Below are 57,671 nucleotides of genomic sequence, written 5' to 3' on the forward strand. Positions count from 1 at the left end.
GCGATCGAACCAGCGGCCCGCCCTGGCCATCGTGTCGGCCATCGCATGCATCGGCAGCGGCAAGCCGCGCTGGCGCAGCCAGGCGACTACCGCCAGGCAACGCTGCAGGAACGTCACTTCGAGCGCGGCACGGAACTGCACCGTGCGTACCCCGGGATACCGCGCCGGCAGCAGGTCGTGGTCGGGCACATCGCAGGGCGAGGCCAGGCGCGGTGCCAGTTGCGCGAACTGCACGCGCTGCGGCTTGGCCCAGCCGACCACCGTCTGCCAGCGCCCGTCCTGCCACCACCGGAACGGCTCGCCGCAGTAGGACAGCACCGCGCGCACCGTGGCCAGGCCGAGCGGGGTGGCCTGCGCCGGCGCGATCACGATGCCGATGTGCTCGAGCTGGTCGAACTGGCCCACCAGCGCATCGATCACCGCGCTGGACAGCGCCGGCAGGGTACTGGCACCGGTGACCGCGCAGCGGCCGTGGCGGCGGGCCAGCGCATCGAGCGCGGCCGGGAACCCCCGCACGAAATCGCGGCCGTCGGCCAGGTCGATGTAGTGCATGCCGGCCTGCAGGCAGGCGCGGGCAACGCCATGGCCCTGGCCCTGGAACGGGCCGGCGGTATGGATGACCAGCTGCGCGCCGGTTGCCGCCAGCCGCGACGGGAATCCGGGGTCATTGATGTCCAGCCGGCAGGCGCTGACCGGGCTGCAGGCGTCCTCGATGCCTGGGACGGGGCGGGCTTTACGGCCGGCAGCCAGCACCTCCAGACCCGGCGTCCGCGCCAGCGCGCGCACGATGCGCGAGCCGAAATGACCATGGCCGCCCAGCACCACGATCCGGTAACCGTCCGTCATTCCACGCTCCTTCCCTGGCAGGCGCCCATTATCGGGCAGGTGGACCGGGGGTTTCCGCTTTGCTCACCTGGTCCGGGGCACAATCGACCCACTCCACTGCCGAGGTCCTGACATGCGTGCTTCCCTGTTCCTGCCCGTGGCTGTCTTCTCGCTCAGCGCCTGCGCTACCCCGTCCAACGCTCCCACGCCGCCGGAAGAGGCCGCGCCCAGCGTACGCCCGGTCGACGAGGGCTACCGCTGCAATCCCGGCGCGCTGGATGGCTTCGTTGGCCAGGTCGCCACCGAGGAGGTGGTGCAGAAGGCGGTGAAGGCCGCCGGCGCCCGCCATGCCCGCATCGGCAAGCCGGGCATGGCGATGACCATGGACTATCGCGAGGACCGGCTGACGATCTCGGTCGACGCGCAGAACCGGATCGAGCGGATCAGCTGCGGCTGATCCACCCGGCGGCCCGCCTCATCCGCGCGGGCCGCCCATCACCGGCAGGATCACGCCGTTGACGTAGCTGCCCATCACCGGCGAGGCCAGGAACACGTAGGCCGGTGACAGTTCTTCAGGCTGCGCGGCACGGCCCATGTCGCTGTCCCTGCCGAACTCGGCCACGTCCGGCGCTTCCTTGTCGGCCGGATTGAGCGGCGTCCACACCGGACCCGGGGCCACGCAGTTGACGCGGATGCCCCGCGGCAGCAGCTGGCTGGCCAGCGCCTTGGTGAAGGCGTGGATGGCGCCCTTGGTCGAGGAATAGTCGATCAGCGACTTGCTGCCGAAGATGCCCGTCTCCGAGCCGGTGTTGATGATGCTGGCGCCCTCGCCCATGTGCGGCAGCACCGCCCGCGCCATCTGGATGTAACCGCCGATGTTGGTCTGCAGGGTTTCCTGGAGGTGCTCGTCGTCCAGGTCCTCCAGGCGGTGGCAGTGCAGCTGGAAGGCCGCGTTGTTGACCAGGATGTCGACGCCCCCGAAGGCCTCGACCACTTCCTGCACGGCCGCGTTGCAGAACGAGGGGTCACGCACGTCGCCAGCAATGGTCAGGCAGCGCGCGCCCTCGTCCTCGACGTACTCGCGGGTGGCCTCGGCATCCTCGTGCTCGTCCAGGTACAGCACGGCGACATCGGCCCCTTCGCGGGCGAACAGCACCGCCACCGCGCGGCCGATGCCCGAATCACCGCCGGTAACGATCGCGCGCATGCCCTTGAGCTTGCCGCTGCCGGTGTAGTCCGGGGCGAGGAAGCGCGGCGCCAGCGACAGCTCGTGCTCGTTGCCGGGCTTGGCGATGTGCTGGGCCGGCATCTTCTCCGGCTGGCGACGGGTGCCGGCCTGGGCGGGCTTCTTCTTGGCCGCCTGTTTGCTGGCGCGCGCGTCCTTGGCCTTTTCCAGATCCTGCAGGCGGCGCTGGCGTGCGGCCACGCGAGCCGCGCGCGGATCCTCGCCCGCCGACTTGCGGGTCGCGGTCTTGACCACGCGCTTGCGCGGGCTTTCGGTCGTGTCCTGGGTGGATGCCTTGGTGTTCTTGCGTACCTTGGGCGCCGCCTTCTTGCGGGCCGGAACCTTCTTGGCAGTAGCCATGGGGTCTCCTTCTCTGGTGCCACCGCGCGGGTGGCGGATGGGGGCACTCAGGCGCGGTCGGCGACGCCTTCCACGCCGGCATGGCCGGCATGGCCGGCGCAATGTGCGCAGCAGTAGATCGCACCCTTGCCTTCGACACCGTGGCCGATCACCGTGCAACCGCAATGCGCGCAACGCGGGGCGAAGGCATGGATGGCGCACTCGAACGAATCGAAGGTGCCGCGACGCTCGCCCTGTTGCAGGGTGAATGCCTTGTCGTAGTCATTGCCGCATACATCGCAGTTCGCCATGGCGTGCTCCCTGGAAAGTGGAGCCCTCATCCTCGCCAATGCCGCGGACAGACCGGGTGAACGGCGTGTCGGCGTGGCGTGCACTTTCATCGCCTGCACACGGCGCAGGACCCACGCTTTCGCTCCCCGTCTGAAGGAGCATCGCCATGTCCCGTCGCCTTTCCCTCTACCTTGGCGCGCTGGCCGCGATTGGCTTGTCCGCGTGCAGCACCACCCAGGTCGCGCGGGTGCAGCCGATCGATGGCGTGATCTCCGGCCAGTGCCATGTCGACATGGTGCGCGGTGCGGTGGGGCTGGCTGCATCGCCCGGTGCGGTTGAACGTGCCCGCGTGGACAGCGACAGCCTGCAGGTGCGGGTCGTCCGCGACGGCGAGGCGACGGTCGGCAATCCGGCCGGTGGCGAGCGCCTGACCATCCATACCGGTCCCTGGAACAACATCACCGCGATCGGCTGCGGCTGATCCGTCGTGACTTGCGCAGGTACTTCAGCGCGGCCTGCTCCCACTGGCGCTCGCCGCGCAGCCCGGCCAGCGCGGTGAGGTCGCCGCGTTCCCAGCCCTCGAACACGCTCGGATCGATGTAGGACTTGCGGCAGACCGCCGGTGTGTTGCCCAGCAGCGACGCCACCTTGCACACCACCTCGCGCTGGGCCGCGGCCAGTGCTGTCTTGCTTGCCGGCTCCGGCAGCTCGGTGATGGCGAACTGGCGCAGCGCCTCCATCGTGCCACCCCAGGTGCGGAAGTCCTTGGCGGTGAATTCCTCGCCCATCACCTCGCGCAGGTAGTCATTGACCTGGCCCGAGTCCACCGGCTGCAGGTTGCCCTCGTCATCACGGTACTGGAACAGCGCCTGCCCGGGCAGCTGCTGGATGCGCCTGACCATCAACGCCAGCTGGCGGTCGTTGATCTCGATCTCGTGCTGCTGGCCGGACTTGCCGCGGAAGCGCATCTGCACGCGGCCACCCGCCACCAGTGCCAGGTGGCGGTTGCGCAGCGTGGTCAGGCCGAAGGACTTGTTCTGCCGCGCATAGGTTTCATTGCCCACGCGCACCAGCGTCTGTGCCAGCAGCGCGACCACCGTGGCCAGCACCTTCTCGCGCGGGAAGCCGGCCAGCCGCAGGTGCTGGCGCACGCGCCGGCGCAGCTTCGGCAGCGCCTCGCCGAAGGCGATGATGCGGTCGAACTTGCCATCGCCACGCACCCGCGCCCACTCGGGGTGATAGCGGTACTGCTTGCGTCCACGCGCGTCGCGCCCGGTGGCCTGCAGGTGGCCGTTGGCATCGCAGCAGATCCATACGTCGGTATAGGCCGGGGGCACGGCCAGCTTGCGGATGCGCGCCAGCTCCTCGGCCTCGCGCACCAGCCGGCCATCGGGCCAGCGGTAGCTGAAGCTGCGTCCCACGCGTCTGCGGGCGATGCCGGGCACGGTGTCGTTGACGTAGCGCAGGCCGGCGCGACGGGCGGCCTGCACGGTGGGATCGACGCTTGCGCTGCGGGAAGGCAAGGGGCCGGCATTCCTTGGGGATGGAACGCGATGGTGCGGGCCGCGGCGTCAACGCCGTGCGGTTCGCCGTGCAGGTGGCGTGACGGTATCCTTGCGGTGTCATTCCAGCGTTCCGGAGCCTTGATGCCTGTCACCACGTCTTCCCGTGTTTCGCGCCTTCGTGGCGGAATCGTCCTGGCGATGCTTGTCGGCCTGGTGGCATGCCAGGGACCGGAGCTCGATGAGCAGGAGCGCGAGACTGCCGACGCCCGCGCTGCCGCCGAACAGGCCGCCGTTGCCGACGCACAGGCCGGCACCGAACCGCCACCGGTCGGCAACTGCGATGCCACCCAGGTGCAGGGGCTGGTCGGCCAGGCGTATACCGACGAAACGGGTGAACAGGCCCGCGATGACGCCGCCGCGCAGCAGTTGCGCGTGCTCAGGCCCGGCGACATGACCACGATGGATTTCGTCGGCGAACGCCTGAACATCGAGCTCGACGAGAAGGGCAACATCAGCGGCGTGCGCTGCGGCTGACCTCTTGTTTCCCCCGTGAAATCACGGGGTTGGTTGCGGCTGCAACGGTGTATTGTGGCGCTGCAGCATCTGTGCTCTAGTCGGTCATCCGGTGCACCCTCCACTGCGCTCCAGGGACTGAGCGGGGAAGCGTGTCGCCGCTTTCCGACAGCGCAAAGAGGCACAGATGGCCCCCCGCAACCGCCAAGGGCTGTACAACCCACTGGATGAGCGCGATGCCTGTGGTTTTGGCATGGTTGCGCAGCTCGATGACCAGCCCTCGCGGCTGCTGGTGGACACCGCCATCGCCGCGTTGTCCCGCATGACCCACCGCGGCGGCGTGGCCGCGGACGGGCTGACCGGCGATGGTTGCGGCCTGCTGCTGCGCAAGCCCGAGGTGTTCCTGCGCGCCCTCGCCGACGAGGCCGGCATCAGCATCGGCAAGCGCTTCGCTGCTGGCGTGGTGTTCCTGCCGCACGATGCCGATGCCGCCCAGCGATGTCGCCAGCAGCTGGAGCAGCAGTTGCTCGCCGCTGGCTGCCAGCCCCGCGGCTGGCGCGTGGTGCCGGTGGACCAGGACGTGTGTGGGCAACTGGCGCGCGACACCCTGCCGCATATCGAACAGGTCTTCGTCGACGCCGGCGAAACCCAGCAGCCGGCCGATTTCGCCCTCGCCTTGTTCCTGGCCCGGCGCCGCGCCGAACAACTGTTGCGCGACGTGGCCGACTTCTACGTCACCACCCTCACCCCGGATGCGATCAGCTACAAGGGCATGGTGCTGCCGGACAAGCTCCCGCGCTTCTACCCGGACCTGCAGCGCAGCGACCTGGCCTCCAGCGCCATCGTCTTCCACCAGCGCTTCTCCACCAACACGCTGCCGCGCTGGCCGCTGGCGCATCCGTTCCGCATGCTCGCCCACAACGGCGAGATCAACACCATCGAAGGCAACCGCCGCTGGGCGCAGGCGCGCAGCAAGGTGTGGAAGACCCCGCGCTTTGACATCGGCGAATTCGACCCGGTGATCTCGATGCATGGTTCGGACTCGCAGAGCCTGGACAACATGCTCGAGCTGATGGTCAACGCCGGCATGGACCTGATCCAGGCGCTGCGCATCCTGGTACCGCCGGCAACGCAGTCGCTGGAGTTCAAGGACGCCGACCTTGCCGCGTTCTACGAATTCTACGGCCTCAACAGCGAACCATGGGACGGGCCGGCGGGCATCGTCGCCTGCGACGGCCGCTATGCCGCCTGCACCCTGGACCGCAACGGCCTGCGCCCGGCACGCTGGATGCTCACCTCCGACCGCCACTTCCTGGTTGCCTCCGAGGCCGGCGTGTGGGAAGTGCCGCCCGAGCGGGTGGTGCGCAAGGGCAAGCTCGGCCCGGGCGAGATGATGGCCATCGACCTCAAGCGCGGTGACCTGCTCGATTCGGATGCGATCGACCGCATCAACCGTGCGCGTGCGCCGTACAAGCAGTGGCTGCACCACGGCGTGACCTACCTGCAGACCGAGCTGATCGACCCGTCGCTGGTCGAGGAACCGTTCGACGAGCAGACCCTGCGCAGCTACCACAAGCTGTTCCAGCTCAGCACCGAGGAAGTGGAACAGGTGCTGCGGCCGATGGCCGAGACCGAGCAGGAAGCCACCGGTTCGATGGGTGATGACACGCCGATGGCGGTGCTCAGCCGCCAGCAGCGCCCGCTCTACGACTATTTCCGCCAGGCCTTCGCGCAGGTCACCAACCCGCCGATCGATCCGCTGCGCGAGGACTGCGTGATGTCGCTGACCACGCAGCTCGGCCGGGAGACCAACATCTTCGGCGCCGGCGCCGAGGCGGTGAACCACGTCATCCTCAACTCGCCGGTGCTGTCCCAGCGCAAGCTGCGGCAGTTGCTGAAGATGGAGCAGTACGCCGAGCGCAACCGCCTGATCGACCTGTCCTACAGCATCGAGGAAGGCCTGCGCGGTGGCATCGGGCGCATCTGCGCCGAGGCCGAGCAGGCCGCGCGCGATGGCATCGTCATGCTGCTGCTGTCCGACCGCTACCCGGTGCCGGAACGGCCGATGGTGCATGCGTTGATCGCCACCAGCGCCGTGCACCACCACCTCTCGGCGCTGGGCCTGCGCTGCGACGTCAACCTGATCATCGAGACCGGCACCGCGCGCGATGCGCACCACATGGCCTGCCTGCTCGGCTTCGGCGCCACCGCGGTGTATCCGTACCTGGCCTACCAGACCCTGTTCGACCTGGGCCGACGCGGCATCCTGCACCTGAAGAAGGGCGGCGAGCAGTCGCAGATCGGCCGCAGCTACCGCAAGGGCATCTACAAGGGCCTGTCCAAGATCATCTCCAAGATGGGCATCGCCACCATCGCCAGCTACCGCGGTGCGCAGCTGTTCGAGATCGTCGGCCTGGACGATGACGTGGTGGAGCTGTGCTTCCCGCACACCACCTCGCGAATTGGCGGCGTCAGCCTGCAGCGGCTGGACGATGACGCGCGCGAACTCACCGTGCGTGCGTGGAACGACCTGGTCAAGCCCGAGGTCGGCGGCCTGCTCAAGTACGTGCACGGCGGTGAGTACCACATGTACAACCCCGACGTGGTCATGACACTGCAGCGCGCTTCGCGCACGGCCGACCCTGCCGACTGGCGCAGGTACACCGAGGCAGTGCACGCGCGCCCGCCCTCGACCCTGCGCGACCTGCTGCGCCTGCGCCCTGCGGCCACGCCGGTGCCGCTGGACGAGGTGGAGCCGGCCGACAAGCTGTTCCCGCGCTTCGATACCGCGGCGATCTCGCTGGGCGCGCTGTCGCCCGAAGCGCATGAGGCGCTGGCGATCGCGATGAACCGCCTCGGCGGTCGCTCCAATTCCGGTGAGGGTGGCGAGGACCCGGCGCGCTATGGCACCGACAAGCGTTCGAAGATCAAGCAGGTGGCCTCGGGCCGCTTCGGCGTCACCGCCGAATACCTGGTCAACGCCGAGGTACTGCAGATCAAGGTCGCCCAGGGCGCCAAGCCCGGTGAAGGCGGCCAGCTGCCCGGCCACAAGGTCAATGAACTGATCGCGCGCCTGCGCTATGCCAAGCCCGGCATCGGCCTGATCAGCCCGCCGCCGCACCACGACATCTATTCAATCGAGGACCTGGCCCAGCTGATCTACGACCTCAAGCAGGTCAATCCGCAGGCACTGGTCTCGGTGAAGCTGGTCAGCCATGCCGGCGTCGGTACGATTGCCGCCGGCGTGGTCAAGGCCGGCGCCGACCTGATCACCGTGTCCGGCCACGATGGCGGCACCGGCGCCTCGCCGGTCAGCTCGATCCGCTATGCCGGCGTGCCGTGGGAACTGGGCCTGGCCGAATCGCACCAGGCGCTGGTCGGCAACGACCTGCGCGACCGCACCATCCTGCAGACCGACGGCGGCCTGAAGACCGGCCTGGACGTGGTCAAGGCCGCGATCCTGGGCGCCGACAGCTTCGGCTTCGGCACCGCGCCAATGATCGTGCTCGGCTGCAAGTACCTGCGCATCTGCCACCTCAACAACTGCGCCACCGGTGTGGCCACCCAGGACGAACGCCTGCGCGCGGGTTATTTCACCGGCCTGCCCGAGCGCGTGGAGAACTTCTTCCGCCTGCTGGCCGAGGAAGTACGCGGCTGGCTGTCCTACCTGGGCGCACGTTCGCTGGACGAGATCGTCGGCCGCACCGAACTGCTCGAGCAGCTGGACGTCGCCCCGCGCGAAGGCGTGCACCTGGACCTGTCGCGCCTGCTGGCACCGGGCCGGTTCGAGGGCGAGCACTGCGCCGCGCAGCGCCTGTACGAATCCCCCGACAGCCTGGCCACGCAGATGGACAGCCTGCTGGCCCCGGCGATTGCCAGCAGGACCGGCGGCGAGCACCGCTTCCTGATCCACAACACTGACCGTTCGATTGGCGCGCGCCTGGCCGGCAGCATCGCCCGCGTCCATGGCAACCACGGCATGGCCGATGCACCGCTGACCCTGCGCTTCCGCGGCACCGCGGGCCAGAGCTTCGGCGCGTTCAACGTCGACGGCCTGAACCTGGAAGTCGAAGGCGAGGCCAACGACTACGTCGGCAAGGGCATGGCCGGTGGCCGCCTGGTGGTGCGTCCGCCACGCGGCGCGCGCTTCGAGGCCCGCTCCACCGCGATCATCGGCAACACCTGCCTGTACGGCGCCACCGGTGGCGAGCTGTTCGTGGCCGGGCGTGCCGGCGAGCGCTTCGCGGTGCGCAACTCCGGTGCGCTGGCGGTGATCGAAGGCGCCGGCGACCACTGCTGCGAGTACATGACCGACGGCATCGTGCTGGTGCTGGGCAAGGTCGGCCTGAACTTCGGCGCCGGCTTCACCGGTGGCATGGCCTACGTGCTGGACATCGAGCGTGACTTCGTCGACCGCTACAACCACGAACTGATCGACATCCACCGCGTGTCGGCCGAGGGCTTCGAGCACCACCGCCAGCACCTGCACCGACTGGTCGGCCGCCACCGCGAACTGACCGGCAGCATCTGGGCGCAGCAGATCCTCGACGAGTTCCGCGACTACATCGGCAAGTTCTGGCTGGTCAAACCCAAGGCCGCCAGCATCGAGTCGCTCACCGAATCGCTGCGCCGCGCCGCCTGACCTGCCCACGGATACCCCATGAGCCGCAAGCAAGCCTTCCAGTTCCTCGACATCCCCCGGACCATGCCGCAGCGCATCCCGGTGGAGCTGCGCGTCTCCGGTGACTGGGGCGAGCTCTACGGCCGCTTCGGCAAGGAGGAAGCGCAATACCAGTCCGGGCGCTGCCTGGACTGCGGCAATCCGTATTGCAGCTGGAAGTGCCCGGTGCACAACGCCATCCCGCAGTGGCTGCAGCTGGTGCAGGAAAACCGCATCCACGAAGCAGCCACGCTGTGCCACTCGACCAACCCGCTACCCGAGGTGTGCGGCCGCGTCTGTCCGCAGGACCGCCTGTGCGAAGGCGCCTGCACGCTGGAGGAATTCGGCGCGGTCACCATCGGCGCGGTGGAGAAGTACATCGTCGATACCGCCTTGGCCACCGGCTGGAAGCCGGACCTGGGCGGCGTGGCGCCGACTGGCCAGCGCGTGGCCATTGTCGGCGCCGGTCCGGCCGGCCTGGCCTGCGCCGACCGCCTGGTGCGTGCCGGCATCCACGCCGTTGTCTTCGACCGCTACGAACAGATCGGCGGCCTGCTGCAGTTCGGCATTCCCAACTTCAAGCTGGACAAGTCGGTCATCGCCCGCCGCCGCTCGGTGCTCGAGGGCATGGGTGTGGAATTCCGGCTTGGCGTGGAAGTGGGCCGCGACCTGCCATTCGACCGGCTGCTGGCGGAGTTCGACGCGGTGTTCCTCGGTACCGGTGCCTACCGCTACACCGATGGCGGACTGGTCGGCCAGGACCTCAAGGGCGTACTGCCGGCGCTGCCGTTCCTGGTGCAGAACAGCCGCATCGTCACCGGCAACGATCCACAGGGCCGGCCGATCGCCGGCTGGGAAGACACCGTGCCGCTGCCCGACCTGACCGGCAAGCGCGTGGTGGTGCTCGGTGGTGGCGACACCGGCATGGACTGCGTGCGCAGTGCGGTACGCCTGGGCGCGGCGCGCGTGACCTGCGCCTACCGTCGCGACGAGGCCAACATGCCGGGCTCAGCGCGCGAGGTGGCCAACGCCCGCGAGGAGGGCGTGCGCTTCCTGTTCAACCGCCAGCCGCTGTCGATCGAGGCCGGCGCCGATGACGAGGTGATCGGCGTGACCGTGGTCGAAACCCGCCTACGCGAACCCGACGCCAACGGCCGCCGCAATGCCGAACCCATCGACGGCAGCGAGTCGCTGCTCGAGGCCGACGTGGTGATCATTGCCTTTGGTTTCTCCCCCACTGCGCCGGCATGGATGACCGAACAGGGCGTCCAGGCCGCGGCCAATGGCCGTCTGCTGGTCTCAGGCGATGGCCACCTGCCCTACCAGACCCACCAGCCCAAGGTGTTTGCCGGTGGCGATGCGGTGCGTGGCGCGGACCTGGTCGTGACCGCGGTGGCCGAAGGCCGCGATGCTGCGGCCAGCATTACTGCCTGGCTGGCCCAGCAGGTGGCGCGCAGCGCGGCGTAAGTTTCCGTGTCACCCCAAACAAAAGGGCAGCCCATGGGGCTGCCCTTTTGTTTGGGGTGCTGCGCTGGATCAGCCGCCAACGACCGTGCCGTCTTCCTTGATGAACGGCGCGGCCAGCGGCGGCAGGATCTCCAGCACCGTTTCCGCCGGCCGGCACAGGCGCGTGCCCAGGTCGGTCCGCACGAACGGCCGGTTGATCAGGATCGGATGGGACACCATCGCCTCCAGCAGCGCCGCGTCATCCAGCGACGGATCGGCCAGGCCCAGTTCGGCGTGGACCGTTTCCTTGCTGCGGATCGCCTCGCGCACGCTGATCCCGGCCGCGGCGATCATCGCCGCCAGCTCGTCCTTGCCCGGAACCTGTTTGAGGTACTCGACCACTACCGGCTCCACGCCGGCATGGCGCAGCAGCGCCAGCGTGTTGCGCGAACTACCGCAGCGCGGGTTGTGCCAGATCACCGCCTCCATCAGGCAGCGCCCTTCAACGTGGCCATGTCGATCACGAAGCGGTACTTCACATCGCCCTTGAGCATGCGCTCGTAGGCCTCGTTGATCTCGTCCATGCGGATCATCTCGATGTCGGCGACGATGCCGTGACTGGCGCAGAAATCCAGCATCTCCTGGGTCTGGGCGATGCCGCCGATCAGCGAGCCGGCCAGGCTGCGGCGCTTCATGATCAGGTTGAACACGTTCGGGCCCGGATGCGGGTGTTCCGGCGCGCCGACCAGCACCATCGTGCCTTCGCGCTTGAGCGCAGCCAGGAACGGATCCAGGTTGTGCTGCGCGGCCACGGTGTTGAGGATGAAGTCCAGGGTGTTGGCCTGCGCGGCCATCTGCTGCGCATCACGCGACACCACCACCTCGTCGGCACCCAGGCGCAGCGCATCGTCCCGCTTGTTCTCCGACGTGGTGAACAGCACCACCGAGGCACCCATGGCCTTGGCGATCTTCACCGCCATGTGACCCAGGCCACCGAGCCCGACCACGCCGACCTTCTGCCCCGGCCCGACCTTCCAGTGGGCCAACGGCGAATAGGTGGTGATGCCGGCGCACAGCAGCGGTGCCACCGCCGCGAGGTTGCCCTCGTGGCGGATCTTCAGCACGTAACGCATGTCGACCACGATGTGGTCCGAGTAGCCGCCCAAGGTGTTCTGCCCACCGAACATCGGGCCGTTGTAGGTACCGACGAAGCCGTTCTCGCAGTACTGCTCCTCGCCCTCGGCGCACGACGGACAATGGCGGCAACTGTCGACCATGCAGCCGACGCCGGCCAGGTCACCAACCTTGAAGTCACGCACATTGCTGCCCACCGCGCGCACGCGACCAACGATCTCGTGGCCCGGCACGCACGGATACAGCGTGTTCTGCCATTCGTTGCGGGCGGTGTGCAGGTCCGAGTGGCAGACGCCGCAGTAAAGGATGTCGATGGCCACGTCATCCGGGCCGGGTTCGCGCCGATCGAAACTGAAGGGTACCAGCGCCTGATCCGGCGAAAGGGCGGCATAGCCGTGGGCTTGGCTCATGGGGATATCTCCGTGATTCATCGATTCGCCGCGGGGCTGCGACGGGGGCGAACAGCTTAGACCAGGGTCGCGAACGATGCCGTATGCCTCGCCTCCTGGCTCGATGCAGCAGGAAAACACACCGTTGTGCAGGCCAGGCTGCATGCGGGGAGGCGACGGGTCACGCGGTAAGCGGTTGGTAGGGCGCGACCTGCTGCCATCAGCCGGGCGTTCCAGGCTGGGATACACCGCGGAGCTGTGGGACCAGCGCTGGCAGGGCATCGGAGGCGCCAATGCATTTGGGTCCGCCCGTAGCCCCATGCAGGAAACGCTGGCCATGGCGATACACTCGTGGTCCTTCCACCGGGAGTTACCCATGCGTCTAGGACTGGCCGCAAACCGCCTCCATCACCAGGATCCCGACGCTGCCCTGTTTCGCTGGCTGCGTTGCTGTGGGTCCGGAGTGCGCGAACTGCAGGTAGGCCTGCACGCGGTTGGACGCACGCACGACGCGATCGCCGATGCGGGACTCCTCGCAGGTTACGCCGGCCTTGTGCGCTACCCGTACGGACGCGACGGTGGACTGATGAAACTGGTCGCCGAAGTCGTCGGCATGGGACCGGAGCGCACACTCGACGGGGCGATCTACCTGATCGACCCGGTGGATCCGTCCTCGATCTTTCCCGAGGCGGTCGCGCTCAAACGCCAGTGCGTGATCCATGGCAAACCTTTCATTTCCACCGTCGCCACGGCACGTGACTGGCTGGAAGTCGAACGCATCCACGCCGGCCTGGCGCCGGATCCGGGCGCTGATGACCTGCACGACCCCGCCGGACAGACCCTGGCCCTGATCGCCCACGACGCGCTCAAGCCGCGGATGCTGGCCTTTGCCGACGCCCATTTCGACGTGCTTTCGGCATTCAGCCGTCGGGTCGGCACCGGCACCACCGGCCAGCGTCTCAACGAGCTGGCATGGAGCCGCGGTTGGCCGCGTGACACGCCATGGATCGAGCGCTACCAGAGTGGCCCGCTCGGCGGCGACGCGCAGATCGCCGACCAGGTCCTCGAGCGGCGTTGCCACCGTGCGATCTTCTTCGAGGACCCGCACGTGGCGCGCCAGCACGAGGCCGACATCCAGCTGCTGGAGCGCGCGGTGACCACGGTCACCGATTCGGCGGTGTGCATCACTTCGCCCGCGGTAGCCGAGCGCTGGGCGCAGGCGGTGGTGCTGCGCGCAGGCCGCAAATAGTCCCTGGCTACTACTTCACCAGTGTTTCCCAGTGCGCGGAAGCGGAGTGTTTACGTCATCTGGCAGAACGCAGATGGCGGCTTGCCAGGAGCTGGTCCAACCTCGACCGCACAATCCGACGCCGCTCCGCAATGTCGGCTAGCTCGGGCTGGAAAGCCGATGTCCTGCCTACGGAATTAACGACGTCCCCCCGCTTTCAGTAGCGGGGCTCTTTAGAGTCCGGGTTTCATCGTAGCGGCTTTGGCGCCAACTGTTCGGCATAAGCGGCCGGCGTCAGACCGCCCAAGGTCTTCTTCGGTCGTTCCTCGTTGTACTCCCGGCGCCAGGTTTCGATCTCGGTGCGGGCGTGCAGCAGCGTCGGGAACCAGTGCTCGTTGAGGCATTCGTCCCGTAGGCGGCCGTTGAAGCTCTCGATGTAGGCGTTCTGGTTCGGCTTGCCTGGCTGGATCAGGCGCAACTGCACACCGCGCTCGTGGGCCCACGTCACCATAGTCTTGCCGCAGAACTCCTTGCCGTTGTCGGTGCGGATCACCTGCGGCAGGCCGCGGGTCAGCGCCAGCCGATCCAGCACCCGGGCCACGCCGTGGCCGGAGATGGCCCGCTCCACCTCGATCGCCACCGCCTCGTGCGTGGCATCGTCGACGATGGTCAACGCCTTGAGCACACGCCCCTCGGCGGTGCGGTCGAACACGAAGTCCATCGACCAGACCTGGTTGGCGGCTTCCGGCCGCAGCAACGGTTGGCGCTCGCCCAGCAGCACCTTCTTCCGCTTGCGCCGGCGCACTTGCAACCTGGCCTCCTGATACAGCCGTTCCACCCGCTTGTAGTTCACCGGCCACTGCTCCTGCCGCAGCTTCAGATAGATCATCCCGACGCCATAGCGCTTGTGTCGCTGCGCCAGCGCCAGGATCCGCTCGCGCAGCTCGACGTTGCCATCCGGACGCGGGACGTAGCGCAGCGCGCTGGCGCTCATCCGTACCATGGCCAGCGCCCGTCGCTCACTCAGTCCCCGATCCACCAGATGCCGCACCAGCGTCCTGCGCACCGGTGCGGTCACCACTTTTTTCGCAGGGCGTCCTTGATGACGTCGTTCTCGAACAGCTGCTCGGCCAGCAGCTTCTTCAACCGCGTGTTCTCGGACTCCAGCTCCTTGAGCCGCTTGGCCTCTGGCACGCTCATGCCGCCAAACTTGCTGCGCCACAGGTAGTAGGAGGCCTCGCTAAAGCCGTGCCTGCGGCACAGCTCCTTGACCGGTAGGCCAGCTTCGGCTTCACGCAGGAAGCCGATGATCTGCTCTTCGGAAAAGCGCTTCTTCACGTCCAATCTCCGTCTCGTTGGGGATTGGACTCCAAATCGACCTGCTACTCAAAGATTGGGGGGACGTCGTTAACAGTCCGTAGACCCGTCACCCGTTGGCGTTCCACTAGTGGTCCGGGCTTGGCAGCTGGCCCATCCGCCTCCCTGCCGATCCGGGTCGCGGCAGCACCGCCGATTCCGCGGCGGCTTTGGCGCTTACATTCCCCAACCGGGGTGTCATGAACCGCTTGGCGGGAACCTCTTCCCGCCAAGCGTTGCCGACCCGTGACTTCGCCCCTGATCTGAGTAGATGTAGACGAGATCACCCGGCAGTCGCGGGGTCGCACCAGCAGGATCCCCGCGCCAACGGGGCCGTTTGGCTTGAGCTTCCTCCGCCGCCCAACGCCATTCCGGCGCAGGCAGGTTTCCGCCGAATAAGCGCCGTCGTGGCGGCGGCCCCCATCCCAGCGCTTTGCCCCCTTGCTGTTTCGATCCGGGGCAGCCAAACAGGAGCGCAGCATTCGCGCCATGCGTTCTGTAGCGACCGACTCGCCCTAGAGCAGGCAAATTCCCACGCCAGCGCCATCCGGGCTTCCCCCAACAGTCCCCACGAGCCCTCTCGATTAGCGGCGCGCGGACACCCCTGCGCGCAAAGAAAAACCCCCGCTTCTGGCGGGGGTTTTGGGATAAATCCTGACGAGGACCTACTCTCGCATGGTTTGGACCACACTACCATCGGCGCAGCTGCGTTTCACTTCCGAGTTCGGGATGGGATCGGGTGGTGCCACAGCGCTGTGATCGTCAGGAAGACGGTGGGCGGCGCGATGCGCCAGCCTGCAGCAGTACCCGTGTGGCGGGTAAAGAAAACCCCGCTGAGTTATCAGCGGGGTTTTCGGGATAAAACCCTGGCGATGACCTACTCTCGCATGGTTTGGACCACACTACCATCGGCGCGGCTGCGTTTCACTTCCGAGTTCGGGATGGGATCGGGTGGTTCCACAGCGCTAATTTCACCAGGGAGACGGTTGGAGCGTCGCCATCAAGGGATCTGATGAGGCGCCTGTCTCGCATAGTTCTTGTGACGTAGCGTGCACTTGGATATCCACCGACGTTGTCGTATGGCCAAGGCAACTTGAGGTTATATGGTCAAGCCGCACGGATCATTAGTATCAGTTAGCTCAACGCATTACTGCGCTTACACACCTGACCTATCAACCACGTAGTCTACATGGTTCCTTCAGGGGGCTTGTGCCCCGGGAGATCTCATCTTGAGGCGCGCTTCCCGCTTAGATGCTTTCAGCGGTTATCGCTTCCGAACATAGCTACCCGGCAATGCCACTGGCGTGACAACCGGAACACCAGAGGTTCGTCCACTCCGGTCCTCTCGTACTAGGAGCAGCCCCTCTCAAATCTCCAACGCCCATGGCAGATAGGGACCGAACTGTCTCACGACGTTCTGAACCCAGCTCGCGTACCACTTTAAATGGCGAACAGCCATACCCTTGGGACCGACTACAGCCCCAGGATGTGATGAGCCGACATCGAGGTGCCAAACACCGCCGTCGATATGAACTCTTGGGCGGTATCAGCCTGTTATCCCCGGAGTACCTTTTATCCGTTGAGCGATGGCCCTTCCATACAGAACCACCGGATCACTAAGTCCTACTTTCGTACCTGCTTGATCCGTCGATCTCGCAGTCAAGCACGCTTATGCCTTTGCACACAGTGCGCGATGTCCGACCGCGCTGAGCGTACCTTCGAGCTCCTCCGTTACTCTTTAGGAGGAGACCGCCCCAGTCAAACTACCCACCATACACGGTCCCCGATCCAGATAATGGACCTAGGTTAGAACGTCAAGCACGACAGGGTGGTATTTCAAGGATGGCTCCACTGCAGCTGGCGCCACAGTTTCATAGCCTCCCACCTATCCTACACAGACGAACTCAACGTTCAGTGTAAAGCTATAGTAAAGGTTCACGGGGTCTTTCCGTCTTGCCACGGGAACGCTGCATCTTCACAGCGATTTCAATTTCACTGAGTCTCGGGTGGAGACAGCGCCGCTGTCGTTACGCCATTCGTGCAGGTCGGAACTTACCCGACAAGGAATTTCGCTACCTTAGGACCGTTATAGTTACGGCCGCCGTTTACTGGGGCTTCGATCAAGAGCTTCGCCTTGCGGCTGACCCCATCAATTAACCTTCCAGCACCGGGCAGGCGTCACACCCTATACGTCCACTTTCGTGTTTGCAGAGTGCTGTGTTTTTGATAAACAGTCGCAGCGGCCTGGTCACTTCGACCATCGCCAGCTTATGCCCGCATGGGCCACCGGCAATGGTGCACCTTCTCCCGAAGTTACGGTGCCATGTTGCCTAGTTCCTTCACCCGAGTTCTCTCAAGCGCCTGAGAATTCTCATCCTACCCACCTGTGTCGGTTTACGGTACGGTCTGCGTAAGCTGAAGCTTAGGAGCTTTTCCTGGAAGCGTGGTATCAGTGACTTCGTCTTAAAGACTCGTCTCGGTGCTCGGTCTTAAAGGATCCCGGATTTGCCAAAGATCCAAACCTACCGCCTTTCCCCGGGACAACCAACGCCCGGTACACCTAACCTTCTCCGTCCCTCCATCGCACTTACGCGAGGTGCAGGAATATTAACCTGCTTCCCATCGACTACGACTTTCGTCCTCGCCTTAGGGGCCGACTCACCCTGCGCCGATTAACGTTGCGCAAGGAAACCTTGGGCTTTCGGCGTGCGGGTTTTTCACCCGCATTATCGTTACTCATGTCAGCATTCGCACTTCCGATACCTCCAGCAGACTTCTCAATCCACCTTCACAGGCTTACGGAACGCTCCTCTACCGCGCATAACAAAGTTATGCACCCCAAGCTTCGGTTCTGTGCTTAGCCCCGTTAAATCTTCCCCGCAGACCGACTCGACCAGTGAGCTATTACGCTTTCTTTAAAGGGTGGCTGCTTCTAAGCCAACCTCCTGGCTGTCTGTGCCTTTCCACATGGTTTTCCACTTAGCACAAAATTTGGGACCTTAGCTGTGGGTCTGGGTTGTTTCCCTTTTCACGACGGACGTTAGCACCCGCCGTGTGTCTCCCATACAGTCCGTCTCGGTATTCGGAGTTTGCAATGGTTTGGTAAGTCGCGATGACCCCCTAGCCATAACAGTGCTCTACCCCCGAGAGGATACATATGAGGCGCTACCTAAATAGCTTTCGAGGAGAACCAGCTATCTCCGGGTTCGATTAGCTTTTCACTCCTAATCACACCTCATCCCCTACCTTTGCAACGGGAGTGGGTTCGGGCCTCCAGTGCGTGTTACCGCACCTTCACCCTGGGCATGACTAGATCACCCGGTTTCGGGTCTACTGCCCGCGACTATGCGCCCTTATCAGACTCGGTTTCCCTTCGCCTCCCCTATACGGTTAAGCTTGCCACGAACAGTAAGTCGCTGACCCATTATACAAAAGGTACGCAGTCACTCTTGCGAGCTCCTACTGCTTGTACGCACACGGTTTCAGGTTCTATTTCACTCCCCTCTCCGGGGTTCTTTTCGCCTTTCCCTCACGGTACTGGTTCACTATCGGTCGGTCAGTAGTATTTAGCCTTGGAGGATGGTCCCCCCATGTTCAGACAGGGTTTCACGTGCCCCGCCCTACTCGTCTTCACTGGTATGGCCCTTTCAAATACAGGGCTATCACCTTCTATGGCCAGCCTTTCCAGACTGTTTTTCTAGAACCATACCAGCTTAAGGGCTAGTCCCCGTTCGCTCGTCGCTACTCAGGGAATCTCGGTTGATTTCTTTTCCTCTGGTTACTTAGATATTTCAGTTCACCAGGTTCGCTTCCAGCAGCTATGTATTCACTGCAGGATACCCGCAAGCGGGTGGGTTTCCCCATTCGGACATTACCGGATCAAAGCTTGTTGCCAGCTCCCCGATACTTTTCGCAGGCTGCCACGTCCTTCATCGCCTCTGACCGCCAAGGCATCCACCGTGTGCGCTTATTCGCTTGACCATATAACCGCAAGTTGCCTTGGGCTACATTTGATCCAGGGGTACAAAGCCTGGATACGAATATAACGACTCAATTAATAAGAAGACATTCAAGTCTTCCGCCTTAGCCTCACGACACGTCTGATAGATAATCTCAAACGCTCGCTACGTCACAAGTTGTAAAAGAGCAGATACCGGCCACAGTGCCGACATCTAAATTCTTTGTATGCGCGTCATTCAGAGTGGTGGGTCTGGGAGGACTCGAACCACCGACCTCACCCTTATCAGGGGTGCGCTCTAACCACCTGAGCTACAGACCCAATGTTCTGTTTAGTTCAGATGGTGGAGCCTGTCGGGATCGAACCGACGACCCCCTGCTTGCAAAGCAGGTGCTCTCCCAGCTGAGCTAAGGCCCCATATACGGGACTTTCCAACACGACCAGGTCGCGTTGAAACTCTGAATGCAGGTTACTTGTGAGGACGCCCGACAGGACGATGCTGTCATGCTCAAAAGGAGGTGATCCAGCCGCACCTTCCGATACGGCTACCTTGTTACGACTTCACCCCAGTCATCGGCCACACCGTGGCAAGCGCCCTCCCGAAGGTTAAGCTACCTGCTTCTGGTGCAACAAACTCCCATGGTGTGACGGGCGGTGTGTACAAGGCCCGGGAACGTATTCACCGCAGCAATGCTGATCTGCGATTACTAGCGATTCCGACTTCATGGAGTCGAGTTGCAGACTCCAATCCGGACTGAGATGGGGTTTCTGGGATTGGCTTACCGTCGCCGGCTTGCAGCCCTCTGTCCCCACCATTGTAGTACGTGTGTAGCCCTGGCCGTAAGGGCCATGATGACTTGACGTCATCCCCACCTTCCTCCGGTTTGTCACCGGCGGTCTCCTTAGAGTTCCCACCATTACGTGCTGGCAACTAAGGACAAGGGTTGCGCTCGTTGCGGGACTTAACCCAACATCTCACGACACGAGCTGACGACAGCCATGCAGCACCTGTGTCACGGTTCCCGAAGGCACCAATCCATCTCTGGAAAGTTCCGTGCATGTCAAGGCCAGGTAAGGTTCTTCGCGTTGCATCGAATTAAACCACATACTCCACCGCTTGTGCGGGCCCCCGTCAATTCCTTTGAGTTTCAGTCTTGCGACCGTACTCCCCAGGCGGCGAACTTAACGCGTTAGCTTCGATACTGCGTGCCAAATTGCACCCAACATCCAGTTCGCATCGTTTAGGGCGTGGACTACCAGGGTATCTAATCCTGTTTGCTCCCCACGCTTTCGTGCCTCAGTGTCAATGTTGGCCCAGGTAGCCGCCTTCGCCACGGATGTTCCTCCTGATCTCTACGCATTTCACTGCTACACCAGGAATTCCGCTACCCTCTGCCACATTCTAGTCAGCCAGTATCCACTGCAATTCCCAGGTTGAGCCCAGGGCTTTCACAGCAGACTTAACAAACCACCTACGCACGCTTTACGCCCAGTAATTCCGAGTAACGCTTGCACCCTTCGTATTACCGCGGCTGCTGGCACGAAGTTAGCCGGTGCTTATTCTTTGGGTACCGTCAGAACAATCGGGTATTAGCCGACTGCTTTTCTTTCCCAACAAAAGGGCTTTACAACCCGAAGGCCTTCTTCACCCACGCGGTATGGCTGGATCAGGCTTGCGCCCATTGTCCCATATTCCCCACTGCTGCCTCCCGTAGGAGTCTGGACCGTGTCTCAGTTCCAGTGTGGCTGATCATCCTCTCAGACCAGCTACGGATCGTCGCCTTGGTGGGCCTTTACCCCGCCAACTAGCTAATCCGACATCGGCTCATTCAATCGCGCAAGGCCCGAAGGTCCCCTGCTTTCACCCGTAGGTCGTATGCGGTATTAGCGTAAGTTTCCCTACGTTATCCCCCACGACAGAGTAGATTCCGATGCATTCCTCACCCGTCCGCCACTCGCCACCCGTAAGAGCAAGCTCTTACTGTGCTGCCGTTCGACTTGCATGTGTTAGGCCTACCGCCAGCGTTCACTCTGAGCCAGGATCAAACTCTTCACTTAAAACTACATGCCCGAAGGCAAATGCTCTTAGCTGCAGAAGTCCGACCTGGCAACGTATCGCTTGCTTTAAAACAATTGATTCATTGCTTGATCAAAACGTCTGCAAGATGGACAGTCATCCTTCCTGCAGGCGCCCTCACAAGATACCTGCGCATACTTTCAAAGAACTTCGGAATCGGCCTCAGCGCCTTCTTCCAAGTGCCCAACGTTTCCGTCGTAGCGAGCCGCCCATTATAGCCGGCTTTTCCGCCTCGTCAACACCTTTTTTCAAGGCCGCCACACCGAAGTGGACGTTGTTGCCGATGCCGCTTCAACCAAGCCCGGAGGCTTTCCGCCGAAGCGAGCCGCCTATTATGGCAGGCTTTGTGAGCCTGTCAACACTTAGGGAAATAACTTCAAGTATTTCTTCAAGTGGGCGTTGCAAGTGGGATTAAAAAATCAACAGCTTGCAAAAAAAGGAAAACCCCGCTGAGTTATCAGCGGGGTTTTCGGGATAAAACCCTGGCGATGACCTACTCTCGCATGGTTTGGACCACACTACCATCGGCGCGGCTGCGTTTCACTTCCGAGTTCGGGATGGGATCGGGTGGTTCCACAGCGCTAATTTCACCAGGGAGACGGTTGGAGCGTCGCCATCAAGGGATCTGATGAGGCGCCTGTCTCGCATAGTTCTTGTGACGTAGCGTGCACTTGGATATCCACCGACGTTGTCGTATGGCCAAGGCAACTTGAGGTTATATGGTCAAGCCGCACGGATCATTAGTATCAGTTAGCTCAACGCATTACTGCGCTTACACACCTGACCTATCAACCACGTAGTCTACATGGTTCCTTCAGGGGGCTTGTGCCCCGGGAGATCTCATCTTGAGGCGCGCTTCCCGCTTAGATGCTTTCAGCGGTTATCGCTTCCGAACATAGCTACCCGGCAATGCCACTGGCGTGACAACCGGAACACCAGAGGTTCGTCCACTCCGGTGCTCTCGTGCTAGGAGCAGCCCCGCTCAAATCTCCAACGCCCATGGCAGATAGGGACCGAACTGTCTCACGACGTTCTGAACCCAGCTCGCGTGCCACTTTAAATGGCGAACAGCCATACCCTTGGGACCGACTACAGCCCCAGGATGTGATGAGCCGACATCGAGGTGCCAAACACCGCCGTCGATATGAACTCTTGGGCGGTATCAGCCTGTTATCCCCGGAGTACCTTTTATCCGTTGAGCGATGGCCCTTCCATACAGAACCACCGGATCACTAAGTCCTACTTTCGTACCTGCTTGATCCGTCGATCTCGCAGTCAAGCACGCTTATGCCTTTGCACACAGTGCGCGATGTCCGACCGCGCTGAGCGTACCTTCGAGCTCCTCCGTTACTCTTTAGGAGGAGACCGCCCCAGTCAAACTACCCACCATACACGGTCCCCGATCCAGATAATGGACCTAGGTTAGAACGTCAAGCACGACAGGGTGGTATTTCAAGGATGGCTCCACTGCAGCTGGCGCCACAGTTTCATAGCCTCCCACCTATCCTACACAGACGAACTCAACGTTCAGTGTAAAGCTATAGTAAAGGTTCACGGGGTCTTTCCGTCTTGCCACGGGAACGCTGCATCTTCACAGCGATTTCAATTTCACTGAGTCTCGGGTGGAGACAGCGCCGCTGTCGTTACGCCATTCGTGCAGGTCGGAACTTACCCGACAAGGAATTTCGCTACCTTAGGACCGTTATAGTTACGGCCGCCGTTTACTGGGGCTTCGATCAAGAGCTTCGCCTTGCGGCTGACCCCATCAATTAACCTTCCAGCACCGGGCAGGCGTCACACCCTATACGTCCACTTTCGTGTTTGCAGAGTGCTGTGTTTTTGATAAACAGTCGCAGCGGCCTGGTCACTTCGACCATCGCCAGCTTATGCCCGCATGGGCCACCGGCAATGGTGCACCTTCTCCCGAAGTTACGGTGCCATGTTGCCTAGTTCCTTCACCCGAGTTCTCTCAAGCGCCTGAGAATTCTCATCCTACCCACCTGTGTCGGTTTACGGTACGGTCTGCGTAAGCTGAAGCTTAGGAGCTTTTCCTGGAAGCGTGGTATCAGTGACTTCGTCTTAAAGACTCGTCTCGGTGCTCGGTCTTAAAGGATCCCGGATTTGCCAAAGATCCAAACCTACCGCCTTTCCCCGGGACAACCAACGCCCGGTACACCTAACCTTCTCCGTCCCTCCATCGCACTTACGCGAGGTGCAGGAATATTAACCTGCTTCCCATCGACTACGACTTTCGTCCTCGCCTTAGGGGCCGACTCACCCTGCGCCGATTAACGTTGCGCAAGGAAACCTTGGGCTTTCGGCGTGCGGGTTTTTCACCCGCATTATCGTTACTCATGTCAGCATTCGCACTTCCGATACCTCCAGCAGACTTCTCAATCCACCTTCACAGGCTTACGGAACGCTCCTCTACCGCGCATAACAAAGTTATGCACCCCAAGCTTCGGTTCTGTGCTTAGCCCCGTTAAATCTTCCCCGCAGACCGACTCGACCAGTGAGCTATTACGCTTTCTTTAAAGGGTGGCTGCTTCTAAGCCAACCTCCTGGCTGTCTGTGCCTTTCCACATGGTTTTCCACTTAGCACAAAATTTGGGACCTTAGCTGTGGGTCTGGGTTGTTTCCCTTTTCACGACGGACGTTAGCACCCGCCGTGTGTCTCCCATACAGTCCGTCTCGGTATTCGGAGTTTGCAATGGTTTGGTAAGTCGCGATGACCCCCTAGCCATAACAGTGCTCTACCCCCGAGAGGATACATATGAGGCGCTACCTAAATAGCTTTCGAGGAGAACCAGCTATCTCCGGGTTCGATTAGCTTTTCACTCCTAATCACACCTCATCCCCTACCTTTGCAACGGGAGTGGGTTCGGGCCTCCAGTGCGTGTTACCGCACCTTCACCCTGGGCATGACTAGATCACCCGGTTTCGGGTCTACTGCCCGCGACTATGCGCCCTTATCAGACTCGGTTTCCCTTCGCCTCCCCTATACGGTTAAGCTTGCCACGAACAGTAAGTCGCTGACCCATTATACAAAAGGTACGCAGTCACTCTTGCGAGCTCCTACTGCTTGTACGCACACGGTTTCAGGTTCTATTTCACTCCCCTCTCCGGGGTTCTTTTCGCCTTTCCCTCACGGTACTGGTTCACTATCGGTCGGTCAGTAGTATTTAGCCTTGGAGGATGGTCCCCCCATGTTCAGACAGGGTTTCACGTGCCCCGCCCTACTCGTCTTCACTGGTATGGCCCTTTCAAATACAGGGCTATCACCTTCTATGGCCAGCCTTTCCAGACTGTTTTTCTAGAACCATACCAGCTTAAGGGCTAGTCCCCGTTCGCTCGTCGCTACTCAGGGAATCTCGGTTGATTTCTTTTCCTCTGGTTACTTAGATATTTCAGTTCACCAGGTTCGCTTCCAGCAGCTATGTATTCACTGCAGGATACCCGCAAGCGGGTGGGTTTCCCCATTCGGACATTACCGGATCAAAGCTTGTTGCCAGCTCCCCGATACTTTTCGCAGGCTGCCACGTCCTTCATCGCCTCTGACCGCCAAGGCATCCACCGTGTGCGCTTATTCGCTTGACCATATAACCGCAAGTTGCCTTGGGCTACATTTGATCCAGGGGTACAAAGCCTGGATACGAATATAACGACTCAATTAATAAGAAGACATTCAAGTCTTCCGCCTTAGCCTCACGACACGTCTGATAGATAATCTCAAACGCTCGCTACGTCACAAGTTGTAAAAGAGCAGATACCGGCCACAGTGCCGACATCTAAATTCTTTGTATGCGCGTCATTCAGAGTGGTGGGTCTGGGAGGACTCGAACCACCGACCTCACCCTTATCAGGGGTGCGCTCTAACCACCTGAGCTACAGACCCAATGTTCTGTTTAGTTCAGATGGTGGAGCCTGTCGGGATCGAACCGACGACCCCCTGCTTGCAAAGCAGGTGCTCTCCCAGCTGAGCTAAGGCCCCATATACGGGACTTTCCAACACGACCAGGTCGCGTTGAAACTCTGAATGCAGGTTACTTGTGAGGACGCCCGACAGGACGATGCTGTCATGCTCAAAAGGAGGTGATCCAGCCGCACCTTCCGATACGGCTACCTTGTTACGACTTCACCCCAGTCATCGGCCACACCGTGGCAAGCGCCCTCCCGAAGGTTAAGCTACCTGCTTCTGGTGCAACAAACTCCCATGGTGTGACGGGCGGTGTGTACAAGGCCCGGGAACGTATTCACCGCAGCAATGCTGATCTGCGATTACTAGCGATTCCGACTTCATGGAGTCGAGTTGCAGACTCCAATCCGGACTGAGATGGGGTTTCTGGGATTGGCTTACCGTCGCCGGCTTGCAGCCCTCTGTCCCCACCATTGTAGTACGTGTGTAGCCCTGGCCGTAAGGGCCATGATGACTTGACGTCATCCCCACCTTCCTCCGGTTTGTCACCGGCGGTCTCCTTAGAGTTCCCACCATTACGTGCTGGCAACTAAGGACAAGGGTTGCGCTCGTTGCGGGACTTAACCCAACATCTCACGACACGAGCTGACGACAGCCATGCAGCACCTGTGTCACGGTTCCCGAAGGCACCAATCCATCTCTGGAAAGTTCCGTGCATGTCAAGGCCAGGTAAGGTTCTTCGCGTTGCATCGAATTAAACCACATACTCCACCGCTTGTGCGGGCCCCCGTCAATTCCTTTGAGTTTCAGTCTTGCGACCGTACTCCCCAGGCGGCGAACTTAACGCGTTAGCTTCGATACTGCGTGCCAAATTGCACCCAACATCCAGTTCGCATCGTTTAGGGCGTGGACTACCAGGGTATCTAATCCTGTTTGCTCCCCACGCTTTCGTGCCTCAGTGTCAATGTTGGCCCAGGTAGCCGCCTTCGCCACGGATGTTCCTCCTGATCTCTACGCATTTCACTGCTACACCAGGAATTCCGCTACCCTCTGCCACATTCTAGTCAGCCAGTATCCACTGCAATTCCCAGGTTGAGCCCAGGGCTTTCACAGCAGACTTAACAAACCACCTACGCACGCTTTACGCCCAGTAATTCCGAGTAACGCTTGCACCCTTCGTATTACCGCGGCTGCTGGCACGAAGTTAGCCGGTGCTTATTCTTTGGGTACCGTCAGAACAATCGGGTATTAGCCGACTGCTTTTCTTTCCCAACAAAAGGGCTTTACAACCCGAAGGCCTTCTTCACCCACGCGGTATGGCTGGATCAGGCTTGCGCCCATTGTCCAATATTCCCCACTGCTGCCTCCCGTAGGAGTCTGGACCGTGTCTCAGTTCCAGTGTGGCTGATCATCCTCTCAGACCAGCTACGGATCGTCGCCTTGGTGGGCCTTTACCCCGCCAACTAGCTAATCCGACATCGGCTCATTCAATCGCGCAAGGCCCGAAGGTCCCCTGCTTTCACCCGTAGGTCGTATGCGGTATTAGCGTAAGTTTCCCTACGTTATCCCCCACGACAGAGTAGATTCCGATGCATTCCTCACCCGTCCGCCACTCGCCACCCGTAAGAGCAAGCTCTTACTGTGCTGCCGTTCGACTTGCATGTGTTAGGCCTACCGCCAGCGTTCACTCTGAGCCAGGATCAAACTCTTCACTTAAAACTACATGCCCGAAGGCAAATGCTCTTAGCTGCAGAAGTCCGACCTGGCAACGTATCGCTTGCTTTAAAACAATTGATTCATTGCTTGATCAAAACGTCTGCAAGATGGACAGTCATCCTTCCTGCAGGCGCCCTCACAAGATACCTGCGCATACTTTCAAAGAACTTCGGAATCGGCCTCAGCGCCTTCTTCCAAGTGCCCAACGTTTCCGTCGTAGCGAGCCGCCCATTATAGCCGGCTTTTCCGCCTCGTCAACACCTTTTTTCAAGGCCGCCACACCGAAGTGGACGTTGTTGCCGATGCCGCTTCAACCGAGCCCGGAGGCTTTAAGTCGAAGCGAGCCGCCTATTATGGCAGGCTTTTCTGCCCCGTCAACCCTTCGTGAAGAAGAATTTCCGGACCCGTTGTCGGCGCCACTTGCGTGGCCGCTTCGTCAGCGGGCTGCGCAGTTTATGCCTATTCCCCGGAAGGTCAAGCACCAATTCCGGCTGCTGCACAGCCGGCTGAATTGGGCGACTGCGCAGCTCACGGCCCCTGCAGAGGCATCACCTTGAAGGTCTGCGTCAGGGTATGGCTGCTGCCGGGCTGCAGCTCGATCACATCCGGGCCTGCATTGGACGCCTCCAGGCATACATAGCGGCGCCAGCCCTCACCGACGTCGGCCATCTTTGCTGCCGCCTCGGCGCCGGGGTTCCACACCACCAGCGAACGGCTACCGGTAGTAGTGATCTCCAGCGTGCGTGCCAGTCCCGGGTCATGCAGCAGGTAGCGCCCGCCGGCCTGCGTATAGATGCGGTCGCTGCGGCCGGGGTCGCGCGGATCACGCAGCGTCCAGTCGCCCAGCTGCCGGCGTGGCGTGGCGTAGCTCTCGTACTTGTCCAGGTAGTCCAGGCCAGCGAGGCCTTCCACGCGCACGGCGGTGGCATCGCTGACATTGAAGTAGTTGTGTAGCGCCTGGGTGAACACGACGGGTGTGGTGCCGGCGTTCTCGGTGACCAGTTGCTGTTCAAGCGTCCTGCCGATACGCACGACCATGCTGACGCGCAGCGCCAGGTCCTGCAGCGGCGGGGGCGCCAGGGTCAGCTCGATGGTGCCGTCGGCTTCGCGTCTGGCCTCGCGCAGTTCCCACGGCACGGTGCGGACGAAGCCATGTGACGGCACGTCATCGCCCTGTCCCTGGCGACCGAAGTACGGCCAGCACACCGGCGTGCCACCACGGATCGGCGTCGGCAATGGCTGGCGGGTGGGGGACAGCCACATCACGTCCTGCCCGCCCGCCGGGACGAAAGACAGCAGCTGGCCACCGAACACGGAGATGGCGGCGGTGGAATGCGGTGTCTGGACCAGCCATGCCTCCAGGCCCTGGAACTGGCCGGTGCTCAGGCCCTGGATCTGCTTCATTGCAGGCGTGCTCCTCACGACAGGGGATTGTTGGGACAGCCGCGCGTGGTTGCCCGGCAGGGTGAATACGGTAGGTGCCGGCGCAGGAGCCGGGGATGCCTGGCGCAACGCCTGCAGGATGCGCTGCCCGGCGCGGCCATCGGCGTTGGCCCAGCCCAGGCGCTGCTGTTCGGCCTGGATGGCGCGGCGGCTGGCGGTGCCGATCATGCCGTCCGCCTCACCGATGGCATGACCGCGGGCCAGCAGCAGGGTCTGCAGTTCACGGCGTTCGCGCCGGCCCAGGCCGGGATCATCGGTGGGCCAGGCGGTCACCAGGCCGGGCCCGCCGCGCAGCCGGTCGGCGAGGGTGGCGATGGCCAGCGCGTAGCTTTCGGCGGCGTTGTACGAATAGATCGCGTCGTAGTTGCGGAACACCAGCAGCGCCGGTCCCTTCGCAGCGGCTGGCAGCAGCAGTGCGGTCGGCGCGTCGTCGGCGATGCCGGCAGGTGCCAGCGCGCGGCCATCGAGCGTGGTGATGCCGCGCGCGCGCCACGCTGACAGCGGCTGGCGCTTGGTACGTCCAGCGATGCCGATGTCGAAACCGGCCGGGATCCGCACCTCGATGCCCCACGACTGGCCAGTGCGCCAGCCGGCCTTCTTCAGGTAATTGGCGGTGGAGGCCAGCGCATCGGGAATGCTGCCGACCAGGTCGCGGCGACCATCGCCATCGCCGTCCACCGCAATGCGCGCGTAGGTGGAGGGCATGAACTGGGTGTGGCCGAAGGCGCCGGCCCAGGAGCCGGTCAGTCCCTGCGGATCGAGATCGCCGGCGTGCAGCAGCTTGAGCAGGGCGAGCGTTTCGGAACGGAAGAAATCCTGGCGGCGACCGTTGCAGGCCAAAGTGGCGAGCGAGCCCAGCAGCGGGCGCTTGCCGAACACGCGGCCATAATCACTCTCCACGCCCCACACCGCGACCACGGTGGCGGCATCGACGCCGTGCTGCGCCGATACGCGGGCCAGCAGGTCGCCATGGCGGGCGAGCATGGCGCGGCCATCGTCCACGCGCTGCTCGTCGACCAGGCTGGCCAGGTAATCCCAGATCGGCGTGGTGAATTCGGGCTGCGCATCGAGCAGGGGCAGCACGCCCGGATCGGGCTGCACGTCGGCGAAGAACAGTTCGACGCGTTCGGCAGGCACGCCCTGCGCGAGCGCGGCGGCCTTGAGCCGGGTGCCGCACGCATCGAAATCGGCCAGTGCTGCGTCGGCACTGCCGGCCACGCTGGCGAGGATGGCAAACGCCAGCGCACCGAGGGTCCTGATCATGGGCGACTCCGGCATCTGCAGCAGGGAAGGGAAATGATAAACGCGCCGCGCCTGCGCCGATGCAGCCGGCGATGCGATCGAAGGCACCCTGTCAGGTGGACGGACGCAGCAGGCGCAGGCCGAACTCCGGTGCCGGGCTGTCCCAGCCTTCGCCAACAACGAGGCCAGCGGCAGCGGCCAGCGCGGCAAAGCTGGCGTCGGTGTACTTGTGGCTGTACTCGACCTGCATCGCCTCGCCGGCAGCGAAATGGAAGCGCTCGCCGTCGACATGGACGACCTGCTCGCAGGTGCTGACCAGCTCGGTTTCAATGCGCATGCGCGGCACGTGGTAGCGGGCGCGGTGCTGGAAGCAGGACAGGTCGAAGTCGCTGCCGACATCGCGGTTCAGGCGCGCCAGCAGGTTCAGGGTGAAGGCGGCAGTGATGCCGGCCGCATCGTTGTAGGCGGCCTCGACCACGGCAACGTCCTTGTGCAGGTCGATCCCTATCAGCGCCATGCCATCGCTGCCCATGGTCTGGCGCATCGCCCGCAGCAGCTGCACCGATTCGTCGTGGGTGAAGTTGCCCAGGGTGGATCCGGGGAAGAACACCAGGGTGCTGTCATGGCGCTGCGCCGGCTCGGGCAGGCGCACCGGGCCAGTGAAGTCGGCGCACACCGGCAGCATCTCCACCTGCGGCAGTTCCAGAGCCAGTTCAGTGACGCTGGCCAGCAGTGCGGCACGGGAAATCTCGATCGGCGTGTAGGCCACCGGATCGGACAGCCCCTGCAGCAGCAGGCGGGTCTTGCGGCCGCTGCCGCTGCCGTATTCGACCACGCGCGCGCCCGGGCCCACCGCGCGGGCGATGTCGGGCATCACCTGCTGCAGCAATGCCAGTTCGGTGCGGGTGGGGTAGTACTCGGGCTGGTGGGTGATCTGTTCGAACAGGGCCGAGCCGTGGGCGTCGTAGAAGTACTTGGACGGCAGGGCCTTGGGGTGTTGTGACAGCCCGGCCAGCACGTCGGCAGTGATGGTGGAACGACCGGGCTGCAGGTCGGTCAGGGCAGGGGCGAGGACCAGGCTCATGCGGCGTCCCTCGCCAGGCGCAGGCCGGTGAATTGCCAGCGCGCCGCCGGCCCGAAGAAGTTGCGGTAGCTGGCGCGCACATGGCTGCGCGAAGTCGCGCAACTGCCACCGCGCAGCACGAACTGCCCGCACATGAACTTGCCGTTGTATTCGCCCAGGCTGCCGGGCCATTCCTGGAAGCCGGGGTAGGGCGCGTAGGCACTGCCGGTCCATTCCCAGACGTCGCCGAACAGCTGCACGAAGCCGACATCGGCCGCGGCAGGGCAGGGATGCAGGCGCTGTTGGTCGACGAAGTTGCCTTGCACCGGCTGCTGGGAAGCGGCGTACTCCCACTCGAATTCGCCGGGCAGGCGCGCACCGGCCCAGCGCGCGTAGGCATCGGCCTCGAACCAGCTGACGTGACAGACCGGGGCATGCGGATCCAGCGCGCGCCAGCCGCCGAGGGTGAACTCCTCGTCCAGGCTGTCGCGCCAGTACAGCGGGTGCTGCCAGCCGGCGCTGCAGACCAGGTCCCAGCCATCGCTCTTCCACCAGCGCGGATCACGGTAGCCGCCAGCCTCGATGAACTGGCGGTACTCGGCATTGTTCACCGGCCGGCTGGCCAGCGCGTGCGCCGGCAGCAGCACGCGGTGGCGCGGGGATTCGTTGTCGTAGGCAAAGCGTTCGGCCGCCGGCCAAGGCGCGGCGCCGGCATCGACGATGCGCTCGCGGCACGGGATCCAGTGCAGCGGTGCCGGGCTGGCGGACGGCGCAGGGGCCAGGTCCTCGCGATACGGCGGCTGCAGTGGATTGCTCCACAACGCGTGCTTGATGTCGGTCAGCAGAAGCTCCTGGTGCTGCTGCTCGTGCTGCAGGCCCAGCAGCACCCGCTGTCGCGCCTGTCCATCGAGGCTGCCGGACTGCAGCAGCTCGCCGATGCGCTCGTCCACTGCCAGCCGGTAGTCGAGCACCTGCACCAGGCTGGGGCGCGACAGCAGTCCGCGCTGCGGACGCGCATGGGCCGGCCCGACGCTCTGGTAGTAGCTGTTGAACAGCAGGTTCCATTGCGGCTGCAGCGGCGCGTGGCCGGGCTGCGCGGACAACACGAACTGCTCGAAGAACCACGTGGTGTGGGCAAGGTGCCACTTGGCCGGACTGGCGTCGTCCATGCTCTGGACCATGGCGTCCTCGGCGGACAGCGGTGCGGCCAGTTCCAGGCTGCGCTGGCGCACCTGGCGGTACTGGCTCGCCAGCGGATCGACGTCAGGTCCGCGCGGTGCACGCGTCTTGAGCAGGGCAGCACTGGAAATCGGCATCCGGCGATGCTTGCCGATACGCGGTTAGCGCCGCGTCACGGCATGCCGCCGGGCCGCGTTCATTCCAGCGCGTCGAGGTAGTACCAGCGTCCGTCGATGCGCTCGAAGCGGCTGTGTTCGGCCATCCTGACCGCGCTGCCGCCGCCGATGCGGTAGCGGGCGACGAATTCCACTTCGGCCGTATCCGCGCCGGTGACGCGGTGGCGCTTCACGTCCAGGCCCAGCCACTGCGTGCGCTGGCCGGCTGCGTCGTCCAGCGACAGCTGCTCCGGGCGGGTCTTTGGATGCCAGCTGGCCAGCAGGTAGTCCACATCCTTGAGCACGAAGGCGCTGTAGCGCGAGCGCATCAGCGCCTCGGCATCGGCGGCCGGCTCGCCGGCGTGGCAGCGGCCACAACACGGGCCGTAGGGCTGGCCGCTGCCGCAGGGGCAGGGCATGGCGGGATCGGTATGCATGGGTGGCATTGTCGCCGCCACCGGGCCCGGCTCCAAGGCGGAAACACAGCCAGCCGCCGATGGCACAGCCGTGGCCGACGCAGGCGCGTATGCTGGCGCGCCCGCTCCACCGGACCGCGTCGTGCTCGAACTGCTCAGCCCCGAACTGCCCTGGCTGATGGCCATCGCCTTCATTGCCGGGCTGGTGGATGCGGCGGTTGGCGGCGGCGGCCTGATCCAGCTGCCGGGCCTGTTCACCACGCTGCCGCAGCACAGCCCGGCGGCGCTGTTCGGCACCAACAAGTTCTCCTCGGTGTTCGGCACCAGTGCCGCGGCCTGGCGCTATGCCCGCTCGGTGCGCTTCCCGTGGCGGCCGGTGCTGTTTGCCGCCGGCGCGGCATTCGCCTTCTCCTTCCTCGGCGCGACGGTGGTCAGCCTGATGCCCAAGGACGCGGTGCGGCCGCTGGTGCTGGCCCTGCTGGTGCTGATGCTGGGCTACACGCTGATGAAGAAGGATTTCGGCGCGCTGCACCGGCCGCGCCAGGTCGGGCGGCGTGAGCTGTCGATCGCGCTGGCGATGGGCGCGCTGATCGGCTTCTACGACGGCTTCTTCGGCCCGGGCACCGGCAGCTTCCTGATCTTCCTGTTCATCCGCTTCTTCGGGCTGGACTTCCTGCGCGCCTCGGCCGCCTCCAAGGTGGTGAACCTGGCCACCAACATCGCCGCGCTGTCGTTCTTCGTGCCCAGTGGCAACGTGCTGCTGCTGTTCGCGGTGCCGATGGCCGCGGCCAACATCGGCGGTGCGGTCACCGGCACCCAGCTGGCATTGCGCGGTGGCACGCCGGTGATCCGCAAGCTGTTCGTGCTGCTGGTGCTGGTGCTGATCGCACGCATGGCCTGGGACACCTTCGGCCACTGAGGACACGTCATCGACGCAACGAAGAAGAGGCCGGTTTCCCGGCCTGTTCTGTTCCACACCGCGGGTCAGTCCAGCCGGTAACGGTTGTTGAGCCGGGTGACTTCCTCGGCCTCGCCCTCCAGGGCGACGCGCACCTGCAGGCCGGCCGGCTCCCTGCCGCCCAGCGGCAGCGTGACCGTGGTGGTCTTGGGCTGCAGGTCGCTGGGCGCCGACAACGCCGGGATCGCGACCCGGGCCAGCTCGCGGCCGCGGGCGTCTTCCAGCACGGCGTAAGCGGCGGGCGTGGCGACATGGCCCAAGCTGTGCACGGTCACTTGCACCGCATCACCCGCCACGCGCACGTCGCCGCGGCCGATGCCCAGGTCCGGGCGGGTTTCCACCGGGGTGCCCGGCTGCACCCGCTCGAACTCGAACACCTCGTGCCGCCCGGGCGCGAATGCCAGTTCGGTGGACACGCTCTTCTCCAGATGCACCTGGCGCTCGCTGGCCTTGCCGTCGATCACGCCATCGCCGTCGCGGTCCACGCCGCTGCGCACACGCCACATGCCGGGGGCAACGTTCCAGCCGGTCATCCTTGCGGTGAAGCGGCGCTTGCCAGTGTTGTAGGCGGTGACGGTGAAGCGCTCGCGCGAGGGCGCATTGACCAGCAGCGCGACCTGTTCGGCGGCAGCGTCGTCATCGAAGCGCCAGCTCACGGTGTGGCCCGGCCAGCTCTGGTTGCGCTTGAGCGCGATGCCGCCCAGGCGGGCGCGCTGCAGGAACTCGCTAGGCGCCTCGACCCGGTCCGACCACCAGTGGCCTTCGGTATTCATGTATTCGCGCTGCGCCTTGGCCTGGATGCCCTCGGCATGCAGCGCCTCCAGGTAACGGCGATCACCGCTCAGCTGCCAGGCCACCACCGAGGGGAAGCCGGTGCTGCCCTTGTCGGCGGCCTCGACCAGTGCCTTGCCCCAGTCCTGCTCGCGGCCGAGCACCTGCACGAAGTTCTCGCCGAGGTTGGACAGCGATGCCGGCCCGCCACGGGCAATGCGGTAGTCCAGCGCCTTGAGGTATCTGTCATCACCGGTCCAGCGCCACGCCGCCCAGAACAGGTGCATGGTGTCGCCACCGCCCGAACCCTGGTTGAGCTCGCCACCGCGGGTCTTGCCGGTAGCCCAGTTGATCTCGTTGGGCAGCACCCACTGCCCGTCTTCGGCGGTGTAGGCGTGGGCAAGATAACTGTCGGCCAGACCGGTGACCAGCTTGCGGCCGGTAGGGTCGGCGTTCCAGTCGCCGACCAGGAAGGCCGGGTGCAGGGCCGGGAACGAGTAGGGCTTCTGCCACTGCCAGTTCGGCTCGCGGTAGATCTTGTGGCCGCCAAACCAGTTGCTGGAGAACAGCAGGTGCCCCTGCGGGTTGGGCAGGATGATGCGCTCGTCGAACGCTTTGACCGTCTCCATCAGCCGCTCGACGGTCAGCGGATCGCCCCAGTTGAGGTAGAGCATCGCGCTGTTGGCGTTGATGCCCTCCTCGTAGGAATGCAGCTCATCGGTCTCGATGGTGCTCAGGCCGTTGCTGAACATGCCATTGCGGTACACCGCATCGGACAGTGCGGTCAGTGAGGCATTGAGCCGGTCCGGCTGCACGCCCATCAGGGCCAGGCCCGGCCACTGCTGCACCAGGTCCGAGTCATCGGAGATGCCGCCGCCGAAATCGCCGTACCCGACCTGGCGATGGTCGATCCACCAGTCGACGAAGCGGCGCACGTATTTGAGGTCTTCCAGCTGGCGGAACGCCCACAACGGCACGCCCTTGGGCGGCTGCGGCTGCGCGAACGGGGGTTTGCCCTGGCTGTTGTAGCTGATGTAGTTCCAGTACAGCCGGCCCAGTTCGTGCTCCGGATCGACCCGCAGCAGGTCGGACAGGTCGGCGTAGACGCGCGCGTACAGCCGCTGGCGCTTGGAGGTTGTGTGTTCCTCGACCAGGAACCCCCAGTTGTCGCGCACCTGGTTGAAGCGGTCGGCCAGGTGTTCCTTCTTCGCTTCCTCGCGGTCCTTGAACACCAGGCGGATCTCGGCGCCATCCAGCACCGCGGAGTTGAAGCCCGGCGCGGCGCTGGCGATGCTGATCCACAGGCTGTCGGCGGTGAGGATGCGGTCGCGCAGGTCCAGCCACAGCGTGCGCTTGTGTCCCGGCTGCACCGAGACGGCGACATCGATCATGTCGCGGGCCGGCCAGATCGGATCCTTGATGCGGATGTTGAGCGGGATCAACCCGTCGTGTGTAGCCGGCAGGTCCAGCGCGGGGAGGTCGATCGCCACGCCGTCCAGCCCGTCATGCATGTTTTCCCAGCTGTGTGCCCAGCTGCGGATCAGCGGCTGCGCGGCCGGGGCGTCGCTCACCCCGGAGGGAATGAGCACGTGCACGACCGGCAGCGGCTGCGCTGGCAGGCTGTCGGCGCCACGGCGGCGCGAGCCCGCGCCCTTGGGCAGGGCCATCACCGTGCTGCGTTCGGCTACCGGGTAGCGGCCGTCGATGTACTCGCGCAACGCGGAAATGTTGGTGTAGTCGGGCAGGGCGTTGGCGTCGACGAAGTAACGCTGCTTGACCGTGCCTTCCGGCTCGGCGCCCTCGCTGACGTGGTAGCCCCAGATCTCCTGGATCGGGGTTTCCTGCTCGGTATTGGTGAACACCAGCGTCCCACCGCGCTGGGCGGCAAAGTCGTCGACGCTGCGCACCACGCCACGTGGGCGGGTGAACAGAGTGCCGGCGCTGCCTTCCAGCATGCCGAACGCGGCGCCGCGGATCTCCACGCGGTTGACCTGTTCGTGGTCGGGCACGGTCAGGGTGAGCTGCTTGCCCCCCTCCACGTAGGTATTCCAGTCCGGCAGCTGGAAGTAGTCATTGCGTCCAGGCAGGCGCGAGCGGTTGTACACGCCCGGCCAGGTGGTCTCGGCGATCCCGTCGGTGCCCTTCCACATCCACTGCTTGAGATCCTTGACGTCGGCGAACTCGACCTTGCGGATGCGCGTGGTCTCGGCGGTCAGCGCCGGCGGCGGCGTACCGTCCCAGCCGTGGCGGTGCCGCCAGGCCCGCTGCGAGCCGGTGCCGGCGACAGTGGAACCGGGTTCGACGTTGCGCACCAGCGAGGCGACGGCGGCGGCATCGAGCATGCGGTCATGCACGCGGATCTCGTCGAAGTCGCTGCCGCGCAGGAAGTTGTAGCGGCTCTGCACCTGGTAGGGCGCCATCACCCGCCCGGCCAGGCCTAGCTGGTCCAGTGCGGCGTCGTAGTCGCCGGTGGCCTGTTCGCGGGCGACCTCGCGGCCATCGACGAACAGCACCACGCCACGGTCCTCGTCCCAGCCAAAGGCGATGTGCTGCCACTGCTCGGGCGAGGGCAGCTGGTCGAGGCGGAACGACACCCGGGTGCGGGCCAGGTTGGCATCGGTGACGAAGGCATCGAAACCGTGGCCATTCCAGTCGATACGAAGCCAGGCCATGTCCCAGCTGCTGTGGTCGGCATAACCGACGCGGAAGATCACGAACGGCGCCTCGCCCACGGCATAGCGCGAACGCCAGAAGAAGGACAGGGTGCCGCGCTGGGCGTGGATGTTGCCCGGCGCGTTCCACGACAGCACGCCATCGTCGGCCCACTCGATCGCGCTGCCATGCGCGCCGCTGGCGACCAGCTTCACCTTGTCCTGGAAATTGGGGACGGGATCCCCGGCAGCGGTATCGGCAACCAGCCCTTTATCCGCGGAGACGTGGAACAGCAGTTGCGGTGCTTCGGCAGCCGTGGCGGCCAGCGGGGTGAGCAGGGCAGCCAGCACGCTGGCCAGGCGGGAGGGCCGCAACGAACGCTTGGGGATCATCAGTTTCTCTTTCAGCGCATCCGGAGGATGCAGGCCGGGGTCGCAGCAAGGCCGGCCGTGACCGGCCGGCGCAGCTATTGGTGCGACGTTACCAGCGGTTGCCGGCCCGGATCCTGGAGAGAGGAGGACCCGGGCCGGCCATGCCACGTCTGAATCAGAACTTGTAACGCAGGCCCAGTGTGTACTGGCGGCCGGTTTCGCTGTATTCCAGCGGCAGCGACACCGACGGGTTGGCCACCCAGGACTCCTGCGCCTCGTTGGTCAGGTTGGCACCTTCCAGGCTCAGCTCGAGCTGGTCGCTGATGCGGTAGCGGATCGAGGCATCGACGAAGGTGGTGCCGCTCTGCCCGTGCACGCCAAGACCAGCGCTGTCGAAGCCGGCTTCGGTACCCGGCACCTGGATCAGGTAGTCGTCACGGTTGGTGGCCGACACGCGCGCCGACCAGCTTTCGCCTTCGTAGAACAGCGTGGCGTTCCACGAATTCTTCGACAACCCGGTCAGGTCGGTCTTCTGTGCGGCCACACCGGCGCTGGTCACGTACTGGATCTTGGACTCGACGTAGGTGTAGTTGAGCTGCATTCCCAGGTTGGACCAGTTGCCCGGCAGGAACGTGAACGGCTGGGTGTAGTTGAACTCCACGCCGGTCAGGTCGCCGCCCGGGGTGTTGACCGGGGTGCTGAACACGAAGTCATCGCCGACGCTGGCATTGAGGTTGTCCAGCAGGCTGGCCGGCAGGCCGCTGCTCGAGTACGGACGGGTCTCGCGGGTGTTCTGGATGAAGCTCTCGATGTCCTTGTAGAACAGGCCCACGCCGAGCATCGCGCCTTCGTTGAAGTACCACTCAAAGCCCAGGTCAGCGGTCCTGGCGCGGATCGGATCCAGCAGCGGGTTGCCGCCGCTGACCGTCTTGGCGCTGCCGCTGACGTTGACGGTGACGCCCGGGGTCAGGCTGCCCAGGCCCGGACGCGACATCACCTTGGCCGCGCCAAAGCGCACCAGGAAGTCCGGGGTGATCTCGGCCACCAGGTTCAGCGAGGGCAGGAAATCGTTGTATTCGCGGGTCACCGTGGTGGTGACCGGGGTACCGCTGGCGGTCGCCACGCCGGTGGAGGTCTGCTTGGTCTGCACGTAGCGTGCGCCGAGGTTGCCCGACACCGGAATCGAGCCGACGTCGAAGCCGAACCTGCCCATCAGCCACGCGCCGCGATCCTGCTCCTGCACGCTGCGGATGCTGGCGGCATAGTCGGCCAGGGCGTAGATGCCTTCGCCGCTGAGGATGTCGAACTCGTTGGCGATGCCATCGAAGCTCGGCACCACCCACTTGCCCGGGGAACCGGACATGCCCTGCAGGCTGGCCAGGTCGGTCATGTTGACCGGGACGATGCGGGTGCCGTTGGCGAAGAACGGCAGCGAGGTGGCCTCGTTGCCGACGCGGCGGCGCTCCATCGAATCAAACGCGAAGTTCTTGGCCTGGATGCCGCCTTCCAGCGTGAACGACGGGCCCATCACCCACGAGAATTCCAGCTGGCCGTTGTCGAAATCGTTGGTGACGTAGTTCTGGCGCAGGCGGATGGTGGACAGCGTCCAGCCATTGGGATCGGTCGGATCGATGCCGTAGTTGAACACCGGCTTGTTGGCATTGCCGCGGTAGTCGTAGCTGTAGCCCTGGACATTGAGCTTGTCCATCATCACCGTGGCCTGGATCGGGTTGTCGTGCTTGGAGCGCGACGTACCGACCTTGCCGGTGATGGTGATGTCATCGGTCAGCTTGTGCTCGCCGTCCAGGCTGACCTGGTAGAACTCGGTGGCCCACTCGTCGTGGCGGTTCTCGGCGCGGATGTCGACGTTGTCCATTTCCGCGTAGACCAGCGCGCCATTACGCACTTCGCCATTGCGGACGATGATCTCGCGCTTGCCATCGGTACCGGACTTGCTCAGGCCGTTGGCCTCGATGTACTTCTCGTCGCGCTTGGCGTCGATCTTGGAGTACAGCGCATCCAGGCTGAAGGTGGTGCGGTCGCCGGGCTTGAACTGCAGCGCGCCGGTGACGCCCACGCGCTTCTGGTCATGCTCCATCAGCGTGTAGCGGGGGAAGCGCGGGGCGTACACGTCCGAACGCAGCGCCTCGGTATACTGGGAGGCCGGGTTGAAGCCGCCGTTGGTGGTGCCGCCGGCCCAACGCACGGTGCCGGTGCCTTCCTCGACGGTCTCGCGCTCGGAGTAGGCCACCGACAGCAGCGCGCCGAACTTGCCGTCGGCCCAGGTGTTGGAGATCAGGCCGGCAAAGCGCGGCATCGCCGATTGCGAGGCGTCGTTGTAGCCGGCCTGCACGTTGCTGACGATGGTCAGGCCGTCATAGTCGAACGGACGGGCGGTGCGCAGGTCCACGGTGGCGCCCAGCGAGCCTTCTTCCACGTCGGCCGAGGCGGTCTTCCGCGCGATCAGCTGCGAGAACAGGTCCGAGGCGAACACGTTGAAGTCGAAGCCACGGCCGCGGTTGGTGCCGCCCTGGCCGTCGCTGCTGCCGACCGTGCTGAGCGCTTCCAGGCCGTTGATGCGCACGCGGGTGAAATCCGGGCCCAGGCCACGCACGGCGATGTTGCGGCCTTCGCCGCCGTCACGGGTGATGACCACGCCGGGGATGCGCTGCAGGGACTCGGCCAGGTTGCTGTCCGGGAACTTGCCGATGTCCTCGGCGACGATGGCGTCGACCACGCCGGTCTCGCCGCGCTTGATGTCCAGGGCCTTTTCCACCGAGGCGCGGTAGCCGGTAACGTTCACGGTGTCCAGGTCCGTGGCGGCCGGATCCTGTGCCATGGCGTTTCCAGCCTGCAGGGCCAGCCCGATGGACAATGCCAACAAGGTAACCGGTGTCTTCTTGCGACGGGCGGGTACTGCGTGCATGTGCTTCCTCTCCCAAGGGTTCAACATGGAACTGCGCTGTTGGTGGATGTCACGGATGACACCGCTAGTCAGGGCGGACGGTAACAGCTGCTCCCGGGGCAGGCATCTTGCAGTGCAACAGCACGCAGGAGCGCGCAAACCACTGGATTTGCGGCACTGCATGGCACTCGCGAAGGCTTTCCATGGCTAGAATGACACCGATAGTCACCGGGTCAGGGTGGCGCCAAGCAACGGGAGGAGGACCCGATGAGCCGTACCCGAGTTGTCTGTTTTGGAGAGCTGTTGCTGCGCCTGGGCGCGCCGGGGAAACAACTGCTGCTGCAGACCCCGCAGCTCGACGTGCATGCCGGCGGCGCGGAGGCCAACGTCGGCGTTTCGCTGGCGCATTTCGGCCATGCCGTGGCCATGGTCAGCGTGGTGGCCGACAACCCGCTGGGCGCGGCGGTGACCGGCGAGCTGCGCCGGCACGGCGTGGATACCACCCATGTGCGCACCGCGCGCGGCCGCATGGGCCTGTACTTCCTGACCACCGGCGCCGGCCACCGGCCCAGCGAGGTGGTCTACGACCGCGCCGACTCGGCCTTTGCCCTGGCCAGCCCGGAGGGCTGGGACTGGAAGTCGCTGCTGGAAGATGCGCAATGGCTGCACCTGTCCGGGGTCAGCCCGGCGCTGGGCGCGCAAGCCGCGCAGGCCACCCTGGCTGCAGCGCGCGCCGCCTGCGAACTCGGGGTCAAGGTGTCCTTCGATGGCAACTTCCGGCCGAAGCTGTGGGAGCGCTGGGGCGGGGATGCCCGGGCGGTGCTGCGCGACCTGTTCGACTGCGCCCACATCCTGTTTGCCGACCATCGCGACATCGGCGTGGTGCTGGGTGGCGAGTTCGGCCAGGACGACGCGCAGGCGCGGGTCGATGCCGCCGCCACGCAGGCCTTCGCCGTGTTCCCGCGGCTGCAGTACATGGCCTGCACGCAGCGCACGGCACACAGCGTGGACCAGCATTCACTCGGCGCCATGCTGCTCGGCCGCGACGGCACCCGCGCGGTGGCCCCGGAAGAACAGCTGGTCGGTATCGTCGACCGCATCGGTGGCGGCGATGCCTTTGCCGCCGGCGTGCTGCATGGGCTGATCGAGGGCTTCGATGCTGATTCAACGATCCGCTTCGGGCTGGCCGCCGGCTGCCTGAAGCATTCGATTCCCGGTGATTTCAATCCGGTCGGCGTGGCCGACGTACAGGCCCTGGTGGGCGAAGGAAGGTTCGATGTCAGGCGCTGATCCCAGGGTACGCGCGGTACTGCGGCTGGCACCGGTGATCCCGGTGTTCACCCCGGAGAACGTGGACGATGCGGTGCAGGTGGCGCAGGCGCTGTTCCGCGGCGGCCTGCCGGTGATCGAGGTGACGTTGCGCACGGCGGTGGCGGTGGATGCGATCGCGGCCATGGCCGAGGCCGTGCCCGATGCCGTGGTCGGCGCCGGCACCGTGCTCGATGGCAGGCAGATGGAAGCTGTGAAGAAGGCCGGCGGGCGCTTTGCGGTGTCCCCCGGGGCGACCGACCGGCTCTACGCGGCAGCGCGCGATGCCGACCTGCCGCTGCTGCCCGGCGTGGCCACGTCCTCGGAGCTGATGCGCGGACTGGAGCACGGCCTGGACACGTTCAAGTTCTTCCCGGCGGTACAGGCCGGCGGCGCGGCGATGCTGGCGGCGTGGAACGGGCCGTTCGGCGACGTGCGCTTCTGTCCCACCGGCGGCATCAGCGCGCAGACCGCGCTGCAGTTCCTGCACCTGCCCAACGTGCTGTGCGTCGGCGGTTCCTGGCTGACCACGCGCGAACTGCTGCAGGCCCGCGACTGGGGCCGGATCGAACAGCTGGCGCGGGAAGCGGCGGCGCTGGCCGGCTGACGCCGGCCGGACCGCGTCCGACCGCAGGACCGGGAAAGCCCGGCCCTAGGATCCGCGCAACCCGGGCCCCAGCCGCCGGTACAGGGTGCTGCGGCTGATGCCCAGCCGGCGCGCGGCGCGGGCGACATTGCCGCCGCATTCGGCCAGTGCCTGGCGCATCGCCGCGGCCGTCATCGCTTCCAGCCCCCCGCCGGGAGCCGCGACGGCCACCGCCGGCGGTGGAGTCGATGGTGCCGAGGGCCGTCGCAGGTAGCCCGGCAAGCGCTCCACGTCCAGCAGCGCGCCGTCGTCGCTGAGCGCCACCAGGGTGCGCAGGCAGGACGACAGCTGCCGCAGGTTTCCCGGCCAGCCGTAATCGACCAGCGCCTGCAGGGCCGCCGCGCTCAGCCGGCGGCCGCCGCCCAGCCGCGACCACAGCGCGCGGACCAGCCCGGCGCGGTCGTCATGCTCGCGCACCGCGGCGATGCGCACCTGGTGGTCGGCGATGCGGTAGTACAGGTCGGGCCGGAAGCGGCCAGCGGCGATGGCGTCGTCCAGGTCGCAGTGGGTGGCGCACACCAGCGCGAAATCCAGTTTCACCGGCTTGCCGCCACCCAGCGGCGAGAGCTCGCGGTCCTGCAGCACCCGCAGCAGGCGCGGCTGCAACGCCAGCGGCATGTCGCCGATCTCGTCCAGGAACAGCACGCCACCCTGGGCCTGGCGCAGCAACCCCGGGCTGCCCTGCTTGCGCGCACCGGTGAACGCGCCCTCCTCGTAGCCGAACAGTTCGGCCTCGATCAGGCCCTCCGGCAACGCCGCGCAGTTCACCGCCACGAACGGCTTGCCGGCGCGCGTGCAGCGCCGATGCAGTTCGCGCGCGAACACTTCCTTGCCGGTGCCGGTCTCGCCCTGCACCAGTACCGGCAGGCCGGCATCGAGCACCCGCCGTGCCTGTTCCAGCGCCTGCTCGAGTCCCGGGCCGAACACCGGACCGCTCGTTGTCGTTGTTGCTGTTGTTGTTGTGGCTTTTGCTGTTGCCGACGCGAACGGCAGCGGCCGCGAGGATGGCGCGAACGCTCGTTGCCGGCGTTCCTGCAGGTGGCCGTACAGCGAACGCCCCTGTCGGTCGATCAACGCGCCATCGTCGTGCAACCGCGACAGCGGCACCTCGAACAGGCTCTCGTACGTCGCCCGGCCGAGATCGTGCCGCTCCAGTCCGAACAGCTTCAACCCGACCCGGTTGGCCGCCACCAGCCGCCCGCCGCGGAATGCCAGCAGGCCCTCGCGGACGGTGCCCAGCAACGCCGGGTCGTGGTGCAGCCGCACCAGCTCGGCGCCCTCGATCCCCTGCTCGAAGTAGCGGTGCTCGATCCTCGCCACCGCCTGCCGCGCCATGCCCGGCGCGTGCAGGTGCTGCACGCGCGAGTCGCCGGAGATGTCGAGCACGCCCACCAGCGTGCCGCAGGGATCGAAGATCGGCGTGGCCGAACAGCTGAGGATGCCGTGCGGGGCGCGGTAGTGCTCGCCGCCGCGCACCTGCACCGAACGTCCTTCGACGATCGCGGTGCCGATGGCGTTGGTCCCCACCGTGGCCTCGTCCCAGCACACGCCCGGCATCAGCGCCACGCGGCCGGCGCGGTCGAGGAAACCCGGGCTGCCCTCGGCATCGAGGATCCAGCCGGCCGCGTCGGTCAACAGCACCATGCTGTCGGTGGCGGCCAGTTCGCCGGACAACCCGTCCAGTTCGGCCCGCGCCAGCCGCCACAGGCGCTCGTGGTGCTGGCGCAGCTCGTGCAGGCGGCCGCCCGCCACCGGCTCCAGCGCCGGCGGGGCATCGGCCGCCAGTCCCTGCTGCCGGCAGCGGCACCACGACTGCAGGATGGTTTCCGGTACGCCGCCCAGCGGCGCGGTGCCGCGCTCGAAGAACGAACGGCGGGCCCGGCCCACGGGGGGCGGCAACGATGGTGAAGCCATGTGAGCTCCCATGTCGCAATCTGCGACAGCTGTATCGACACCTGTCCCGATAAACACCACAAGCCGGGCGGCGGTGCAACGACCGCCTGTTCCGCGCCGCAACATTCTCCGCGGCCGGTTTGCGCAGAACCGGTGCCTGCGGCCACGCTGCGGCGCAGCAGGCCGGAATTGGCATCGTCCTTGCGCTCTCCGTGGGCACAGACCCGCACCGGGTCGCCACCGCTCCACGGAGATCCGCATCCATGAACGCCGTCACGTCCGCCAAGCCCTTCGCCACCGATCCGCAGTCCATCTTCAAGCCGCGCTACGGCAACTACATCGGCGGGCAATGGGTGGCGCCGCGCAGCGGCCGGTACTTCGAGAACACCACGCCGGTCACCGGCAAGGCGTTCACCGAGGTGGCCCGCTCCAACGCCGAGGACATCGAGGCCGCGCTGGACGCCGCGCACGCGGCCAAGGACGCCTGGGGCAGGACCAGCACCACCGAGCGCGCCAACCTCCTCAACCGCATCGCCGACCGCATCGAGCAGAACCTGGAACTGATCGCCCATGCCGAGACCTGGGACAACGGCAAGCCGATCCGCGAGACGCTCAACGCCGACGTGCCGCTGATGGCCGACCACTTCCGCTACTTCGCCGGCGCGGTGCGCGCGCAGGAAGGCTCGCTGAGCGAGATCGACCACGACACCGTCGCCTACCACTTCCACGAACCGCTGGGCGTGGTCGGGCAGATCATCCCGTGGAACTTCCCGCTGCTGATGGCCGCCTGGAAGCTGGCGCCGGCGCTGGCCGCCGGCAACTGCGTGGTGCTCAAGCCGGCCGAGCAGACCCCGGCCTCGATCCTGGTGCTGATGGAGATCATCGGCGACCTGCTGCCGGCCGGCGTGCTCAACGTGGTCAACGGCTTCGGCCTGGAAGCCGGCAAGCCGCTGGCCAGCAGCCCGCGCATCGCCAAGATCGCCTTCACCGGCGAGACCACCACCGGCCGGCTGATCATGCAGTACGCCAGCCAGAACCTGATCCCGGTGACGCTGGAGCTGGGTGGCAAGTCGCCCAACGTGTTCTTCGCCGACGTGATGGCCGAGGACGACGACTTCCTGGACAAGGCGATCGAGGGCTTCGTGCTGTTCGCCTTCAACCAGGGCGAGGTCTGCACCTGCCCCTCGCGCGCGCTGATCCAGGAGTCGATCTACGAGAAGTTCATGGAGAAGGCGCTGGCGCGCGTGGCCGCGATCAAGCAGGGCAATCCGCTGGACCCGAACACCATGGTCGGCGCGCAGGCTTCCGGCGAGCAGCTGGAGAAGATCCTGTCCTACATCGACATCGGCCGCCAGGAGGGCGCCGAGGTGCTGATCGGCGGCGGGCGCAACGCGCTGGGCGGCGAGCTGGCCGACGGCTTCTACGTGCAGCCGACCGTGTTCAAGGGCCACAACCGGATGCGCATCTTCCAGGAGGAGATCTTCGGCCCGGTGGTGGCGGTGACCACTTTCAGGGACGAGGCCGAGGCGCTGGCGATCGCCAACGACACCCTCTACGGTCTGGGCGCCGGCGTGTGGAGCCGCGACGCCAACCGCCTGTACCGCATGGGCCGCGGCATCCAGGCCGGGCGGGTGTGGACCAACTGCTACCACGCCTATCCGGCGCATGCCGCGTTCGGCGGCTACAAGCAGTCGGGCATCGGCCGCGAGAACCACAAGATGATGCTCGACCACTACCAGCAGACCAAGAACCTGCTGGTCAGCTACTCGCCGAAGAAGCTCGGCTTCTTCTGATTCCCGTCACCGCCGCGGCGCGATCCTGCCGGAGCCCGCCCGTGCGGCCGGATTTGCGCCGGATCAAGGCGCGCCCGGGCGAACCGCGCCATGTTGTTCCCGTTCCCACCAGGAGGAGGTCCGCAATGAACAAGACCATGAAAGCCGCCGTCGTGCGCGAATTCGGCAAGCCGCTGACGATCGAGGAAGTGGAGGTCCCGCGCCCGGCGGCGGGCGACATCCTGGTCAAGATCGAGGCCTGCGGCGTCTGCCACACCGACCTGCACGCCGCCGAGGGCGACTGGCCGGTGAAGCCGAATCCGCCGTTCATCCCCGGCCACGAAGGCGTGGGCCATGTCGTCGCGGTGGGTGCCGGCGTCACCCACATCAAAGAAGGCGACCGCGTCGGCATCCCGTGGCTGTACTCGGCCTGCGGCCATTGCGAACACTGCCTGGGCGGCTGGGAGACGCTGTGCGAGACGCAGCAGAACACCGGCTACTCGGTCAACGGCGGCTTTGCCGAGTACGCGCTGGCCAATGCCGGCTATGTCGGCCACCTGCCCAAGGACATCGGCTTCGTCGAGGTGGCGCCGATCCTGTGCGCCGGCGTCACCGTCTACAAGGGCCTGAAGGTGACCGACACCAAGCCCGGCAACTGGGTGGTGATCTCCGGCATCGGCGGCCTGGGCCACATGGCGGTGCAGTACGCCAAGGCGATGGGCCTGAACGTGGCCGCGGTCGACGTGGACGACGAAAAGCTGCGCCTGGCGCAGCGCCTGGGCGCCACCGTCACCGTGAACGCGAAGACCACCGACCCGGTGGCCTACCTGAAGAAGGAGATCGGCGGCGCCCACGGCGCGCTGGTCACCGCGGTCTCGCCCAAGGCGTTCGAGCAGGCCATCGGCATGGTCCGCCGCGGCGGCACGGTCTCGCTCAACGGGCTGCCGCCGGGCCAGTTCCCGCTGGACATCTTCGGCATGGTGCTCAACGGCGTGACCGTGCGCGGCTCGATCGTCGGCACCCGCCTGGACCTGCAGGAATCGCTGGAGTTCGCCGAGCAGGGCAAGGTCGCCGCCACCGTCGCCAGCGACCGGCTGGAGAACATCAACGACATCTTCGCGCGCATGCACGCGGGCAAGATCGAGGGCCGCGTCGTCATCGACATGGCCGCCTGAAGCGTTTCCGCGCCGGCCGCCTGCCCCCCTCCCCCGGCCGGCGGCGGGCGCGGAACCGTATTTCCCGCCGATCCTGCCCGCCGCCATGACCGACCCGCCCGTCCAGGTACTGGCCACCGACAGCGCGCTGGCGCTGGCCGCGCGGCTGCGCGAGCGCCACGGCCCGCTGCTGTTCCACCAGTCCGGCGGCTGCTGCGACGGTTCCTCGCCGATGTGCTTCGCCCAGGGCGAGTTCCTCGTCGGCGACCGCGACGTGCACCTGGGCGACATCGGCGGGGCGCCGTTCTACATCAGCGCGCCGCAGTTCGAGTACTGGAAGCACACCCAGCTGATCGTCGACGTGGTGCCGGGCCGCGGCGGCATGTTCTCGCTGGAGAACGGCGAGGGCGTGCGCTTCCTGCTGCGCTCGCGGCTTTTCGACGACGCCGAGTTCGCGCGGCTGCAGGCCGCCGGCAGGGTCTGAGGCCGTGGCGAAGCGCACCGCCGTCGGCAGGCGGCGGCGCGTTTCGCGCTTTCCCGGCTACGAGGAGCGGCGCAGGTCGTGGACCGCCGCCGCCGGCATGTGGTCCAGCGCCAGCCAGGCGTCCTCGATGACCGGGCGCACCTGCTCCCAGTCCAGCCGCGACTCGCCGCGGACCTGCTCCCAGTGCGCGGCCAGTTCGCCGTCGGTGCCGTCGATGCCGCGCGGCCAGTCGTCCAGGTGCGTATTCAGCGCGAAGGTGTAGGCCGGACACAGGTCGCGCCACAGCGCGCCCTGGCGGCGGCGGCGGTCGTAGTCGTGCAGGCTGTACTGCAGGAAGTCCTGGGCCACGGCTGATTTCTCCGGGGCACGCCGGGCGCTGCGGATTCCTTCGGCCGGCAGCGGGTCGAGATGGGCGTTGAAGGCCTGCTGCACCGAACGTCGTTCAAAGCGTTGCATGTCCCATCTCCGGTCCTGGCGGACGGTCAGCAGTAAACCCGCCGGTGTTACCGGCTGGTGATCCGTTCGTGGACGCAGCGCCGATTCGCGCCGATTTCACCGCCGCAGGTTTGTAGTCGTAGCCCCCCAAGGAGGTACGACCATGCAACGAGATCCCCTGCGTGAAGCGGCCGCCCCCGCCGCCGGCGAACAGCGCGGCAAGCACGATGTGATGGATGCCGAGGACCGTGGCGCCGGCATGCCGGCCGACGACCACAGCGCGGCACGCCCGGCGCGGCTGGCCGGCGAAACCGGCCCCGAGCGCGACGCCAAGGACCCGCCGGCCGGTCCGCGCGACGCGGAGGAAAGCGCCAGCGAGCGCGAACGGCGCAAGAAGCACGAGAACCGCAACCAGGACGAGGCGCTGGAAGAGACCTTCCCGGCCAGCGACCCGACCTCGCCGTTCGTGCCGGCCCAGGTGCCCGGGGAGAAGTGAGCAGGCGGCGCGCTCAGCGCGCCCACTGCCACTCCGCGCCCAGGCCGAAGCGCCGGCCCGGGCCCGGTTCGTAGAAGCGGCGGTTGCCGTCGTTGACGATCACCGAGCCCACATGGGCCCGGTCGAGCACGTTGTCCACCCTGGCAAATACCCGCAGCGGGCCGCGCGCCGTGTCCCACCGGCGCGAGGCCTCCAGGTGCACCAGGCCATAGCCAGGGGCGGCCTCGCTGCCGAGGTCGTCCACCGGGGTGTGGCTGGCCGCCACCCATTCCGCGGCAAATTCCCAGTCCCGCGGTTGCCAGCTCCCCCGCAGCTGCGCCTGCTGGCGCGGCACGCCCGGCAGCGGCGAACCGGCAGCGACCACGCCGGTCGGCTGCAGGCAGGGCGAGCCGCTGCAGGCCAGGTACCCATCGCGTACCTGCGCATCCACCCAGGTCCAGGCCAGCTGCAGCGCGGCGCTGCTGCCCAGCGGCTGCTGCCAGCTGGCTTCGGCGCCCTGGCGGCGGGTGCGGCCGATGTTGCGGTAGCTGCTGCGCCCGCCGGAATTGCTGGCTACCGCCAGCTCGTCGTCGGTATCGGCGCGGAACAGCGCCAGTTCCAGCGCCGCGCCATTGCGGCCGCGCCATTTGCTGCCCACTTCCAGGTTGCGGCTGCGCGCGGCGCGCAGGTCCAGCGCCAGCCCGGCGCCGCCATCGGCGCGATATCCCAGTTCGTTGAAGGTCGGGGTCTCGAAGCCACGGCCCAGTGAGGCGTACAGGCGCAGGTCGTCGTTGGCGTGGAAGCTGACCCCGGCCACCGGCGTGGTCGATCCGTAGTCACGGCGCCCGCTGTCGTCCGGGTTGCCCGGGGCCAGGTAATGGTCGTCGGAGCGGAACCACAGGCGGCTGTGGCGCACGCCGGCCAGCAGCGACCAGCGCGGCGCGGGTTGCCACCAGGCCTGGGCGAACTGGTCGAGGTTGTGGACGCGGTCGTGCTGGTCGCGGCGCAGCCGACCGCGCACGCCCAGCGCGTGGCCGATGAAGTTCTCGTAGCCGGTGCGGTGCTGGCGCTGCTGGTCGGCATTGGTCCCCACCACCACGTCCAGCGCGCGCCCGGCCAAGCTGCCGTGCCAGGACCAGCGCAGGTCGGCGCCGCCGAAGTCGCTGTCCAGATCGATCACTCCGCCGGCGTGCAGCGGGCTGGCCTGGGCGGCGGGCGGGATCGCCAGGAACTGCTCGACCTGGCGCTGGCCGGCATAGCCCATCAACCGCAGCGTGCTGGACGGACCCTGCTCGGTCAGCACCAGGCCCAGCTGCGACTGGCGCACGCTCTTTCGCGTGTCGTACTGGCGGGCCACGGCGGTGGCCTGGCGCGGGTCCTGCCGCCACTGGTCGCGGTCCAGCCCGAGCGGATCCTGTGCATCGGGCGCATCGAGGTGGTTGGCCAGCAGCTCCAGCCGCCGCCCCGGGGCCAGCTCCCAGCCCAGCCGTGCATTGAGTGACTGGCGCTGCGCGGCGCTGTGTTCGCGGTAGCCGTCGCTGCGCCAGTCGGTGGCGGCCAGGTTGTAGCGCAGCGGCCCCTGCCGGCCCTTGAGCTGGGCGCCGAGGGTCCGGCTGTCGTGGTTGCCGTAATGGGCCCGCAGCCGCCACGGGTCGCCCTGTTCGCCATCGCCGCTCCACACCTGCAGCACGCCGCCGGAGGAATTGCCGTACAGCGCCGAGAATGGCCCGCGCAGCACCTCGATGCGCTCGGCCCCGAACAGGTTGAACTGCGACAGCTGGCCCTGGCCGTCGGGCATCGTTGCCGGGATGCCATCCATCAGCAGCCGCACCCCGCGCACACCAAAGCCCGAACGGGCGCCAAAGCCGCGGATCGACAGCTGGGTGTCCTGGGCCGCGTTCTGGCGGTCTCGGGCCAGCAGCCCAGGCACCCCGCCCAGCGCCTCGGCCAGCTGGGCTTGGGCGCGATTGCCACTGTCACCGGCCTGGAGCGTGGACAGCGAGGCCGGCAGGTCGAAATCGTCCACCGCCCGCACCCGCGCGACCTGCACCTGCACCGCGTCCAGGGTGGACACCGTCTGTTGGGCGGCGGCCGGCAACGCGGCCAGGGTGGCAAGGGCAAGCAGGGCGGGACAGGGGCTGGATCGGCGCATGGGCCCGATGATCGCCTGTCCGGCGTGAGCATGGCCGGTACGGACAGTTGCGGCTGAAACCCTGGCCCGGGATCGGGCCCGGCCCTGTTAGGATGAGCCGGTTTTGATCGCGCCGCCCGCGCGCTCGGCCCCCACCTCCGTCACAAACGAGTACCGCCGTGTCCTTCTTTGCAAATGTGGAACAGGTTCCAGGCGATCCGATCCTGGGCCTGACCGAGGCCTACAACGCCGACACCCGCCCGACCAAGGTCAACCTCGGCGTGGGCATCTACTACGACGAGAACGGCCGCATCCCGCTGCTGCGCGCCGTCAACCGCATCGAGCAGCAGCTGGCGCTGGACGCGCGTCCGCGCGGCTACCTGCCGATCGACGGCCTGCCGGCCTACACCCAGGCCACGCAGAAGCTGGTGTTCGGGGCCGAATCGCCGCTGCTGGCCGCCGGCCGCGTGGCCACCTCGCAGACCATCGGCGGCAGCGGTGCGCTGCGCGTGGGCGCGGACCTGCTGCACCGGCTGCTGCCGCACGCCACGGTGGCCATCAGCAACCCGAGCTGGGAAAACCACCGCGCGGTGTTCGGTGCGGCCGGCTTCGAGGTCGTGGACTACACCTATTTCGACAGCGCCAGCCACGGTCTGGACTTCGCCGGCATGCTGGCCGACCTGGGCAGGCTGGAGCCGGGCACCGTGGTGCTGCTGCACGCCTGTTGCCACAACCCGACCGGCGCGGACCTGAGCGTTGGGCAGTGGAAGCAGGTTGCCGCGCTGCTCAAGGAACGCCAGCTGTTCCCGTTCATCGACATGGCCTACCAGGGCTTCGACAAGGGCCTGGAAGAAGACGGCGTGGCGGTGCGCATCGTGGCCGATGCCGGCATCGACAGCTTCATCGTCGCCAACTCCTACTCCAAGTCGTTCTCGCTGTATGGCGAGCGCATCGGGGCGCTGTCGGTGGTCGCCCCGGATGCGACCGCGGCCCGCGCGGTGCAGTCGCAGGTCAAGCGCATCATCCGCACCATCTACTCCAGCCCGTCGGCCCATGGCGCGGCGCTGGTGGCTGGGGTGCTCAACAGCCCCGAGCTGCGGCAGATGTGGGAGCAGGAACTGACCGAGATGCGCGAGCGCATCCACGCCCTGCGGGCCGGCATGGTGCAGAAGCTGGCCGCGCTCGGCGCGCCGGAGTTCGGCTTCATCCAGCAGCAGGCCGGCATGTTTTCCTACTCGGGCCTGAGCCGCTCGCAGGTCGACCGCCTGCGTGAGGAATACGGCATCTACGCCGTGGGCACCGGCCGCATCTGCGTGGCCGCGCTGAGCAACAGCAACCTGGATTACGTGGCCCGCGCGGTCTACGACGTCAGCCGCTGATCCACCCGGGCAGTACGGGAAGGCCGGGCCGCGCGGGCGCCCGGCCTTTTTCATGGGCGCTTGCCGGCATGTGACGGGTGCGGCCTCGTAAAGCCCTTGGCAACTGGCGACAATACGCATCCTTCCGCGTAAAGGTCCTGCACGTCCATGTCCCGTACCTCGCTTACCCGTTACCTGATCGAAGAACAGCACGCCGGCCGCATCAATGCCGACCTCCGCCAGCTGGTGGCCGTGGTGGCCCGCGCCTGCACCAGCATCTCGATCGCGGTGAGCAAGGGTGCGCTGGGCGGCGTGCTCGGCGACGCCGGCACCGGCAACATCCAGGGCGAAGCACAGAAGAAGCTGGACGTGATCTCCAACGAGATCCTGCTCGAGGCCAATGCCTGGGGTGGCCACCTGGCTGCCTGCGCTTCCGAGGAAATGGACCACTGCCAGCCGGTGCCGTCCGAATACCCGCAGGGCGACTTCCTGCTGCTGTTCGATCCGCTGGACGGCAGCTCCAACATCGACGTCAACGTCTCGGTCGGCACCATCTTCTCGGTGCTGCGCAATCCCGAGGGCGTGACCCAGCCGGGCGACGAACACTTCCTGCAGGCCGGCCGCACCCAGGTCGCCGCCGGTTACTGCATCTACGGACCGAGCACGATGCTGGTGCTGACCCTGGGCCACGGCACCCACGCCTTCACCCTGGACCGCGAGACCGGTGAGTTCGTGCTGACCCAGCGTGGCATGCAGATTCCGGCCGATACCAGGGAATTTGCGATCAACATGTCCAACCAGCGCCACTGGGAAGCGCCGATGCAGGCCTACGTGGCCGACCTGCTGGCCGGCGACACCGGTCCGCGCGGCAAGAACTTCAACATGCGCTGGATCGCCTCGATGGTGGCCGACGTGCACCGCATCCTCACCCGCGGCGGCATCTTCATCTATCCGTGGGACAGGAAGGATCCGGGCAAGGCCGGCAAGCTGCGCCTGATGTACGAAGCCAATCCGATGGCGCTGCTGGTCGAGCAGGCCGGCGGTGCGGCCACCAACGGCCGCGAGCGCATCCTGGACATCAACCCGGAGCAGTTGCACCAGCGCGTGCCGGTGTTCCTGGGTTCGCGCAACGAGGTGGCCGAAGCCACCCGTTACCACACTGAACACGACGCCCGCGCCTGAGCGGGCCCACGCGCGGCCGGGTGACAACCCGCCCGGCCCGCGCCACCATCGGCGATGGTTCCCCAAGGACGCGCCGATGCGGGCATTGATCGCGGTACCGCTGCAGTCCCCTTCCGAACACCCGCGGCAAACGCCGCCAGGGCAGGCACGATGAGCAGTCCAGCCGACTTCATCGAGGTCTACGACGAGGCGGTCAGCGCCGCCGACTGCGCGGCGATCGTGCAGCGCCTGCGCCAGAGCCCGCAGCTGCAACCGGGCGAGGTCGGCGGCGGCGTGCATCCCGAACTCAAGCGCAGCCGCGACCTGCGGATCAGCGGGCTGGCCAACTGGCGCGAGGTCGAACAGCGCCTGCAGCAGGCCGTGTTCGGCGGACTGCTGCGCTACCTGCGGCGCTACCCGCAGGCGCTGATCTCGCCGTTGATGCTGCAGGTCCAGGATGCCGACGGCCGGCCGCGGCGGCTGGCCGCCGAGGACTTCCCCGGCATGGACGAGGCTTCGCTGGCCGGGCTGGCGCAGACCTGCCTGCGCCCGGGCGCGATCAACCTGCAGTGGTACGCCGCCGGCGAAGGCGGCTATCCGTACTGGCACTGCGAACTGTTCCCGCGCGATGCCAGCGCCGAGACCCTGCACCGCCACCTGCTGTGGACGCTCTACCTCAACGACGGCTTCGACGAGGGCGAGACCGAGTTCCTGTTCCAGGGCCGCAAGGTCGCTCCGCGCACCGGCAGCCTGCTGTTCGCGCCGACCGCGTTCACCCACACCCACCGCGGCAACCGTCCGCAGGGCGGGGACAAGTTCATCGCCACCAGCTGGATCCTGTTCCAGTCGGCGCAGCGCCTGTACGGGCAGTAGCGCCGACCTCTGGCGCGGTCGGCGTCCATTCCAGCCCAGTGCATCAACGGCTGGTTCCGCTTTCCACTTAAGAGCAAGCAATGCGTACCCACGGAACGATCATACGTTGGAACAGCGAACGCGGATTCGGCTTCGTCCGGCCTGCGGGCAAGGACGATGAGGTATTCGTGCACATCTCAGAGTTCGGCCGCGGCGAGCCGCCGCAGATTGGAGAGCTGATCTCGTTCGAGGTCATCGATCACCAGGGCAAGCCAAGGGCGGTAAACGTGCAACGCACTGGTGCCAGCAACAAGGCACGCCAGCGGGGTGATGCCCGCCACGCGCGCAAACCCCGGCGCGAGGGCTTGCTTCGCCGCGGGCTCGGAGTTGCGGCCTTGGTCGCGATAGCTGTTGCACTGCTTGGCCCTCGCCTGGGACTGGTCGGAGGGCCACCCGCCTTTGCCCCGGATCCGATTTCCGCCACGGCTGCAGCCGCGCCTGTCAGAACCGATGCGTCGTCGACTGCCTATCGCTGCGACGGGCGCACCCATTGTTCGCAGATGAGTTCCTGCGCCGAGGCCACCTGGGTCCTGCGCAACTGCCCGAACACACAGATGGATGGTGACGGCGACGGCGTTCCCTGCGAAACCCAGTGGTGCCGCTAGTTGGGGGTCAGAACAGCTCGCCCTGTGGCGAGGGTTTGCGCGGCGGCACGAAGCGGCTGCAGTCCAGCGCCTGCCACTGGCCGGCGCTGTGGCCGTACCCCAGCCGCTGGCAGGCCAGGCGGAAGCGGCGTTCGAGTAGCTGCGCGTACACGCCCTCGCCGCGCATGCGGGTGCCGAAGCGGCTGTCGTAATCCTTGCCGCCGCGCAGCTGCTGGATGGTGCTCGTCACGTGTTCGGCGCGCTGCGGGTAATGCGCGGCCAGCCAGTCGCGGAACAGCGGCGCGACCTCGTGCGGCAGCCGCACCAGTACGTAGCCGGCGCGCAGCGCGCCATTGTCGCGGGCCGCAGCCAGCACCGCTTCCAGTTCGGAGTCGTTGATCCACGGGATGACCGGGGCAACCATCACCGACACCGGCACGCCGGCATCGGTCAGCCGGCGCATGGCCCGCAGCCGCGCATGCGGGGCCGCCGCGCGCGGTTCCAGCTTCGCCGACAGGTGCGGGTCCAGGCTGGTGACCGAGAACGCGACGCTGACCAGGTTGTCGGCGGCCAGGTCGGCCAGCAGGTCGATGTCGCGTTCGATCAGCGCGTTCTTGGTGATCAGCGAGACCGGGTGGCGGGTATCGCGCAGCACCTGCAGGCACTGGCGGGTGAGCTGCAGGCGCCGCTCCAGCGGCTGGTAGGCATCGGTGTTGATGCCCAGCGCGATCGGCTGCGGCACGTAGCCGGGCCTGGCCAGCTCCTCGATCAGGCGCTCGGCGGCATTGGTCTTGGCGAAGATCTCGGTCTCGAAATCCAGCCCCGGCGACAGGTTCAGGTAGGCGTGCGAGGGGCGGGCAAAGCAGTACGAGCAGCCGTGTTCGCAGCCTCGGTAGGGATTGAGCGAGACCGAGAAGCCCACGTCCGGCGAGTCGTTGCGCGAGAGGATGCGGCGCGCCCGCTCCTCATGCACGTGGGTGCGCAACGCCGGCCCGGCGAACTCCTCGCTTTCGTCCGCATGCCAGCCATCGTCCACTGCCTCGGAGGTGGCTGTCTCGAAACGGCCGGGAAGTCGCTGGCGGCTGCCCCGGCCCTTGATGGGTCCGGACTCGTGCATCCGGTAAGGATGCCGCGCCACTGTCTCATCGTCTGCGCCGCGGCGATTGATGTTCATGAAGCATGGGGTGGAGACGCCGTCGACGGCCGCACCACAGCGGCAACGATGCGTCCCACCGGGGAGGTATCTTCTGCATCAGGCCACTACCGGGCCCCTCCTAGAATCCGCGCATGCCCACATTCATCAAGGACGGCTGGGATGCCGTCACCTCCATTCCCCACCTCGGCACGGCTGCCATCTTGCTGTATGTGGCCTACCTGATCTGGCTGGCCGGCTACATCCTGCTGCAGAAGCGCGAACCGGTAGCCACGCTGAGCTGGGTGCTGTCGCTGGCCGCGCTGCCCTACCTCGGGTTGTTCATCTACTACCTGTTCGGCCCGCAGAAGGTGCAGCGCCAGCGCCTGCGTCGCGGCCGTGCACGCTCGGGCATGGAGCAGTACCACGCGGTGTGCCCGCCCGATGCCGACTGCAACGAGCTGGCCAAGGTCGGACAGGCGACCACCGGCCTGGCCCCGAGTTCGGCTACCGAAATCGAATGGCTGGTGGACGGCGCGGCGACCTATGCCGCGATCCTCGAGGCCGTGGCGGAAGCGAAGCACCACGTGCACCTGGAGTACTACATCTTCACCCCGGACAAGGTCGGCACCGCGCTGCGCGATGCGCTGGTCGAGCGCGCCCGTGCCGGCGTGGAGGTCCGCATGCTGCTCGATGCGGTCGGCTCCGCCCGGGTGCGCAAGTCCTTCCTGCAACCGCTGCTCGATGCCGGCGCGGACATCCAGTGGTTCCACCCCAGCCAGCTGCTCAAGCCGTTCAAGCGGCCGTGGCTGAACCTGCGCACGCACCGCAAGCTGCTGGTGATCGATGGCCTGGTCGCCTTCACCGGTGGTATCAACATCACCGATGACGAGGATGAAAGCCTCCGCGATGACGCGTTCCGCGACCTGCACATGCGTGTGCGTGGCCACGTCGTGCGCAGCCTGCAGCTGGTGTTCCTGGAGGACTGGATCTACGCCACCAACAGCTCGCGGACCGAGTTCAACGTGCCCGGCCTGTTTCCCACCAACGGGCCGTCACGCGAGGCCGGGCGGATCCAGGCGCAGGTGCTGGTGTCCGGGCCGGATTCGTCATGGGAAGCGATCCACCGCATGCACGTGGCCGCCATCCACGAGGCACGCGAGCGGGTGTGGCTGGTGACGCCGTACTTCGTTCCGGGCGAGGCCGCGCGCATGGCGCTGACCTCGGCGGCACTGGGCGGTCTGGACACACGCCTGCTGGTGCCCAAGCGCAGCGATTCGATCCTGGTGACCCTGGCGGCACGCTCGTACTTCGACGAGCTGTTGCAGGCCGGGGTCAAGATCTACGAATACGGCCCGCGCATGCTGCACACCAAGGCCTTCATCGCCGACGACGACATGTGCATCGTCGGCACCGCCAACTTCGATCACCGCAGCTTCCGGCTCAACTTCGAGCTGTCGATGATGGTGCGCGACCCTGCCGTCACCGCCGAGCTCGAGCGGCACCTGGAGAAGGAGTTCGAAACCGCCACGCCGGTGGAGCACGAGCGCGACCGCTCGCTGTGGCGCCACCTGTTGCCCGAAGCCTTCGCCCGCCTCGCTTCGCCACTGCTGTGACCTGCCCGGCGTGAGCGGCAATGGCGCCGACCGTGCGTCGGCCCGCACGCCGCGTCCGGCAGGTTCCATGGTGGTCGCAGGGCGGGGGACGATAAACTGCGCCGGTCCACCGGGGAGATCGTCATGTACTGGCTGTTCCTGCTGCTGGCCATCGCGGCCTTCGTGTTTGCCCTTTCCGCCACCAAGGTCAGCCTGCTGCTGCTGGCCCTGTTCGTGTCGCTGGTGTTCTTCCTGATGTGGGTGCGCGGCCTGTATGTCGCCCGCTTCGGCAGCGTGGTCAACGATGGCCCGCGCGTGCTGCATCCGGCCGAGCTGCAGCGCATGCGCGAACAGCTGCGTCCGGCCGCGCCGATGGAATCCGCTCCCGCACCGGAGCAGCGCGACTCGTGACCTGCCTGAGCGTCAACGTCAACAAGATCGCGGTACTGCGCAATTCCCGCGGTGGCGACGAGCCGGATGTGGTCCGCGCCGCCCGTACCTGCCTGGATGCCGGCGCGCACGGCATCACCGTGCATCCGCGGCCGGACCGGCGCCACATCCACGCCGAGGACGTGCTGGCCCTGGCCGCGCTCACCGCCGAGCGCGGCGTGGAGTTCAACATCGAAGGCAATCCGTTCGCACCGCCGCGCCCGGGTTATCCCGGACTGGTGCAGCTGTGCGCACGGACCCGGCCCGCCCAGGCCACCCTGGTGCCCGATGGCGATGGCCAGCTCACCTCCGACCACGGCTTTGATTTCGCCCGCGGCGAGCGCCTGCGACCGCTGATCGCGCAGCTCAAGGCACTGGGATGCCGGGTCAGCCTGTTCGTCGACGCCGGCAGCCCGGACATCGGCCAGGCCTCCACGCTGGGCGCCGATCGCGTCGAGTTGTATACCGG

Annotated in this window: 37 protein-coding genes, 4 tRNA genes and 7 rRNA genes (2 of these 48 cut by a window edge); 20 read left to right on the forward strand and 28 right to left on the reverse strand. The window is 65.8% G+C overall.

Translation table 11 applies throughout. The features are described 5' to 3' along the window. Positions 1-846, reverse strand: the 5' portion of a protein-coding gene (locus LG380_RS12390; protein ID WP_225765505.1) for a saccharopine dehydrogenase NADP-binding domain-containing protein. It extends 273 nt beyond the left edge of the window; only the first 846 of its 1,119 coding nucleotides appear in the window; it begins with the start codon at positions 844-846; the stop codon falls past the left edge of the window. A 112-nt stretch (positions 847-958) separates the two neighbouring features. On the opposite strand from LG380_RS12390, the gene LG380_RS12395 reads away from it, so the two are divergent. After that, positions 959-1,282: an I78 family peptidase inhibitor gene (locus LG380_RS12395; RefSeq protein WP_225765507.1), complete on the forward strand. Its 324-nt coding sequence runs from the start codon at positions 959-961 to the stop codon at positions 1,280-1,282. An 18-nt stretch (positions 1,283-1,300) separates the two neighbouring features. Here LG380_RS12395 and LG380_RS12400 read toward each other — a convergent pair whose 3' ends face one another. Next, on the reverse strand, positions 1,301-2,410 hold the full coding sequence (locus LG380_RS12400) for an SDR family oxidoreductase (protein ID WP_225765509.1): 1,110 nt from the start codon (positions 2,408-2,410) through the stop codon (positions 1,301-1,303). 47 nt (positions 2,411-2,457) lie between these two features. Continuing rightward, positions 2,458-2,700, reverse strand: a complete 243-nt coding sequence (locus tag LG380_RS12405; protein ID WP_225765511.1) for a hypothetical protein — start codon at positions 2,698-2,700, stop codon at positions 2,458-2,460. A 146-nt stretch (positions 2,701-2,846) separates the two neighbouring features. Here LG380_RS12405 and LG380_RS12410 point away from each other — a divergent pair, with 146 nt between their 5' ends. Beyond that, on the forward strand, positions 2,847-3,161 hold the full coding sequence (locus LG380_RS12410; protein ID WP_225765513.1) for a hypothetical protein: 315 nt from the start codon (positions 2,847-2,849) through the stop codon (positions 3,159-3,161). Here the strand turns inward: LG380_RS12410 and LG380_RS12415 are convergent. Next, positions 3,139-4,203: a DNA topoisomerase IB gene (locus LG380_RS12415; RefSeq protein ID WP_225765515.1), complete on the reverse strand. Its 1,065-nt coding sequence runs from the start codon at positions 4,201-4,203 to the stop codon at positions 3,139-3,141. The genes LG380_RS12410 and LG380_RS12415 overlap by 23 nt on opposite strands. 123 nt (positions 4,204-4,326) lie before the next feature. Between LG380_RS12415 and LG380_RS12420 the strand changes: the two genes are divergently transcribed. From LG380_RS12420 to LG380_RS12430, 3 genes are all read left to right on the forward strand, one after another. Next, positions 4,327-4,719 (forward strand): I78 family peptidase inhibitor, encoded by a 393-nt coding sequence (locus LG380_RS12420; protein WP_225765517.1) that lies wholly within the window; start codon positions 4,327-4,329, stop codon positions 4,717-4,719. Between the two features lie 166 nt (positions 4,720-4,885). Then, entirely contained in the window at positions 4,886-9,340 is a 4,455-nt protein-coding gene (gltB, locus tag LG380_RS12425) for a glutamate synthase large subunit (protein ID WP_225765520.1), read from the forward strand. A gap of 18 nt (positions 9,341-9,358) precedes the next feature. Next, complete coding sequence (locus LG380_RS12430) at positions 9,359-10,825, forward strand: FAD-dependent oxidoreductase (RefSeq protein ID WP_225765521.1); 1,467 nt, start codon at positions 9,359-9,361, stop codon at positions 10,823-10,825. A gap of 69 nt (positions 10,826-10,894) precedes the next feature. Here LG380_RS12430 and arsC read toward each other — a convergent pair whose 3' ends face one another. Together arsC and LG380_RS12440 are read right to left on the reverse strand one after the other, a co-directional pair. Further along, positions 10,895-11,293, reverse strand: a complete 399-nt coding sequence (gene arsC, locus LG380_RS12435) for an arsenate reductase (glutaredoxin) (protein WP_225765522.1) — start codon at positions 11,291-11,293, stop codon at positions 10,895-10,897. Further along, positions 11,293-12,348 (reverse strand): NAD(P)-dependent alcohol dehydrogenase, encoded by a 1,056-nt coding sequence (locus tag LG380_RS12440; protein ID WP_225765523.1) that lies wholly within the window; start codon positions 12,346-12,348, stop codon positions 11,293-11,295. The genes arsC and LG380_RS12440 overlap by 1 nt, the downstream gene beginning before the upstream one ends. 355 nt (positions 12,349-12,703) lie before the next feature. Here LG380_RS12440 and LG380_RS12445 point away from each other — a divergent pair, with 355 nt between their 5' ends. Then, positions 12,704-13,576 carry a methylglyoxal synthase gene (locus LG380_RS12445; RefSeq protein WP_225766603.1) on the forward strand — a complete coding sequence of 291 codons (873 nt, stop codon included), beginning with the start codon at positions 12,704-12,706 and terminating at the stop codon, positions 13,574-13,576. 226 nt (positions 13,577-13,802) lie between these two features. Here the strand turns inward: LG380_RS12445 and LG380_RS12450 are convergent. The 16 genes from LG380_RS12450 to LG380_RS12525 all read right to left on the reverse strand — a co-directional run bounded on the left by LG380_RS12450 (position 13,803) and on the right by LG380_RS12525 (position 32,106). Then, positions 13,803-14,893 (reverse strand): IS3 family transposase gene (locus tag LG380_RS12450; RefSeq protein ID WP_225765524.1). Its coding sequence is split into 2 segments (ribosomal slippage): positions 13,803-14,635 and positions 14,635-14,893, totalling 1,092 coding nucleotides; the frame shifts between segments, so codons are not numbered across the junction. 670 nt (positions 14,894-15,563) lie between these two features. Continuing rightward, positions 15,564-15,678: ribosomal RNA gene (gene rrf / locus LG380_RS12455) — 5S ribosomal RNA — on the reverse strand. 97 nt (positions 15,679-15,775) lie between these two features. After that, a 5S ribosomal RNA gene (rrf, locus tag LG380_RS12460) occupies positions 15,776-15,890 on the reverse strand. 124 nt (positions 15,891-16,014) lie between these two features. After that, positions 16,015-18,892 (reverse strand): 23S ribosomal RNA (locus tag LG380_RS12465). A gap of 221 nt (positions 18,893-19,113) precedes the next feature. Then, positions 19,114-19,190, reverse strand: a tRNA-Ile gene (locus LG380_RS12470). A 20-nt stretch (positions 19,191-19,210) separates the two neighbouring features. Beyond that, positions 19,211-19,286: transfer RNA gene (locus LG380_RS12475), tRNA-Ala, on the reverse strand. A 94-nt stretch (positions 19,287-19,380) separates the two neighbouring features. Continuing rightward, positions 19,381-20,927: ribosomal RNA gene (locus LG380_RS12480) — 16S ribosomal RNA — on the reverse strand. A 499-nt stretch (positions 20,928-21,426) separates the two neighbouring features. Continuing rightward, positions 21,427-21,541: ribosomal RNA gene (rrf, locus tag LG380_RS12485) — 5S ribosomal RNA — on the reverse strand. Positions 21,542-21,665: 124 nt separating this feature from the next. Then, positions 21,666-24,543, reverse strand: a 23S ribosomal RNA gene (locus LG380_RS12490). A gap of 221 nt (positions 24,544-24,764) precedes the next feature. Beyond that, positions 24,765-24,841, reverse strand: a tRNA-Ile gene (locus LG380_RS12495). A gap of 20 nt (positions 24,842-24,861) precedes the next feature. Then, positions 24,862-24,937, reverse strand: a tRNA-Ala gene (locus LG380_RS12500). Between the two features lie 94 nt (positions 24,938-25,031). Then, positions 25,032-26,578: ribosomal RNA gene (locus LG380_RS12505) — 16S ribosomal RNA — on the reverse strand. Together the 16S, 23S and 5S rRNA genes with 4 tRNA genes alongside form the textbook arrangement of a ribosomal RNA operon. A gap of 528 nt (positions 26,579-27,106) precedes the next feature. Beyond that, positions 27,107-29,284 carry a lytic murein transglycosylase gene (locus tag LG380_RS12510; protein WP_225765525.1) on the reverse strand — a complete coding sequence of 726 codons (2,178 nt, stop codon included), beginning with the start codon at positions 29,282-29,284 and terminating at the stop codon, positions 27,107-27,109. A gap of 91 nt (positions 29,285-29,375) precedes the next feature. Further along, complete coding sequence (egtD, locus tag LG380_RS12515; RefSeq protein WP_225765526.1) at positions 29,376-30,347, reverse strand: L-histidine N(alpha)-methyltransferase; 972 nt, start codon at positions 30,345-30,347, stop codon at positions 29,376-29,378. Further along, positions 30,344-31,642 (reverse strand): ergothioneine biosynthesis protein EgtB, encoded by a 1,299-nt coding sequence (egtB, locus tag LG380_RS12520; protein ID WP_225765527.1) that lies wholly within the window; start codon positions 31,640-31,642, stop codon positions 30,344-30,346. Before egtB ends, egtD begins: the two co-directional genes overlap by 4 nt. Positions 31,643-31,701: 59 nt before the next feature. Then, positions 31,702-32,106 (reverse strand): YchJ family metal-binding protein, encoded by a 405-nt coding sequence (locus LG380_RS12525; protein WP_225765528.1) that lies wholly within the window; start codon positions 32,104-32,106, stop codon positions 31,702-31,704. Between the two features lie 112 nt (positions 32,107-32,218). On the opposite strand from LG380_RS12525, the gene LG380_RS12530 reads away from it, so the two are divergent. Further along, a complete protein-coding gene (locus tag LG380_RS12530; RefSeq protein WP_225765530.1) occupies positions 32,219-32,995 on the forward strand; it encodes a TSUP family transporter in 777 nt (258 codons plus the stop codon). Between the two features lie 65 nt (positions 32,996-33,060). On the opposite strand, the gene LG380_RS12535 is transcribed toward LG380_RS12530, so the two are convergent. Then, on the reverse strand, positions 33,061-36,849 hold the full coding sequence (locus LG380_RS12535; RefSeq protein ID WP_225765532.1) for a LamG domain-containing protein: 3,789 nt from the start codon (positions 36,847-36,849) through the stop codon (positions 33,061-33,063). Positions 36,850-37,003: 154 nt separating this feature from the next. After that, a complete protein-coding gene (locus LG380_RS12540) occupies positions 37,004-39,754 on the reverse strand; it encodes a TonB-dependent receptor (protein ID WP_225765534.1) in 2,751 nt (916 codons plus the stop codon). A 246-nt stretch (positions 39,755-40,000) separates the two neighbouring features. On the opposite strand from LG380_RS12540, the gene LG380_RS12545 reads away from it, so the two are divergent. Then, the gene (locus tag LG380_RS12545) at positions 40,001-41,023 is read left to right on the forward strand and encodes a sugar kinase (RefSeq protein ID WP_225765537.1); all 1,023 of its coding nucleotides are present in this window, start codon (positions 40,001-40,003) and stop codon (positions 41,021-41,023) included. After that, on the forward strand, positions 41,010-41,648 hold the full coding sequence (gene eda / locus LG380_RS12550; RefSeq protein WP_225765539.1) for a bifunctional 4-hydroxy-2-oxoglutarate aldolase/2-dehydro-3-deoxy-phosphogluconate aldolase: 639 nt from the start codon (positions 41,010-41,012) through the stop codon (positions 41,646-41,648). Before LG380_RS12545 ends, eda begins: the two co-directional genes overlap by 14 nt. A 45-nt stretch (positions 41,649-41,693) precedes the next feature. Here the strand turns inward: eda and LG380_RS12555 are convergent, their stop codons facing one another. After that, complete coding sequence (locus tag LG380_RS12555; RefSeq protein ID WP_225765541.1) at positions 41,694-43,601, reverse strand: sigma-54-dependent Fis family transcriptional regulator; 1,908 nt, start codon at positions 43,599-43,601, stop codon at positions 41,694-41,696. Between the two features lie 242 nt (positions 43,602-43,843). On the opposite strand from LG380_RS12555, the gene adh reads away from it, so the two are divergent. The 3 genes from adh to LG380_RS12570 all read left to right on the forward strand — a co-directional run bounded on the left by adh (position 43,844) and on the right by LG380_RS12570 (position 46,990). Beyond that, positions 43,844-45,373, forward strand: coding sequence for an aldehyde dehydrogenase (gene adh, locus LG380_RS12560; RefSeq protein WP_225765543.1), 1,530 nt, complete (start codon positions 43,844-43,846; stop codon positions 45,371-45,373). A gap of 125 nt (positions 45,374-45,498) precedes the next feature. Further along, the gene (gene adhP, locus LG380_RS12565) at positions 45,499-46,527 is read left to right on the forward strand and encodes an alcohol dehydrogenase AdhP (protein WP_225765545.1); all 1,029 of its coding nucleotides are present in this window, start codon (positions 45,499-45,501) and stop codon (positions 46,525-46,527) included. An 85-nt stretch (positions 46,528-46,612) separates the two neighbouring features. After that, complete coding sequence (locus tag LG380_RS12570; protein WP_225765547.1) at positions 46,613-46,990, forward strand: DUF779 domain-containing protein; 378 nt, start codon at positions 46,613-46,615, stop codon at positions 46,988-46,990. 57 nt (positions 46,991-47,047) lie between these two features. On the opposite strand, the gene LG380_RS12575 is transcribed toward LG380_RS12570, so the two are convergent. Beyond that, a complete protein-coding gene (locus tag LG380_RS12575; RefSeq protein ID WP_225765549.1) occupies positions 47,048-47,446 on the reverse strand; it encodes a hypothetical protein in 399 nt (132 codons plus the stop codon). A gap of 142 nt (positions 47,447-47,588) precedes the next feature. Between LG380_RS12575 and LG380_RS12580 the strand changes: the two genes are divergently transcribed. Beyond that, entirely contained in the window at positions 47,589-47,921 is a 333-nt protein-coding gene (locus LG380_RS12580) for a hypothetical protein (protein ID WP_225765550.1), read from the forward strand. A gap of 13 nt (positions 47,922-47,934) precedes the next feature. Here the strand turns inward: LG380_RS12580 and LG380_RS12585 are convergent, their stop codons facing one another. After that, positions 47,935-50,052, reverse strand: a complete 2,118-nt coding sequence (locus tag LG380_RS12585; protein WP_225765551.1) for a TonB-dependent receptor — start codon at positions 50,050-50,052, stop codon at positions 47,935-47,937. A 158-nt stretch (positions 50,053-50,210) separates the two neighbouring features. Between LG380_RS12585 and LG380_RS12590 the strand changes: the two genes are divergently transcribed. The 4 genes from LG380_RS12590 to LG380_RS12605 all read left to right on the forward strand — a co-directional run bounded on the left by LG380_RS12590 (position 50,211) and on the right by LG380_RS12605 (position 54,067). Then, positions 50,211-51,410, forward strand: coding sequence for an amino acid aminotransferase (locus LG380_RS12590; protein WP_225765552.1), 1,200 nt, complete (start codon positions 50,211-50,213; stop codon positions 51,408-51,410). Positions 51,411-51,557: 147 nt separating this feature from the next. Further along, entirely contained in the window at positions 51,558-52,571 is a 1,014-nt protein-coding gene (locus LG380_RS12595; RefSeq protein WP_225765553.1) for a class 1 fructose-bisphosphatase, read from the forward strand. A 150-nt stretch (positions 52,572-52,721) separates the two neighbouring features. Beyond that, positions 52,722-53,423 (forward strand): 2OG-Fe(II) oxygenase, encoded by a 702-nt coding sequence (locus tag LG380_RS12600; RefSeq protein ID WP_225765554.1) that lies wholly within the window; start codon positions 52,722-52,724, stop codon positions 53,421-53,423. A gap of 80 nt (positions 53,424-53,503) precedes the next feature. Then, positions 53,504-54,067 (forward strand): cold shock domain-containing protein, encoded by a 564-nt coding sequence (locus LG380_RS12605; RefSeq protein WP_225765555.1) that lies wholly within the window; start codon positions 53,504-53,506, stop codon positions 54,065-54,067. 7 nt (positions 54,068-54,074) lie between these two features. Here the strand turns inward: LG380_RS12605 and LG380_RS12610 are convergent, their stop codons facing one another. Then, a complete protein-coding gene (locus tag LG380_RS12610; protein ID WP_225766605.1) occupies positions 54,075-55,163 on the reverse strand; it encodes a PA0069 family radical SAM protein in 1,089 nt (362 codons plus the stop codon). A gap of 170 nt (positions 55,164-55,333) precedes the next feature. Between LG380_RS12610 and cls the strand changes: the two genes are divergently transcribed. From cls to LG380_RS12625, 3 genes are all read left to right on the forward strand, one after another. Next, the gene (cls, locus tag LG380_RS12615) at positions 55,334-56,794 is read left to right on the forward strand and encodes a cardiolipin synthase (RefSeq protein ID WP_225765556.1); all 1,461 of its coding nucleotides are present in this window, start codon (positions 55,334-55,336) and stop codon (positions 56,792-56,794) included. A 123-nt stretch (positions 56,795-56,917) separates the two neighbouring features. Continuing rightward, complete coding sequence (locus tag LG380_RS12620; protein WP_225765557.1) at positions 56,918-57,184, forward strand: hypothetical protein; 267 nt, start codon at positions 56,918-56,920, stop codon at positions 57,182-57,184. Further along, positions 57,181-57,671, forward strand: partial view of a pyridoxine 5'-phosphate synthase gene (locus tag LG380_RS12625; protein ID WP_225765558.1) — the 5' portion only. The gene runs 253 nt beyond the window's last position; only the first 491 of its 744 coding nucleotides appear in the window; the start codon lies at positions 57,181-57,183; its stop codon lies beyond the right edge, outside the window. The genes LG380_RS12620 and LG380_RS12625 overlap by 4 nt, the downstream gene beginning before the upstream one ends.

Origin of the sequence: Stenotrophomonas sp. Marseille-Q4652, from assembly GCF_916618915.1 — a bacterium.
Classification (GTDB): Bacteria; Pseudomonadota; Gammaproteobacteria; order Xanthomonadales; family Xanthomonadaceae; genus Stenotrophomonas.

Bases quoted from the DNA above. Each gene is read 5' to 3' on its own strand.
- LG380_RS12540 (WP_225765534.1), bottom strand. From the start codon at position 39,754: ATGCACGCAGTACCCGCCCGTCGCAAGAAGACACCGGTTACCTTGTTG.
- LG380_RS12420 (WP_225765517.1), top strand. From the start codon at position 4,327: ATGCCTGTCACCACGTCTTCCCGTGTTTCGCGCCTTCGTGGCGGAATC.
- gltB (WP_225765520.1), top strand. From the start codon at position 4,886: ATGGCCCCCCGCAACCGCCAAGGGCTGTACAACCCACTGGATGAGCGC.
- LG380_RS12535 (WP_225765532.1), bottom strand. From the start codon at position 36,849: ATGATCCCCAAGCGTTCGTTGCGGCCCTCCCGCCTGGCCAGCGTGCTG.
- LG380_RS12410 (WP_225765513.1), top strand. From the start codon at position 2,847: ATGTCCCGTCGCCTTTCCCTCTACCTTGGCGCGCTGGCCGCGATTGGC.
- LG380_RS12525 (WP_225765528.1), bottom strand. From the start codon at position 32,106: ATGCCACCCATGCATACCGATCCCGCCATGCCCTGCCCCTGCGGCAGC.
- adhP (WP_225765545.1), top strand. From the start codon at position 45,499: ATGAACAAGACCATGAAAGCCGCCGTCGTGCGCGAATTCGGCAAGCCG.
- LG380_RS12575 (WP_225765549.1), bottom strand. From the start codon at position 47,446: ATGCAACGCTTTGAACGACGTTCGGTGCAGCAGGCCTTCAACGCCCAT.
- LG380_RS12610 (WP_225766605.1), bottom strand. From the start codon at position 55,163: ATGCACGAGTCCGGACCCATCAAGGGCCGGGGCAGCCGCCAGCGACTT.
- LG380_RS12400 (WP_225765509.1), bottom strand. From the start codon at position 2,410: ATGGCTACTGCCAAGAAGGTTCCGGCCCGCAAGAAGGCGGCGCCCAAG.
- LG380_RS12395 (WP_225765507.1), top strand. From the start codon at position 959: ATGCGTGCTTCCCTGTTCCTGCCCGTGGCTGTCTTCTCGCTCAGCGCC.
- LG380_RS12585 (WP_225765551.1), bottom strand. From the start codon at position 50,052: ATGCGCCGATCCAGCCCCTGTCCCGCCCTGCTTGCCCTTGCCACCCTG.
- LG380_RS12595 (WP_225765553.1), top strand. From the start codon at position 51,558: ATGTCCCGTACCTCGCTTACCCGTTACCTGATCGAAGAACAGCACGCC.
- adh (WP_225765543.1), top strand. From the start codon at position 43,844: ATGAACGCCGTCACGTCCGCCAAGCCCTTCGCCACCGATCCGCAGTCC.
- egtD (WP_225765526.1), bottom strand. From the start codon at position 30,347: ATGAGCCTGGTCCTCGCCCCTGCCCTGACCGACCTGCAGCCCGGTCGT.
- LG380_RS12510 (WP_225765525.1), bottom strand. From the start codon at position 29,284: ATGATCAGGACCCTCGGTGCGCTGGCGTTTGCCATCCTCGCCAGCGTG.
- cls (WP_225765556.1), top strand. From the start codon at position 55,334: ATGCCCACATTCATCAAGGACGGCTGGGATGCCGTCACCTCCATTCCC.
- LG380_RS12445 (WP_225766603.1), top strand. From the start codon at position 12,704: ATGCGTCTAGGACTGGCCGCAAACCGCCTCCATCACCAGGATCCCGAC.
- egtB (WP_225765527.1), bottom strand. From the start codon at position 31,642: ATGCCGATTTCCAGTGCTGCCCTGCTCAAGACGCGTGCACCGCGCGGA.
- LG380_RS12620 (WP_225765557.1), top strand. From the start codon at position 56,918: ATGTACTGGCTGTTCCTGCTGCTGGCCATCGCGGCCTTCGTGTTTGCC.
- LG380_RS12440 (WP_225765523.1), bottom strand. From the start codon at position 12,348: ATGAGCCAAGCCCACGGCTATGCCGCCCTTTCGCCGGATCAGGCGCTG.
- LG380_RS12430 (WP_225765521.1), top strand. From the start codon at position 9,359: ATGAGCCGCAAGCAAGCCTTCCAGTTCCTCGACATCCCCCGGACCATG.
- LG380_RS12570 (WP_225765547.1), top strand. From the start codon at position 46,613: ATGACCGACCCGCCCGTCCAGGTACTGGCCACCGACAGCGCGCTGGCG.
- eda (WP_225765539.1), top strand. From the start codon at position 41,010: ATGTCAGGCGCTGATCCCAGGGTACGCGCGGTACTGCGGCTGGCACCG.
- LG380_RS12405 (WP_225765511.1), bottom strand. From the start codon at position 2,700: ATGGCGAACTGCGATGTATGCGGCAATGACTACGACAAGGCATTCACC.
- LG380_RS12545 (WP_225765537.1), top strand. From the start codon at position 40,001: ATGAGCCGTACCCGAGTTGTCTGTTTTGGAGAGCTGTTGCTGCGCCTG.
- arsC (WP_225765522.1), bottom strand. From the start codon at position 11,293: ATGGAGGCGGTGATCTGGCACAACCCGCGCTGCGGTAGTTCGCGCAAC.
- LG380_RS12605 (WP_225765555.1), top strand. From the start codon at position 53,504: ATGCGTACCCACGGAACGATCATACGTTGGAACAGCGAACGCGGATTC.
- LG380_RS12580 (WP_225765550.1), top strand. From the start codon at position 47,589: ATGCAACGAGATCCCCTGCGTGAAGCGGCCGCCCCCGCCGCCGGCGAA.
- LG380_RS12555 (WP_225765541.1), bottom strand. From the start codon at position 43,601: ATGGCTTCACCATCGTTGCCGCCCCCCGTGGGCCGGGCCCGCCGTTCG.
- LG380_RS12600 (WP_225765554.1), top strand. From the start codon at position 52,722: ATGAGCAGTCCAGCCGACTTCATCGAGGTCTACGACGAGGCGGTCAGC.